Below are 56,708 nucleotides of genomic sequence, written 5' to 3'. Positions count from 1 at the left end.
GCGCGAACAAGCGGTTCGAGCATCAGCCGGGGCAGGGGAGAAAGCGTCATGGTTCAGGCGCTCCGGGCCAGTGGTGCGGGGTCGAGTTCGGCATCAGCGGCCAACGCGGCGTCGAGGGTCAGTCGTGCGCGGCGGGTTGGCGCAGTGTGGGTGGGGAAATCGCTGCGAAAATGTGCGCCGCGGCTTTCTTTGCGACGAAGCGCCGAGACGGCCATCATCAGCGCGACCGCAGCTGGATCTGCGCAGGCGGTTTTGCCGGTCGCCAGAGGCGCCAGGCGGGCCACGGCGCCGCGCAGTTCATCGCCGTTTCGCACGACCCCCAGGGTCGCCGAAACGATGTCGCGCACGGGGCCGGGGGCTGGTGGCGGCAACAGCTCTGCCGGACCTGCCTCGATGATACGGGTCCCCGATGCCGAAGCCACGCTGCGGGCCACCCATTCTGCGCAGACCACGGCCTCGGTGAGCGAATTGCTGGCAAGCCGGTTGGCGCCGTGCAGGCCGGTCGAGGCCACCTCACCACAGGCCCACAGCCCCGGCACGGAACTGCGGCCTTCATCATCCACCGCCACGCCACCCATGTGGTAATGGGCAGCAGGCCGTATCGGGATCGGTTCGAATGCCGGATCGATCCCGGCCTCATGGCAGAAGGCGGCGATAGCCGGAAAACGCTCCGCGAAGCGGGTAACGAGGCAATCGCGCGTGTCGAGAAAGACCCTGTGGCCCTTTGCAAGATGGCGGAAGACTGCGCGTGCGACGGTGTCGCGCGACGCGAGCTCGGCGCCGGGCAGATCAGCAAGGAAGCGCTGGCCGATTTCGTCGATCAGCACCGCGCCTTCGCCGCGCACGGCTTCGCTTACCAGCGGCATCGGTCGCGCCGGCGTGTCGAGTGCTGTCGGGTGGAATTGCACGAATTCGAGGTCAGCCAGTTCGGCGCCGGCGCGGGCGGCAAGCGCCAGACCCTGGCCGAAACAACCGAGCGGATTTGTAGTGTCGTGATAGAGGCTGCCGATGCCGCCAGTGGCAAGCACGACGCGATCGGTCGCAAATACCGCGCTGGCGGTTTGGCTCGTCGCGATGACGCCGGCGATGGAGCCGTCCTCGATGAGGAGCCTGCGCGCCCGGACATCTTCAAACACGGTGATGGACGGCGTGGCGCGTACGGCCGCGACCAAGGCACGGATGAGTTCGCGCCCGGTCGCGTCGCCGCCGGCATGAACGATGCGCCGGCGGCTGTGCGCCGCTTCCAGGCCGAGGGCCAGGCCGCCGCTGGGATTCCGATCGAAGACGACGCCAAGCCGTTCCAGCCTCTCAATGGCCTTGGGCGCCGCCTCGACGATACGCCGGGCGACCGGGACATCGCACAGGCCGTCGCCGGCGTTGCAGGTATCGGCGAGGTGTAGCGCGGTGGAATCGTCGCTGCCGAGTGCGGCCGCCATGCCGCCTTGCGCGAGAGGGCTCGATGCCTCGCCGCCGAGCGGGGCGGCGGACATCAGCACCACCGGCAATGGTGCAAGTTCCAGTGCCGTCATCAAGCCGGCGATGCCGGCGCCGATAATGACGGGCCGGCCGGCGAGGTCGTGGCGATCGGCACTCATATTTCGAGCATCCGCTCCACCGCGAGACGGGCGCGGGACGCGACGGCCGGGTCGATCGTCACGGGATGACGCATCTGCTCCAGTGCTGTGCGAATGTTGGCGAGCGTGATGCGCTTCATATGCGGGCAAAGATTGCAGGGGCGGATGAATTCGACCTCGGGATGGTCGATGGCGACATTGTCGCTCATCGAACACTCGGTCATCAAAACGACGCGCGCCGGCTTTTCCCTGCCGACATAGTCCGACATCGCCGCGGTCGAGCCGGCGAAATCGGCCTCCGCCACCACTTCCGGCGGGCATTCGGGATGGGCGAGCACGATGACGCCGGGGTGTGCGGCGCGCAGTTCGCGGATGTCGGCCGGTGCGAAGCGCTCATGCACCTCGCAATGGCCCTTCCAGGCGATGATCTCGACATTGGTCTGGGCGGCGATGTTCTGCGCCAGATATTCGTCGGGCAGCATCATGACGCGGGGCACGCCGAGCGATTCCACGACGGCCTTGGCATTGCCGGAGGTGCAGCAGATGTCGGAATCGGCCTTCACCGCGGCCGAAGTGTTGACATAGGTGACGACGGGAACGCCCGGATAGCGCTGCCGCATCAGCCTGATGTCTTGCGGCGTGATGGAATCGGCCAGCGAGCAGCCGGCGCCCATGTCCGGAATGAGCACGGTCTTTTGCGGATTGAGCAGCTTGGCCGTCTCGGCCATGAAATGTACGCCGGCCAGCACGATCACATCGGCCTCGACGTTTATCGCCTTGCGCGCCAGCGCCAGGCTGTCGCCGACGATGTCGGCCACGCAGTGGTAGATTTCCGGGGCCTGGTAGTTGTGCGCCAGGATGACGGCGTTGCGTTCGCGCTTGAGCGCCAAGATCGCGTCGATATCATCGGAAAAGGCCGGCCATTCGATCGCCGGGATGAATTTGGCGACGCGACTGTGGAGTTCGGCTGTGGTGGGAGCGATGCTAGACATGTTGATCCTTATTATGCTCTAGTGGAGTATAATATGGGTATATGCTTACCATGAGCATAAGTGCTGTCAAGGGAAGGATTTTGCTATTTAGTGCCGGCCAGCGGCCTTTCGTCGAGCACGGCATGGCGGAAGCGGAACAGCTTGGCCGGACGACCGCCGGTGTCGGAGGACATCTGGCCGGTCTCCTCGACGAGATCCTGTTGTTCGATCAGACGGCGGAAATTCTGCTTGTGCACGGTGACGCCCGCCAATGCCTCGACCGCCCGCTGCAATTGCAGCAGCGTGAACGCCGGTGGCATCAGTTCGAAGACGACGGGCCGGTATTTGATCTTGGTGCGCAGCCTGGCAATGCCGGTCGCGAGGATGCGGCGGTTGTCGCCTTGCATGACTCGTCCCGGCACAAGGTGGGCACGGCTGGGGCTGCTTCGACGCGCGGCTTCTTCGACAAGCCCCGCCTCGTAGAGCAACTCATAGCGTTGCAGGATCAATTCCTCGTTCCAGGGCTGGCCTTGGAGACCAAAAGCGATCGCCGCGCGCCGAAGGCGCTTTTCCTCAAATTCGCCGATGCCGGTCCATCGCTGGAGCGCCGGTTCGATGAGGTCGGCGATAAGCTGTGGCGCACCGTAGCGATGATCTTCCCAAGGAAAGAATTCGTACCAGCTACGCCAGCTGCCGGATGTGGTGGCGTGGGGCTGCTCCTCGTGGGTCAGGCCAAGATAGCTGATCGAGATCACCCGGTGACCGGGCTCGTCCGTGCCGCGGTCACGGTCGGCGAAGGTGTAGAGCTGTTCGATGTAGCCCAGCGGCCGGCCGGTCTGCTGTTCCACCCAGTCGCGCAATCCGGCTTGCAGCGAACGGTGGCTGGATTCGAGGGGACCGGAGGGGAGGGAGGCCGCATCGCCGATCGTCAGGACGAGCGGATTGCCACCGCCAGCAGCAACCAGGACGGCCGTGAGGTCAACCTGCACCGCATGGTTTCTGTCCACCTGGATTGACTTGTCGAAGCTGCTGTTCTGCATATGCCCATTGGTCTCGAAAGAGTTCCATCCGCCTTGCAAAACGTTGCCAGCAGTGCCTTACCCTCGCCAGTAAACACAAAGCGGCTGCGACATCCATCCCCGCGAATTTGCAAATGGCCGAAGCCGTTCGGTCAGACACTTTTCACTCGTCCTCTCAACATTTGTGTTGGAAGATTGCCCTGGCATTGACTTGCCAACACCATCGAGACCGAGTTTTGCCGTCCAACACCGCTCGAGCAACCCGGCATGTCTTTCAATCTTACCAAGATCATGACTTCGGGCGGATCAGGGTGCTGCTATCGAGAGCAAGCGGATGAAGCTGGCCATTTCATCAGGCGCTCGGCGCGGATGAAGACGACCTCCGTGCGGCCGAGGACGGGCGCATCTCGATCGCGCTCGGTGAGATGCCGAGCGGCAGGCGAAACCGCGAACCGGTCGGCTTTGAAGCGCGGGGTCATATTGAATTTAACGCGGCCCAATCGATCCGGACAGGCAATCACCGAAGCTTCACCGGGGCAGTCGTTGAGCCTGCCAGTAGAACGGGAAGCAAGGCTGTCGGCGTTGGAAGGGCTCGGATTCCGGCCGTATCCGTCTTCTGCTCCCACGGTTATTGCGCGCTAAACCGCTTCCCCTTCAGCCCCTTGGGCTTCATGCCGTCCGCGGTTTCCATAAATTGAGCCACAGTATCGATCCATGCCGCCGTCTTTGGCGGGATCTCTGCTTCTTCCGTCAGCCACGCCTCGACCAAAGACACGTCGCAGCCTAACGCTTCCGCCAAAGTTTCCGGTGACCAGCGCATGATGGTCAGGCATTCTTCGAGACGCTCAGGTGTCATGGATCATCTTGCTCGCTGCTGTGCGCTGTAGACGCGATTGAGATATTCCATCAGGTCGCGGAATGCCGTGTCGATGTCAATCTGCGTGGGATCTTTTCGCAGTCGCCGTATGGCGCGGCTGAAGAGGGGCGACTGCCTCTCGGCTGTTCTTCAGCCTGTTTCTTCGCGATGTTTGTTGGACGCAAAAAAGGGTTCGGCCGGCAAATCTCTCGCTGGTGCACGATCTATCTCGTGAACTTCCGGTGAACGGCGCCTTCAGCATCGGTTCCGAACGCTCTCGCTACAAAGGAGCCGTTCAACCGCGGTCCAGTCCGCACTGAAGGAGGTTCACAATGATCCGCACATCCATCGTAGGTGCCGTAGTTGCCGTTGTCGTTGGTGCCGGTGTTACCGCCCCAGCCTTCGCCAATGACGTGCGCATCGAACAATTTGGCTGGCACAACTCCGCCGGAGGCGTGCAGAATGGCCATAAGAACCGTGTCCGCTTCTATCAGGACGGTCAATACAACACCGCCATCGGCCAGCAATACGGACACCGCAACCTGTCCGCGATCGGACAGGAAGGAGACGGCAATTACGGTGCCACCTATCAATACGGCAATCGTAACCAGGCTGGCATCGGCCAGTTTGGCTCGGACCACACCGCGATATTGACGCAGGATGGCAACGGCAATGTCGCCGCTGGCGTCCAGGTCGGGCATGGCTGCAGCGCGGATGTCAACCAGGGTGGCAGCGGCAATGTCGCGGCTTTCGTTCAGGCCTGTCCTTGATCCACAAGACAGGGCGGATCAGGCTCCCGGCTTTTCTCCGTCAAACAGGAGATGATTCATGGCTAACACCGACAGACGAATTCCGACCGTTGCCGCAATCGCATTCGCAGGATTGGTCGCCGTGGGTGCAAGCGGCGCCTTTGCCGACAAGGACAATTCTGCCTCCGGCCCGCTACGCTGCGAGATCCGGGGCAGGGTTCAAGGCAACACGATCTTTATCGAACCCGTCGTGCGCTCCGATGAAGGCGTGAGCGGCAGCTACAGCATCACTGTATCCGGAGGAGGGGCTGGCGGCTCCTCCAACATCAGGCAGGGCGGTGAGTTCACCGCCCTGCCTGGACATCCCACCGCGCTCGGCCAGATCAGCCTTAGCGCCGCCGATGCCTCCTATGACGTGAAGCTCAAGGTGGCGGCTGCAGGGACAAGCGCCACCTGCACCAAGCAGGTGCCGAGCGAAATCTGAGCTTCATTTTCAAAAATAGTCGGATACGCGCCCCGGATCGTCCGGGGCGTTTCTTTTCCCTCGCCAGCCTGGTGCTGAACGATGGCTGAACACGTCCTTCCGGCCCGGTTCAGTATGGTCATGCGAGAGTTCGGCATTCCCTGGCGAATACCCAAAAAGGAGAGTTCAGATGAACGCCAAAGCTGCCAATGTCCTGCGCACTGTTGCCGCTGCCGTCATGTTGGGACCACTGGTGCTTTCCAGCCCCGCCGTGGCGGGTGGCTCGATTGCCTTCTACCTTTCACCCCAGAATGGCGATGATGCCCAGATGATGGACCTCGGTCTGAGAGCCTATGCGCTCTATAACGGCCTGCGCCACGGCGCGAACGTCCGTCAGCACGGCCACGGCAACAATGCCGGGATCGGCCAGAACGGAGGCGGCAATCTCGGCATCGTCGATCAGCAGGGCGACAGCCATTCCGCTACCCTGCAGCAGAACGGCAACGGCAATTCATACGGTGTCTTCCAGTTCGGTCGGAACACCGACGCGGAAGTCGTACAGAACGGTCAAGGCCAGAGTGGCGCGGCGCTGTTGTTTGGTTGGTGATAAAGCCGCGGTTTGCGAAAAAGCCCCTCCGCGTTGATGGTGAACTCTCTCAAGATGAAAATGACGCGCAAGCACCTGGGTGTCTCGCGAGCAGCCCTTCTTCAGAACCAGCAAGGACGCGATTCAAGACGACGAATTGGTGCCAAGCGCAACAACGCAGGCCCCATATCGCCCCTAAGCGCCAGTTTCATCTTGGTCCGACGCAGATATTCGCCGGCAACGCGTTGTTGTCCCCGTGTCGAACGTGGCTAGCGAACGGATTTTAGGAACGCGCCGAGGCGGGGGCTGCGCGGCTGGCGCAGCACTTCGGCTGGCGGGCCTTCTTCCTCGATGCGCCCGTCATGGAAGAACACCACCTTGTCGGAGACCTCGCGGGCAAAGCTCATTTCGTGCGTCACGACCAGCATGGTACGGCCTTCCTTCGCCAGCGCACGGATCACCGCGAGCACCTCGCCGACCAGTTCGGGGTCGAGCGCCGAGGTCGGTTCGTCGAACAGCAGCAGTTCTGGCTCCACGGCAAGGGCCCGCGCGATGGCGACGCGTTGCTGCTGGCCGCCCGACAGCGAAGCCGGATAGGCGTTGGCCTTCTCCTGCAAGCCGACCTTGGCAAGCAATTCCATGGCCCGCTGCACGGCCTGCTGGCGTGGAACGCCGTGCACATGGATCGGAACCTTGATGATGTTTTCAAGCACCGTCCAGTGCGACCACAGATTGAACTGCTGGAACACCATGCCGGTGCGGCGGCGCAGCCATTCGATGCCTGCTTGCGGAGGGACCTTTCCAGCGCCCATTTCCAGACTGCGGCCCTTGAAGTCTATTTCACCGGAGCTTGGCGCTTCGAGGAAATTCAGACAGCGCAGGAAAGTGCTTTTGCCTGAACCGCTTGCGCCGATGATCGAAACCACCTGATGCTCGTAGGCTTTGAAAGAAACGCCCTTGAGCACCTCGACGACGCCGAAGCTCTTGCGCAAATTCCGCGACTCGATTGTCGGCACCGCAGGCGTGGGTTTGGTGGCCGGCAGTTCAGTTGTATTCATCGTTTCCTCCGGTCGGTCTGGCCAGGCGGCAGAGCAAGTCTCGGCCGGCGCGCCATTGCTGGAACAGGCGATTTTATGTGCTGTGGTGTCCGGCTGATCGGTGTGGCCGATCGACGCCTCGGCGCGGCAGGACGAGACTTGCGCCTCAGCCCTCCATTGCGAAGCCCCCATTGCGCATCATCCGGGCCTCGAGCAGCCGCACCCCGAAACTGAGCGCCATATTAAGCCCGAGATACACCGCGCCCGCCGCCAGGAAGACCTCGATCGGAGCATAGGTCTCCGAAGCCAGGATCCGCGCCTGTCCGGTCAGCTCGATAATGGTGATGGTGCTGGCCAGTGACGTGCCTTTGAGGATGAGGATCAACTCGTTACCATAGGCGGGCAGCATGGCGCGCAGGGCCTGGGGGAACACCACCAGCCGGAACCTCTGCGTGGCGGTAAGGCCGAACGCCTTGGCTGCCTCGATCTGCCCGCGCGGCACCGAAAGCAGCCCACCGCGAATGATCTCGCTGCCATAAGCCGCCGTGTTCAAGGACAGGGCGATGAGCGCGCAGGCATAGGCTTCCCGGAAGATCGGCCACAGGATGGAATTGCGCACGGCGTCGAGCTGGCCGAGCCCGTAGTAGACGAAGAAAACCTGGGCCAGCAGCGGCGTTCCGCGGATGATGTAGACATAGGTGTAGGCGAGCGCCGAAAATGCGCGGATGCCTGAAAGCCTCGCCGCCGCCAGCAGCACCGCCAGCATGAAACCGAGCGCGATCGACGTGACGGCGAGTTCGAGCGTTAGCGGCAGTGCCGAGAGCAGCGCCGGAAACGAGCCGAAGAGCACATCCCATCTCATTTGCCATATCCCCCGACGACGGAGCGGCTGAAATGACGTTCGGCGCTATCGAAAGCCTTGTTCGAGATCGCTGTGAAGACGAGGAAGATGAGGATCGCGACCATGTAGAACAGAAATGGACTGCGGGTTGAACCGGCCGCCACGTCTATAGTGCGCATCAGTTCAACCAGCCCGGTAACAGAGACCAGCGCCGTATCTTTCAGCACCAGCTGCCAGACATTGGAGATCGACGGCAAGGCATAGCGCAGCATTTGCGGCAGCTTGATGTGGCAAAACAATGTGGATCGCCTCATTCCGAAGGCACTGGCGGCCTCGATCTGTCCTTTCGGGATGGCCTGGAAGGCACCGCGAAACACCTCGGCGCTGTAGGCCGCGCAGATCAGGATAACGGCCAGGACGCCGGCGCTGAAGGCGTCCGCAGCGACTGCACCGGAATAACCCAGCGCGTCGGCGACATAGCGGTAGAAGTGGCCGCCGCCGAAGAACAGCAGATAGATCACCAGGAGTTCGGGCACGCCGCGGACAACCGTGACATAGACACCGGAAATGGAGCGCAGCAGGAGACTTGAAGAGAGCCGCGCGGCCGCGATGGGCAAGCCCACGACGAGCCCGCCGGCAAAGCCCAATGCTGCGATGACCAGGGTCATCGCAGCACCGCGCGCCAGTTCGTCGCCCCACCCGGTCGGGCCGAAGGCGAGAAGGTCGAGGAAATTCATTTGGCGACGTTTTCAGGGATCGAACCGTCGACGCCGATCCATTTGACGCTCATCTTCGAGATGCTGCCGTCGGCGGTCGCCTCGCGGATCGCCTTGTTGAACTGCTCGCGCAGTTCCGTTTCCTCACCCTTGCGGAACGCCAGCGCGACACCCTTGCCGAGTGCGCCGCCTTTCAGGGCTGGGCCAAACGCGACAAATTTCTTGCCGGCCTTTTCCTGTTCGCCGATGAAATTGAGTGTGGAACCGGCGCCATCGACGGCGGCGTCGATGCGGCCGGCGACGAGGTCGAGCAGCATGTTCTCGCCCTTGTCATAGATTTTCACTTTGACGCCCGGAAAAATCCCCTCGAAGAACTTCGCATGCGTCGACGCGCGCTCGACGCCGACGGTCGCATCCTTGAGCGCGGTCGCGACATCGCCGATGACGGCCTTGTCCTTGTCGCTCATCGATCCAAGCAGGATGGTCGAGCCTGCGCCGCTCTTGAACTGGCCGAGCTTGCTTTCACCGGAAGCGATCAGACGCGTCGGGCCGGCATAATAGGCGATCGAGAAATCGACCGCCTTTGCGCGTTCGTCGGTGATGGAGAGCGAAGCGAGAATGGCGTCAAACCTCTTTTCGTTGAGGGCAGGGATCATGCCGTCGAAATTCTGGATGACCCACTCGCATTTGACGTTCATGCGCTTGCAGATGTCGTCGACCAGATCGGCTTCGAAGCCGATAAGCTTGCCCGCCGGATCGGTGTAGTTGAACGGCGCGTAGGTGCCGTCGGTGGCGAGTTTCACCACCCGCTGCTCTGCTGCCTGGATCGTGCTCGCCCCGGCGAGAAGCATCGCCGCGGAGACAAGCAGCATTCGTCTCTTCATGTTCATTTTCGCTCACCCTCTGTTCTTGTTTACGCCGCGCCGGGAGCGCCCGGAACGGGCGTCTTGCGCGGAGCCCCATCGAGAGTAGGCCGAAAGACAGCCACGTTCGGTCAAACCAACATTGGCGGGCGGCAAAAAATGTCTGGTTTGACGGCCCGCCCGGCAGTTTATTTTGCCAACTCCAACTGGGTGCCCTGGCTCTTCAGCCATGCCACGAATGCCTGTGGAACCCGTCCTGGCGTGTGGATGACGGCATAATAGGCCCCGAGCACGATATCGACCTGCGGGCACAGCCGGATGATGTTGCCAGATTGCAGCAAAGGGGCGACGAAAGCAGTGTTGGCCTGGGCGACACCGAGGCCCGAAAGACAGGCGTCGATCGATGATTCATCCGTGTCGAAGACGATGCTGCGGCCAAGCGGTTCGAAGGGGATGGCAGCCCCCTTGCACCATTGGCGCCAGGACCAGGCATCAGCCGTGTCCTGCAGGATCGGCAGAGCGAGGACCTGCGCCGGGTCGGTCACTGCAACTTGCCCGTCCAGCAGTGCCGGCCGGCAAATAGGCGCGGTGTTGTCCGCCAGGAACATCTCGCCCTCGGTGTCTGCGTCCTGCGGCAAACCACGCGCATACTTGATCTCGATGTCGATTCTGTCGCTGCCGGCCGCTCCGATGGTGCGAAAGCGCAGATCTACCCCCGGGTGTCCGAGATGATAGTGCTCTATCCTCGGGATCAGCCAGCGCTGCGTCAGTGTCACCGGCGCCCATATGGTCAGCTTGGCGGCTTGGCTTGAAACTTGGCGCACGCCCTTGCGGACTTCGGCCAGCGCATTCCTGACATGACCGAGGAAGGCTTTGCCCGTCTCCGTCAGTTCGATGGCGTTGTGGCTGCGCTGGAACAATGTCGCGTCGAGCGACTGTTCAAGCAGCTTGATCTGCCGGCTCACCGCGCCGGGCGTCAGGTTCAATTCCGAGGCGGCAAGCGTCAGGCTGCCGAGGCGCGACGCGGCCTCGAACGCGACGAGCGTGTTCAGCCAGGGTAGCCTGACAGTCTCTGCATGTCTGGCGCTCATTCAGGCGTTACCTTTTTTCGATTGCAAGCCTTGGGCGTCCTCTCATTCTGGCCGAACCCAGCAGACCGACTGGTCGGTGGTGCGCGTGCAGCCGCAGTTGAGCCTCGTCAGGAGAAAAACACAATGAACATGGTGCCCTTGAAGTCGGAATTCGCAGGCCTGCCCGGCAAGGTCGACCGCATCGATCTGCGTATTCTCACGGAACTTCAGAAGAACGGCCGGATCACGAATTTCAAACTATCCTCGCTCGTCGGCATCTCGGCCAGCCCGTGCCACAAGCGCGTGCGTCGGCTGGAAAAGATGGGGCTGATCAGCGGCTATCGCGCCCAGATCTACTGGTCGCGGCTCTATCCCAACGTCACGGTCTTCGCCGCGGTATCGTTGAAGAACCACGGCTCGGTCGACTTCCAGACCTTCGAGCGCCGCATCAAGCACCATCCCGAGATCACCAACTGTTTCGGCTTGTGCGGGCCTTACGACTACATGCTGCGCTTCGATTGCCGTGATATCGCGGCCTACGAAGTCATTTCGCGCGAACTTCTCGATGGCGATGTATCGTTTTCCCGCTTCGACAGTTTCGTGGTGCTGCGCGAGATCAAGAACGAGCCTTCATCTCCGGCCACGGCCTCCACGCCGGCGCCGCAGGACGAGTTGCGGCGGGTTGCCTGACCTTGCTTGCGCCCGAACCGCCTCGTTTCAGGCGATTTGGGCGAGAGGAGTCGTGCCGACGGCATCCGGACCCTTGTCGAACCGGTAGGGATCGAAACCTTCGATCTGTGTCGATGTACGGCCGTCAAGCACCAGTTCAGCGACCACTTCACCGATGCCGGGGCCGAGCTGGAAACCGTGCCCGGAAAAACCGAAGGCATGGATCAGTCCGCCGACGATGCGGCTCCTGCCCAGGAATGGCAGCGAATCCGGCGACTTGCCTTCGATGCCGGCCCAGGTGCGGATGAAATTGCGGCCGCGCAGGAACGGCAGCACATCGACGGCGATGCGCGACACGTCGAACAGGTTCTGAGGCACGTATTTCGCGCGGCCGGTGTCGAGGTCGGCGCGACCCGGACCCCGGCCAAAGAGAAGATTTCCCCGCCCGATCTGCCGGGCATAAAAGAAGCGCCCGTTGACCGGGTAGTCCACCGTCGACGTGACCGTGCGGGGGAATGGCTCGCTGACCACCATTTGCGGGACCATCACGTCGAGCGGAAAGACCTCCGAAAATAGCGCGGCGAGGCGCGCGCCCCAGGCACCGGCGGCATTGATCAGGGTCGGCGCACGAACCCTGGTCCCGGTTTCGCTTTCGATCTGGAAGCACGCGCCATCGTGATGGGCGGTTCGCACGGCGTCGTGCTCGCGGATGTCGGCGCCGAGTTTGCGCGAGGCGACGGCGAAGACCGGCGTGACCAGCCGTGGATTGGCGGCGCCGTCTCCGGCAACGAAGCATCCGCCGAGCACCTTCGTGCCGATCCAGGGAAAACGTCGCGCAACGTCCGCTCCCGTCAGCAATTGCGCGCCGACGCCGTGGCCGCCAGCCATGGCGGCCCATTGTTCGACGTCGGCCATGTGCTCGGCCCGGTCGCAGATCTCTATATGTCCGGTGATCTCCGTCTCGCAGCTTTCGCCGACGAGGGTTTCGATCTTGCGCCATTGGCTGAAGGCGCGCAGGCTGAGCGGCAGTTCGGGTTCGGCGCGGCCATTGGTGCGCAGGCCGCCGAAATTCACGCCGCTGGCCTGAGCGCCGACGGCGCCGCGTTCAAACAGCGTGACACGCGCCCCGCGCCGGGCGAGATAATAGGCCGAGCAGACGCCGGCGATGCCGCCGCCAACGATGATGACGTCCGTCTCAGAAACTTGTGTCATCGGCTTCGCTTTTTTCACCGGCGCGCATCCAGGCGTCGATCTGAGGATCGGCCTGACCGCAAGCGCTTCCATAAGAGATGGGTTTGACCGGCCCTTGTCCGCGCAGCTTGCCGACCTGATCGAGAGGCTTTCCGGTCGTCGCCGCAAGCAATTCGGCCAGCACAGGTCCGCAGACGCGGCCCTGGCAGCGTCCCATTCCGGGCCGGGCGAGCGCCTTCAACCGGTTGACCTCCCGTGGCTCGAACTTGGCGATGGCGGCCCTGGCCTCGCCGAAGGTGACGTTCTCGCAGCGGCACAGGATGGTTTCGTCGGGCGCCTCGCCAATCCAGTCGGCGGGAAAGGGAAAGCTCGTCTCGACGCCCTTGCGAAAGGTGGCCAGGCGACCAAGTTCGCGCCCGATCTGGCGCATCCGTGTCTTCGATGATGGCAACCCGATGTCGGCAAGCAGCGCTAGAGCCGCGCGCTCGCCGGCGAGTTCGGCGACATCGGCGCCGCCGATTGCGCTGCCGTCGCCCGCGACATAGATGCCATCGCCCGCGCGTCCCTGGCCATCGTGCGCGACGACCCACTGTCGGTTGGCTTTGTCGTAGCGGGTGCGGCATCCGGCAATCTCGGCAAGCTGCATTTCGGGGGTAAGCCCGAAACCGAGCCCGACAGCATCGCACGGGATAAAATCGTCGCGACCGCCAGCGCTGAAGCGGATACCCTGCACGCTCTCCGTGCCCTCAACCGAGCGCAGCCGCACGCCTTCGCGCAGCATGACGCGTTTACGCGAGAGATAGCGGCGATAGGCGAGGCCGCGCAGCAGCATTTTGGGTGCACGGGCCATCCACGGCGCGCCACGGACCTTGTCGAGATAGGGGGCGGAATCGAGCACCGCCACGACATTGGCGCCGGCCTTCGCATACTGGTAGGCGACCAGATAGAGCAGCGGCCCGGTGCCGGCGAAGACCACGGCGCGTCCTATGGAACAGGCCTGGTTCTTTAGCGCGATTTGCGATCCGCCGAGCGTGAACACACCGGGCAAGGTCCATCCCGGGATCGGGATAATCCGGTCCATCGCACCGGTGCTCAACAGCAGCCGGTCGAATTCCTGCCTGCCAGTGCCGGATTGGTCGCTTGTGTGCACGGCGCCGTCGAAGATGTTCCAGACCAGCGTGTTCGGCCGATAGTCGATCTTGCCGGCAAGAGCGTCGAACATGTCGTGCAGACGCACCGCCTTTGGCGCGTCGTCGCCATAAAGGCTGGCTGGCGGGCGCTGGAATCCGCCGGGCTGGCGCCGGTAGATCTGGCCGCCGCTCGCCGGTGCTTCGCTGATGACCGTGAGATTGCGGCATCCGGCGCGATGAAGTGTTTCGACCGCCCGCGAACCTGCCGGGCCGGTGCCCACCACGATGATCCGATCGTTGCCTGCCATGATCACCTTGCCTCGCGCGTCAGCACGTCCATGCCGTGCTGGACCTGGGTGGTGCAGGCGCGAACCCGCTCGCCCGAGGCAAGCGACAGCCAGCAATCCTGGCAGGCGCCCATGTTGCAGAAACCGGCGCGCGGCCCATCGCCGAATTCGGAATGCCGCAGATGCCTGCCATGAAGCAGCATCGCAGTCAGCAGCGTATCGCCGTTGAGGCAAGAGACGCTCTCGCCGTCGATGCGGATTTCGACCGGCGCCCGGCCGGTCTCGCCCAAGCGGATAAACTGTCCTGCACTGCTGCCTGTCATCGGATCACAACTCGAAAATAACGAGGACAACCTAGCGGTCGTTGGCTCGCAACCTTTTCCAAATGACGCGTCGGCACGAACAGATTCTTCCAAAGATCGGCTGCCTGCTGCGTCAATTTGATGAGGGACGATTTGCTTGCCGCAACTGGATGAGTTGCTCGTCCAACCGCTCCCGCGCCGATGTAAGTTGCGCATGCAACGCGTCGAGCTTGGCTTGGTCGCGATCGATTTCGGCATGTGCAGTCTCGATCATGCGACGAGTCTCGTCCGGTGAAGCCGCTCCCACTGACCGCCGGGCCTCGATCGTGCGACCGGGGTCGAGCGCCTGCATGATGGCTTCCTCGGATATGGCGAGCGGGTGGCCGAGTTCCCGCTCGATGGCCGCAAGAGCGTCGCCATATTCGATTTCGTCCGGTTTCAAACCACGCTCCAGCGCATTGCGCACCAGATCCGCTACGATGTGATGTGCCTGGCGAAATGACAGACGCCCCTCGCGCACCAGGCAGTCGGCAAGATCGGTCGCCGTGGAGAAACCGGCGCCGGCGCGTTGCCGCATCGTTTCGACACAAGGCTCGATTTTTTCGGCGACGAGGCGGGTAATGGTCAGCGCGTTGCCGGCCAATCGCAGTGTAGGCCAAAGCGGCGCCAGCGAGGAACGGCCGGTGTCGCCGGCGTGGCTGAAATGACCGCCCTTGAGGATGGCGAATGTTGCCGTCAGCCCGCCGATCACCTCGCCGGAGCTCGCCTTCAGATATTCGACCGCCACGGGATTCTTCTTCTGCGGCATGATGCTCGATGTGCCGGCGATGCTGTCGGGAAAACGAACGAGGCCGAATTCCTGCGTGCCCCAGATATACATGTCCTGGGCGAAGCGCCCCCAATTGGCCGCCAAGCCGAGGACGGCCACCGCCGCGTCCCACGCATAGTCGCGCGATGCCACCGCATCCTGGGCATGCAGATGGACCCTGTCGAAGCCAAGCAGCTCGGCAACCAATTGCCGGTCGATCGGGAAAGAGGTGCCGGCGAATGCACAGGCGCCGAGGGGAGAACTGTTGGCCGCGTGAAAAGCATGGAAGAGGCGCAGGGCGTCACGCGCCAGCGCCTGCGCAATTCCTGTCAGATAGAAGCCGAAGGTAATCGGCTGCGCCGGTTGCATATGCGTGTAGCCAGGCATGATGGTGTCGGCAAATTCCTCGGCCCGGCGCAACAAGGCGCGCCGCAACGCAATGATTTTCTCGACAAGGTCAAGAACCAACCGCCGCATCGCCAGACGATCGAGCGTCGCGTTGATGTCGTTGCGGCTGCGCGCGAGGTGCAGCCGCCCGCCGGTCTCGGCACCCGCGCGCGCCATCAGCAGCGCCTCGAAGTTGAAGTAGCCATCTTCGCGGGCCGGATCGCGGGGAATGACGTCCTCGCCATCCCTGCGAATGCCGGACAACGCCTCGGCAAGGTCGCTCGCGACCGCCGGCTCGACCAATCCGGTCCTGGCCAGCATCACCAGATGCGCCTCGTTGACAGCGCACAGATCATCGATGCCGAGAGCCAGTTCCCGTTCTATGCGCGGCCGGAAGATGAGCTCGAGAATTTCGGGAGCGAGCGGCTCGGCGAGGCGTGGCGAAACCTTCGATTGCATGGGACGGACCTCAATAGGGGGTGCCGTCCTTGCGGACGAAGCGGCGGCCGCGTCCGTCCGGTATCTGCAACAAATCGTCGTCCGGATAGGTCGACACATTGGCTTCGTCAAAGCTTGCCACTTCGACGAACACCACCCTTGCTTCGCTACGATTGACGATCTGGTGACCGTTGGCTTCGCCGGCGGGAAAGCCAATGGCCTGGCCGGGGCGAACGAGCTGCTCGCCCTGGTCCGAGATCAGCGTCATCTCGCCCTCCAGAACGAGGATGAGTTCGTCCTCGTGGCTGTGCCAGACCCTGAGGGACGATGCGCAACCGCTCGGCAATTCGACATGGACTGCCGAAAGATTGTTCAGTCCGGCAAGGGAACCCAGGCGGCGCTTGCCGCGCCCCTTGACGGGTTCCTGTAGATGCTCCGGATATGTCGATCGTGTATCGGGCTCGATGCTTTCCGGATCGATCACGCGAGGCGGTTTGGACATTCGTGTTCCTCTTTGATGCATCCGCCCGTCGGGCGGGATTGCCTTGACGATAGGCCACGGCGCGCAGAACAAGTTCCCGTTTCCGCTGCCGGGGAGGGCGGCTTTTGTCACCTTGACCGGGCGAGCAGCAGAAGCTGTCGTGGGCGGACAGCCCCTGCCGTGATGTCAGTCGGCGATGTAGGCGGTCTTGGTCTGGGTGAAGAATTCGACAGCGCCGAGCCCCATTTCCTTCGGCCCATAGGCGGAAGCGCCGCGACCGCCGAAGGGCACGTGATAATCGGAACCGACGGTCGGCAAATTGACCATCACCATGCCGCTGTTGCTGGCACGCATGAAGGCGCGGGCCTTTGCGTGCGAGCCAGTGAAGATGCCGGCGCTGAGACCGAACTCGGTGGCGTTGGCAATGCGTATTGCATCATCGAGGTCGGTTGCCTTGAAAACCGAGACGATCGGCCCGAAAACCTCTTCGCGGTTGATGCTCTGGCGCATGTCGCCGTCGAGAAAGATCGCCGGTTCGAAATAGTGGCCATTGGCCGGCGCCTCGAGCACGCGGCCGCCGAAGGCGTGGTGGGCGCCGTCGTAGGGAGCGGCCTCGGCATAACGCGACACGCGCTGCAACTGCGCCGCACTGACCAGCGGACCGATGTCGGAGGTAGCGTCGAGCGCGTGCCCGACACGCAGTTTTGCGGTGCGCTCCACCAGCCGCTCGACAAAGGAATCGTGGACGACCGCATCGACGATGATGCGGCTGGATGCCGTGCAACGTTGCCCGGTCGAATAGAAGGCGCCGCGCACGGCGGCATCGACGGCCTTGTCCTGGTCTGCGTCATCGGCGATCACCAGCGGGTTCTTGCCACCCAATTCGAGCTGCAGCTTGGCGCCGCGCACCACCGCTTGCGCAGCTATTTTGCCGCCCACGGCTCCGGAGCCGGTGAAGCTGATGGCGTCGACGCCGGGATCGGCGACCAGCGCCGAGCCCACATCACCGCCACCCATGACCATCTGGAAGACGCCGCGCGGCACGCCGGCTTCATGCAGGATGCTGGCCAGTTCCCAGGCAATCGCATTGGTCAGTTCCGACGGCTTGAGGATGACGCAGTTGCCATAGGCCAGCGCTGGCGCGCTTTTCCAGGCCGGGATCGAGAATGGAAAATTCCAGGGTGTGATCAGTCCGACCACACCGACGGCTTCGCGCCGGACATCGACGTCGACGCCTTTGCGCACCGAACGCAAACTGGCACCTGCAAGCCGCACCGCCTCACCGGCGAAATATTTGAAGGTATGGGCGGCTTTCGTCACCTCGGCGACGGCTTCCGGCAAGGTCTTGCCTTCTTCCCGCGCCAGCAATGTCGCCAGTTCCTGCGTGCGCCGGGCGATCGCGTCGGCCGCCCTGTCGAGAATGTCGAAGCGTTGCTGGGGGGACGTTTCCTTCCAATCGCCCAGTGCCTTGCGGGCAGCCGCCACCGCGTCGTGAACGTCGGAAGCGGTGGCCATTGCGAAGCGACCGATAACCTCGGTGGTGTCGGAGGGGTTGCGGCCCTCGCTGAAGTGCTCGGCTGAACGCCAGGCCCCGTCGATATAGTTGTTCCTGACCTGTGGCATGCATGAACCTCGCTGTGAACAGCGGCACGCTCGAAATGCGAAAGCCGCGCGCCTCTGTATGGCGCGGGCGTGGAAGAATATGCTGTCATTGCCATGCGGGGCTCGGACATCTTCTGCCATGGCGCCGGAAGCTTCGGGCTAACCTTGCGCCGACTGGCATTAGCTTGGCTTCTCGACACGCCGCGTCGGTTTGCGGCGAAAATGCACTCGCGATGGGACCCGATATGCGCATTGACCTTTTCGAACTCGAACGCAGCCAGTCGATCTGGGAAAACACGGTCGAATACAATCTGACCGAGAGCGGGCTGCATCCCTTCACGATGCGGGAACTGCTCGACCCGCACGAGATCGAAGCGCTGGTCGATCTGCCGCTGGGCTATGGCCACACCGAAGGCGAGCCGGCGCTGCGTGAAGCGATCGCCGCGCGCTATCCCGGTGCCGGCGCCGACAATGTGCTCGTCACGACGGGGTCGTCGGAGGCCAACATGCTGGCGGTGATGAGCCTGCTCGACAACGGTGATGAAGCCATCATCATCACGCCCAACTTCATGCAATTGCCGGGACTGGCGAAGGCGCTCGGCGCAAAGGTGCATCAGGTGCCACTCAGGCTTTCCGGCAGCCGCTGGATGCTCGATCTCGACGAGGTGGCGCGGGCGATCACGCCCAACACCAGGTTGATCTCGGTCTGCAACCCCAACAACCCCACCGGCGGCGTGCTTTCGGCCGACGAACGGTCAGGACTGGCGTTGCTTGCGACACGTCACGGCATCGCTCTTCATGCCGATGAAATCTATCGCGGCGCGGAACTCGCTGGCCCGGAGACCGAAACGCTTTTCGCGGCCGCTCCAGCCGGCGTGATTACCGGCGGCACGGCGAAGGCGATGGCGCTGGCCGGGCTGCGCATCGGATGGATCGTGTCGTCAAAGGACATCATCGAGAAGGCGATGCAGCGGCAGGATTATACGACGATCGGCAGCAACGCGCTTGGGCAGCGCATCGCGCTGTTTGCCCTGCAGCCGGAAAAGCGTGCACGGATCGTGGCGCGCAACCGGCGCCTTCTCGCCCGCAATCTCGATCAGCTGTCGCGGTGGGTAGCGGTGCGCTCGGCGATCTTCAGCTGGGTGCCGCCGCAGGCAGGCGCGATGGCCTTCCTGCGCTACGACCTTCCGGTCTCGTCGGATGATTTCTGCCGTCGGTTGCGCGAAACGCAAAGCGTGTTTGCGGTCGCGGGCAGCTGGTTCGGAATGGAGGGGCATCTGCGCCTTGGCATCGGCGGCGAGCCGGACCATTTCCGGGACGCCTTGCAGCGCATCGACCGTTTTCTCCAGGATGAATTCGCGACCGCGTGACGGCAGTGCTGTGAGGCCGGAAATGGCTCAAGCGGTGGCGAGAACACCGAGCTTCCTGCACACGGCCTTGGCGAGGACGATATCCTGAACGGCGACGCCGGTAAGGTCGACGATGGAAATATCGGCGACCTGCCGGAAAAGGCGGTCCGGTCCCGAGATGACCGCGCCAAGTTCCAGCACGCGCTCCGGCGAAAGCAAACCGCGGGCGATGGCGTGATGGATCTCACCGCGTTCGAAACATTGCGAGTGGCTGTCGGCGATGACGCTTGCCGCCTTGCCCAGCAAGGCGGCATCGACTTCGGATTTTTCAGGCGTGTCCGCGCCCATCGCCACGATGTGCGTGCCCGGCCGGACGTCGCCGCTCATCAGGTACGGTGTCCTTGAAGCGGTCGTTGTGACGATAAGGCGTGCGTGTGCGGCAAGTTCTGCCGGCGATGCCGCGGTCCTCGCAACGAAGCCAAGCGCTGCGATGTCGGCCGCGCAATTCTTGGCGTTCTCGGCATTCCGAGCCCAGATCAGCACATTTCTACACAGTGTCACCTCGCGCAGGAACTGCGCCTGCAGCCGCGCCTGATTGCCCGAGCCGCAAATGCCGATGCATTCGAGTTCGGCCGGCATCAACCATTTGGCGGCCACCGCACCGGCTGCGGCAGTGCGTATGTCGGTGAGGTGGCCCTCGTCTTGCAATATGGCCAGGAGTCTGCCGTCGTTGGCGCTGAACACCAGGACCACGCCGCCGGAAGAGGGGAGGCCGATGGATGGGTTTTCATAAAAGCCTGTGGCGATCTTGACGACAAAGACGCCGTCGCCGCGCACCGCGCCGTATTTGATATGCATCTCGCCCGGCGGCTGGTCGAACAGCAATTCGCCGACTGGCGGCACTGTGGCCAGACCTTGCGAATAAAGGCCAAATGCGGTCTCCATTTCCGCAATGACGTCGATGCCCGATAGGGCCTGCTTGATCTCAGACAGATGTATGACAGCGGTCATTTCAGCCTCCCGAACCTGGTCGCCCGTCATAGCTTCTGTCGGCGCTATTTTCTGTCGAATATGTGGGAACAACAGAATTTCACGGTCATCGTCAGCGGTCCGCTGACAAAGCCGGCGTCGATGCAGTTCGGCTACCCCGAACCTTACCAATCCGTATAAACTGGACGAACTGGCCGTAATCTTGATGCGGCATTCTGAGCTTGTGTCCGTTCCATTCGAAAGGTCGCAGCGATGGAAAACAGGCTTCGCAGGATTGCTCGGATTGTCCCCATCCTTGCCGCTACAATCTGCCTGGGGGTGGCGGGCGTGTTGGTTGTTGCGGTCGAGGCTACTTCGGCGCTTGCCGTCGAAAAGCCAGTTCCAATGGAAAAGAACCCGCCCGGCGACATTCCTGATACGCAGGTGTTCATCGACTATGCGGCGCCACAGGGGTTCACGCTGAAGGTTCCCGAAGGCTGGGCGCGCTCGGACCGCGCCGATGGCGCGAGTTTCGTCGACAAGTTCGACGGCGTCGTCGTCTCTGTGGCGAAGGCCGATGCAGCGCCGACCGTCGCGGCCGCCAAGACGACCTATGTTCCGGAACTCGAAAAGGCCGAACGCGCGGTCACAGTGAGCTCGGTGAAGGCGGAGGCTCTTCCGGCCGGAGCAGCGATCCGTATCGTCTACTCAACAAACTCGGAGCTCAATCCGGTGACCAACAAGCAGGTTCGCCTGGAGAACGAACGCTATTTGTTCTTCAAGGACGGCAAGTTGGTCACGCTGGAGTTTTACGCGCCCAAGGGTGCTGACAATGTCGACCAGTGGCAACTGATGTCCCAATCCTTCCGGTGGAAGTGACATGCACGCGCTGGATGCGTACGAGCTCTATCGCTTCTTCCACATCGGTGACGACGAGACAGCGGCGCTGCGCGGCGTCAGCCTGCAGGTATGTGCCGGCGAGATTGTCGCGGTGACCGGTCCTTCGGGCAGCGGCAAATCCACTTTGCTGGCCTGTCTGACCGGACTGGATGAGCCGGACGGCGGCCATGTCGAGGTGGCTGGCGTAAGGCTTACCCGTCGTTCGCAGGCCAACCGGGCGCGCCTGCGCAGGGCGAATTTTGGCATTCTGCTGCAATCCGGAAATCTGTTTCCGCACCTCACCGTGGAGCAGAATGTCCGCCTCCAGATGCAATTGGCCGGCAAGCCGGACGAAAAGCGGATTGCGCCGCTGCTCGACAGCGTGGGGCTTGTGGCCCGGGCTCGGGCGCTTCCAACCGAGCTTTCCGGCGGGGAGACCGCGCGCGCCGGTCTTGCGGTCGCCCTGGCCTGCGACCCGCCCATCCTCGTGGCAGACGAGCCCACCGCCGAAGTCGATCGCGACACGGAGCTGCGGCTGATTGCCCAGTTCGAAGCAAGGCGCGCCGCAGGACTGGCAACGCTGCTCGCCACTCACAGCAAGGCGTTGGCGCAACGAGCCGACCGCATCGTCCGGCTGAAGGACGGGAGGGTCGAAAATGGATGAAACGCTTGTTGTTGCAAGCGGTATTGGCCGTGACTTCCCAGACGGAACCGCCGGACGTACGACGGTGCTCCGCGATGTGGACTGTGCAATCAACTCAGGCGCCCGCATCGCCCTGGTTGGACCTTCGGGCAGCGGCAAGACCACCCTGCTGCACATCCTTGGCGGCCTGGACCGGCCGACCAACGGGCAGATCGAATGGCCCGGCCTTGGCCCGTTCGAGGACTTAAGGCCACGCTGGATCGGCTTCGTCTTCCAGTCGCCCAGCCTGTTTCCCGCATTGACCGCTGCGCAAAATATAAGCTTGCCGATGATACTGGCCGGAGAGCTGAGTTCCGCCGACCGAACTGCGGCTCTTCTGCTGGACACCTTCGGCCTTGACGAATTGGCGGACAAGCTGCCGGAGGAATTATCCGGCGGGCAAGCGCAACGCATAGCGATGGCAAGAGCGCTCGCCATCGGACCGAAACTCATCCTTGCCGATGAACCGACCGGGCAACTCGACAGCGTCACCGCCCAGCTCTTCTTCGATACCGTGCTCAGCCACTTGGAAAATACGGGCATTGCGCTTGTGGTGGCCACGCATGACGAGGCTGTCGCCGCCAGGATGGCAACGCGCTGGACCATGGAGCACGGCCGGCTGACCTTGCAGTCCCTTCAAACCGGGGCAAGTTGATGCTGCTCCTGTGGATCAGGGGCGTTCTAGCCCATCGACAGCTGCGCGTCGCGGGCGCGGCGGCGGGCGTTGCCCTGGCGACGGCGCTGTTGGTGTCGATGGTGCTTTTCCTTCTCAACGCGAGCGCTTCCATGACCGCGCGCGCGATATCGACCGTGCCCGTCGACTGGCAGGTCCAGGTGATACCTGGCGCCGATGCTAATGCGATCGGCAAGGCACTGGCCGAGACCTCTCGGGTCAAGGCCGTTCACCGCGTGCAATTCGCCGATATCGACGGCTTCCAGGCGCAGACCGGGGGCACCACGCAGACTACGGGGCCGGGCCAGGTCATCGCCTTCGACGGCGATTATGCAAGCGACTTCCCCGCCGAGATCCGCCCCCTGTCCGGGAGCAGCAGGGGCGCCCTCATCGCGCAGCAGACAGCCGCCAATCTTCACGTCGGTCCCGGAGACACGGTGACGATCAAACGCATCGGACTTGCGCCGGTCGACGTCATCATCGCTGGCGTGGTCGACCTGCCCGATGCCGACTCGCTGTTCCAGGTCGTTGGCCTGCCGTCGCAGGCTGCCCCGCAAGCGCCGCCGGACAATGTGCTGATACTGCCACAAGGCCAGTGGGAAAGCCTGTTCGACGCGCAGCGCCAGGCGCGCCCGGACACCGCGCGCCTGCAACTGCATGTGCGGCTGGCGCGTGACGTCCTGCCGGCCGAACCGGTTTCGGCATTCACTGTCGTGACAGGCATGGAGAAGAATTTCGAGGCCAGGGTCGCAGGCCAGGCGCTGGTCGCCGACAACCTCAGCTCGCGCCTCGGCGCGGTACGCTCGGACGCGCTCTACGCCTCGGTACTGTTTCTGTTCCTCGGCCTGCCTGGCGTGGCGCTGGCGGTGGCGCTGACCTTTGCCATAACCGCCTCGGGCGCCGCACGCAGGCGCGCCGAACAGGCACTGCTGCGTGTCCGCGGCGCCACGACGCAACAAATCCTCTCGCTGACTGCCGCCGAGGCCGCTGTCGCGGCGGTTGGCGGCACGGCGTTGGGGACGGTGGCGGCGCTGCTGTTCGGCCTTGCCGTTCCAGGTATGGGTGCAAGGGCCGCCATCGCCGACCCGGCGCTTGCGCTCGCCGTTCTGACCGGCCTGCTCCTGGGTTTCGCGGCCTTCCTGCTGCCCGTGTGGTGGGAACTGCGCCGGAATGATCCCAATACGGCGCGCCGCTCGGTCGAGCGCTACAAGACGCCGCTGTGGCGGCGGCTATGGCTGGATGTGCTGCTGCTCGTTGCCGCCGGGCTCCTTTTCTGGCTGTCGGCGAGTACCGGATACCAGGTCGTCCTTGCGCCCGAAGGCGTCGCCGCGACATCCGTGGACTACAAGGCCTTCATCGCACCCGCGCTGTTCTGGCTGGGTGCTGCGCTGCTGACCATGCGGCTTTCGGCCAATGTCGTCGCGCGCAATGGCCCGGTGCTGCGCACGATCGTGAGGCCTGCCGCCGGCCCGCTGGCGGCGATCGTCTCGGCCGCACTGTCGAGGCAGTCGCGACGCCTGACCATTGGCATCGCCATGACCGCGCTGGCGATTTCCTTCGCCACGTCGACGGCGATCTTCAACACCACATACAACGCCCAGGCGCGCGTCGATGCCGAATTGACAAACGGATCGGATGTCACCGTGTTCGGCACGGCCGACAAGCCGGCCGGTTCGCACCTGGCGATACTGGCCTCGCTGTCGGCAACGGCGTTCGCGCAACCCATGCAACATCGCTTCGCCTATGTCGGTGCCGACCTTCAGGATCTCTATGGCATCGACCCCGCGCGTATCGGAAGCGCGACCAGCCTGTCCGATGCCTACTTCAGCGGCGGCAGTGCCGCCACTGTTCTGGCAAAACTTGACGCCACGCCCAACGGCGTTCTGGTGTCGGAAGAAACCGTGAAGGATTTCCAGCTCCAGGAGGACGACACGATCAACCTTAGGCTCCTCGATTCTCGCGACCATCAGTATCACCCGGTGCCCTTCAAGTTCATCGGTGTCGCGCGCGAATTCCCGACCGCGCCAAGGGACTCGTTCCTCGTCGCCAATGCCGCCTACATCGCCAGCGTGACCGGCACGGACGCCGCCGAATATGTGCTGATGAAGGCCAAGGGCGATCCCACCATGCTGGCGCAACAGGTGAGGGGGGCGCTCAAGGCCGATGCATCCCTGAAAGTCACGAACATCGGTCAGGCAGCCCACCTCATCGGTTCGAGCCTGACCGCTGTGGATCTTGGCGGGCTGACGACAATCGAGCTCGCCTTCGCCGTTGTTATGGCAGCCGCAGCCGCCGGGCTCATGCTGGCTTTGGGTTTCATTGAACGCCGCAGGAACTTCGCCATCCTCAACGCCGTCGGCGCAAAACCCGGACAATTGGCGGCCTTTCTATGGGGCGAGGCTATTGTCGTGATCGTCGGAGGGTTTGTCTTCGGCCTCCTGTCCGGTGTCGTCATAGCGTGGATGCTGGTGAAGCTTCTGACCGGCGTGTTCGATCCGCCGCCCGAGGCGCTGTCGATCCCCTGGCTTTATCTTGGCGTCGTTCTGTGTCTCGTGGCCGTTTCGGTCGGCGCTGCCGTGCTGTTCGCAAGACCGTCGGCCGGTCATGACGCCGAATATTTGCGGGACTTCTGAAGTCTCGAGCTGTCATCCTAGGGGAACGGAAAGGCGCCGATGGACCTCTTATTTTGTCCCGCACCGAGCGCATGCTCTTCAATTTTGTCGTGGGTTATCTGATCGCTGAATTCGCCAAAGCAAGGCCGCTTGCCTGGGTTTGTCGTCACTCCCGCTTAACGTCCTTCGCCACCTTGGCCTAATGTCCCGGTCAGGCCTTTTTTACTATCGTCAGTTTGAAGATATGCACGTGCAAGGGCGGGCTCGTATGCCGGACGCAACTGCACACGGCTACTGTAAGCGTCAGCCAGGGAATGAGGCGCACCGCTACGTCTATATCAGTCCAAAACCGACTTACTTTTGCTGCAACGTGAACGACAGCGTCGCCCCTCATCCCAGCTGTTAGCCCAGTTTCGCCATCAACCGAAGGCAGTCTTCGCCCGAACGATCATCGCGGTGGCAATCGCGACGAAGAGCGCTCATTACAACTTCGCGGATGCCGTGCTATGCGGCATCGACACAGAGACCATGATCATGACCGACGACGCATTGCCCATACACCCCGCGCTTGCTTCCGCCCTCGAGGCGAAAGGTTACAACCAGTTGACGCCGGTGCAGATGGAGATGGCGAATGGCGGGCATGGCGAGGCCGACCTCCTGGTTTCGGCGCAGACCGGCTCGGGCAAGACGGTTGCCTTTGGCATCGCGATCGCCTCGACCCTGCTTGGGCGCGCCGAACGCTTTCCGGCTGCCGGGCGGCCGCTCGGCCTCATCATCGCGCCGACACGCGAACTCGCCATCCAGGTGCAGCGGGAACTCGACTGGCTCTACGCGGCAGCCGAGGTCAGGATCGCGACCTGCGTCGGCGGCATGGACATGCGCAGGGAGCGCCGCGCGCTGGACAGCGGCGCCCATCTCGTCGTCGGCACGCCGGGACGCCTGCGCGACCATATCTCCAAGGGCGCGCTGGACCTTGGTGCGTTGCGCGCCGTGGTGCTGGACGAGGCCGACGAAATGCTGGACCTCGGTTTCCGCGACGACCTCGAATTCATCCTCGGCGCGGCGCCCGATGAGCGCCGGACACTGCTGTTTTCGGCAACCGTGCCGCGTGGCATCGCGGAACTTGCCAGGAATTTCCAGAAGGACGCGGTGCGCATCGCGGCGACCGCTTCCACCGAGCAGCATGCCGACATCGAGTACCAGGTGATGCTGGTGCGGCGCGACGAGCGCGAACATGCCGTCATCAACACGCTGCTGGATTCCGGCAGCGCCAGTGCGCTGGTGTTCTGCCATACGCGCGAGGCGGTGCGGCACCTGACCGCGCGGCTGGCCAATCGCGGCTTCTCGGTCGTCTCGCTGTCGGGCGAGATGGCGCAGTCGGAGCGCTCGAACGCGCTGCAGTCGATGCGCGACGGTCGCGCTCATGTCTGCGTGGCGACCGACGTGGCGGCGCGCGGCATCGACCTACCGAACCTCGACCTCGTGATCCACGCGGATGTGCCGAGCAATCCAGCGACCCTGCTCCACCGCTCCGGCCGCACCGGGCGTGCAGGCCGAAAAGGCGTCTGCGTGCTCATCGTTCCCGAGACCAGGCGCGGTGCCGCGCAGCGTGTGCTGGCGCTCGCCAAGCTGTCGGCCACAATGCGTGGCGCGCCTAGCATCGCCGAGATCGAGACCCGCTATCGCACCCAGATCCTCGACGCGGCGCTTGTCGCCGCCGAGCCGGACGAGGCGGAAGCGGCGTTCGTGGCGGAACTGCTGACGAAGGCAAGTCCGGAGCGCATTGCCACGGCCTTCCTGCGCCAGCAGCTTTCCGTCCGCCCGGTGCCGGAGGACCTCTTGCCGCTGCCGGTCCACGACATGCAGGCGAGGAAGCCCAAACGCGACAAGGAAAACCGCGAAAGGGGGATCGACGAAAGGCGCGACGCCGAACCGCGACGCCCGGACATGGAGGGCGGCGTCTGGTTCACGCTGTCGCTCGGGCGCAAGCAGCGCGCCGACCCGAAATGGCTTCTGCCGATGATCTGCAGGGCCGGCGGCGTCTCGAAACGCGATGTCGGCTCGATCCGGATCGACGACATGGAAACTCGCTTCGAGATTTCCGCCGACAAGGCGGCGGGGTTCAGAGAGCAGATCAGCCAGCCCGGCAGCCTCGAACGAGGCATCGTCATCGCGCCGGCCGGTGAGGCGCGCGAGACATCGTGGCGGGCGAAGCCGAAATTCGGCAAGCGCGCCAAGCCGGAGTTCAATAAGGGCGGAAAGCCGGGCAAGAAGCCCGCGCACCGCGGCCAGGCCGCGCCTGCGGATCGCGACCGCAAGCACAAGGGCAAGCCGAAGCGTCCAGGCTGAGGCGTGGGGTGCGGTCATCCGTGCCGGCTGGCGTTTCTTGGCCAGTTCGCTCGACGTATTTGGTATAGCCACCGCCATAGGTGTGTAGCTCATCCGGGTTGATTTCCAGCGCGCGGTTGGATGTTTCGGGGAGGAAATGCCGGTCGCGGCTGACGAAGAGCGGCGGGCTCTCGTAGCATGGTAGTACGCGGCAATTCTTCTCGATCTCGTTTTCCAGAGAAGCCGAGGCAGCCAGCTATCGCAGCGACGCGTGGCCAACTGGCGATAGTGAGTCTTCCAGGAACTGCAACACCGTGCTGTCACGCTCAAGCACTTCCATCAGGGGCCGGAAATAGCCCGTCCTAACGCCCGGGCCGCGCGAGACGGTACTCTCATCGAATTCGGACGCGCAGGCGACCAATTTCAACGTAGGTCAATGTTGCAGCCAGAGATTGGTAACCCGATAGACATTTGGACTTCAAACCGGATTTACCAAGGCAGCTAGCTGCTTAGAGCAGCCCATCATGTGCTTGTTCTTATCATCTGCCACCGACGTGGTCCGGAATGTACTTAAGCGGCTTGTAGGGACGGCAGTTTCTACCGCCACACAGGGTGCACACTTTCTTGGTGCGAGCTTGCCGTTCGTGTGCGCTGAAAGGGCAAAATTCGCCCCTAAGCTTTCGGGACAGCGCGTCTTGGGCGCTGGAGCTTCGGGCTACTGGCGCGATGCATAGGCGGTTTTACCAACTGTTTCGCTACCTAGTCGTCGGCATGACAAATTCACCTTCAGCGCATTTCGGTGGGCTGCTATATCCTGATCGTTGTCAGCTCGGCATAAAAGCGCAAAGTCGGGGGCCACATGGGATGGTCGCAGAAGAGCAATGCCTTGTAACCTCCGAACGAATGAAGCTATGCTGAGGTCGAGAGAGTGGGGCGGTAGGTACCAAAATCTGGCGCCAGCGGCCTTGATCGCCGCCTCAACAACAAGCTCACGAAGATCGTTCGAAAGGGCCTGCATTGTCAGATGATGGCCTCTGCCCAGCCAACACCTTGAATCACAAACCAGCCCAACCGGGAGTCCCCGCGACTCTCGTGAAATAGGAAACACTCTCTAGGCCTGCCGGTCGAGATCGAACTTACCGTCGAGGTTGCTGAACAGACGCTCATCTGGTCGGTGCGTGGGGCCGTCCAGAGTGCAGAGATTGCTGCAAAGGTTGGTGCCGATCTCAATGGGTGCGAGGTCCTCAGGCAGAGCGCACAATGATCTCAGGAGTGGCATCATGGCTTGTATCGCGCTGGCTCACTCGAACTGGATGTTCTCCTTGAGCAGGACCTCGATGCGGATCCGCTCTTGCGAGGCCAGAGGTTCGCGATGGTCGGAGCGGGCCCGCATGATGCGCAGCGCGCTGCGCACCGCGTGGCCTGGGTCCTGCGCGATCACGGCGTCGATGCGCTCGTCCATCAGTGCCTGTTCGCTGAATGGGGTACGCTCATGCACGATGACGGTGAGGGGGCGGCCTCCTTGCGTATTCCAGACCGCGGTGAGTGGCCCCCGCGCTTCCGAGCTCAGTACATAGACGGCGACCGTATCGGGATTGTGTTGGAGGGTGCGCCGGATGATCAGATCGGCGCGCCTTTCGTCGGCATAGGTTTCCAACGACGGCAGGCTCACCAGGTGTGGGAACTGGGCGTTGATGATGCTGTCGAAGCCGAGGCGGCGCTGGATGCTGTCCAGCGCCATCATGGTTTCGGCCACGACCATGATCTTGCCGGGCCTGTCTCCGATGAAGCGGCCTGCTATCTTGCCGGCGGTTGCGCCGGCTGCAAAATTGTCGACGCCGACATAGTCCGCGCTCTCCAGCCGCTCCTGGCCTGAGAGGAACTGCACCACCTTGACGCCCCTTTCCACGAGCCGCAGCAGCGCGTCGCGTACCTGCGGCGATTCCGGCGCCATGACGGCAACGCCGTCCACTGCATCATGGTCGATACCTGTGAGGTATTTGGCGACTTGGTGCGGGTCGCTCATCGCGATCTGTTCGGCCTCGACCTCGGTCGAATCGGTGCGCAACGCTTCCTTCGCCTCGCTGACCCGGGCGATGAGTTCAGCGAGATACTGGTCGCCCGAGGTTGGCAGGACAAAACGGAAGCGATAGGTCTTGTTGCGCGCCAGTGCCACGGCGGCAGGGTTGCGCACGAAGCCGATTCGTTCGATCGCCTCGGCCACTTTCCTCGCCGCTTTGGAGCTGACATTCGGCCGCTCATTGAGCACGCGGTCGATGGTGGCGAGGCTGACGCCTGCGGCTTCCGCCAGGTCTTTCGTGGTTGGCCGCACCGTTCAGATCTCATTTCCAGATTCGAACCAGATTTCTCCAACAAAAGCAGTCGAAAAGCAAGAATTGAGGTGCGTACCTCAAAAATGACTTGCATTGAGGTGCGCACCTCAATTATGACTCTCGCCGTGGTCGCCCAGGAGGATCGGCGCGAGCCACAGGCGGCGCGGAGGAGTATGGGCCCGCCGGGAGCGTCATTCCGCGTCAGGTGCCCATAACGGGCGTTTCACCCTTCCGATGGAGGTCGGAAGGAGGGGCAGGGAGGTCCCAGTCATGAATTTTCGCCATATCGGATCATTGGCCGCGTTCGGCGTGTTTTTGGCCGCCGGAGTTGCCGGCACTGAGCAAGCCAGGGCAAAGGACTTGACACTCTGCTGGGCCGCCTGGGACCCGGCAAATGCGCTCGTCGAACTCAGCAAGGACTTCGAGGCCAAGAGCGGCATCAAGATGAAGTTCGAATTCGTGCCATGGCCGAATTTTGCCGACCGCATGCTCAACGAGCTCAATTCCGGCGGCAAGCTCTGCGACCTCATGATCGGCGACAGCCAATGGATCGGCGGCGCCGCCGAGAACGGCCAGTACGTCAAGCTCAACGATTTCTTCGACAAGGAAGGAATCAAGATGGACGACTTCATTCCGGCGACCGTCGTGGGTTATGCCGAATGGCCGAAGAATACGCCGAACTACTGGGCGCTGCCGGCCTTCGGCGACGTCGTTGGTTGGAGTTATCGCAAGGACTGGTTCGCGCGTCCCGAGTTGCAGGCGGAGTTCAAGCAGAAATATGGCCGCGACCTCGCCGTGCCGAAAACCTTTGCCGAGCTGAAGGACATCGCCGAATTCTTCCAGAAGCGCCAGATCGACGGCAAGACGGTCTATGGCGCGGCGATCTATACGGAGCGCGGCTCCGAAGGCATCACCATGGGTGCCATGGATGTGCTCTACAGTTTCGGTTTCCAGTATGAGAATCCCGCCAAGCCCTATGAGCTGCAAGGCTACGTGAACTCCGCCAAGGCGGTGAAGGGCCTTGAGTTCTACAAGCAGCTCTATGACTGCTGCACGCCACCCGGCCATTCCGACGCCTACATGTCCGAGGACATCGATGCCTACAAGTCGGGCCAGGTTGCCTTGCATATGAACTTTGCCTTCACCTGGCCAGGTATCAATGCCGACGCCAATGTCGGCGGTGGCAAGTCGGGCTATTTCCCGAATCCGGCAGGCCCGGACGGCGTCGCCTTCGCCCAGCTTGGCGGCCAGGGCATTTCCGTGGTTTCCGCATCGGAGAAGAAGGACGATGCGCTCGCCTACATCAAGTGGTTCGCCCAGCCGGAAATCCAGCAGAAATGGTGGCAGATGGGCGGCTATTCGGCGCTGCGCAAGGTGGTGGAAGATCCGAGCTTTGCCACCAGCCAGCCCTATGCGCAGACCTTCCTCGACTCGATGGCGATCGTGAAGGATTTCTGGGCCGAGCCCGCCTATGCCTCGCTGCTGCAGGCTGCGCAGAAGCGGTTCCATGATTATGTCGTCGCCGGCCAGGGCTCTGCCCAGGATGCACTCGACGGCCTCGTCAAGGACTGGACGCAGGTCTTCGACGACGAAGGCAAGTACTGACCGCCATAATGGCGTGTCCCGCATCCTCCCAGCGGCCATGGTACGGTACGGAGCCGGGACCAGTCCGGCTCCGTCGCCGCACTGTTGATAATCAGGGGACTATCAATGTTGCATTCACCGGTGGATCGGGTCGCCGAGGCGACGCCGCGTGCAATTGCCAGGCGCATCAAGGGCCTGTCGGATCGCTCGCTTGCCTGGCTCTTCGTCGCACCGTCGATCGTGCTCCTACTCGCGGTCAATATCTTCCCGCTGATCTGGACGATCCGGCTGAGCTTCACCAATTTTCGGGTCAATCGCCCCAATGCCGAGGTCGAGTTCGTCGGCCTCAAGAATTACCTGAGCATCTTGTCCGACCGGGATATCTGGCTGTCCATGCAGGCGACGGCCCATTTCCTGATCTGGACGATCGTGCTTCAGGTCCTGATCGGCTTCACGCTCGCGTATCTGATCAACAAGAAGTTCCGCGGCAACGATCTCTGGACGACAATCATCGTGTTGCCGATGATGCTGAGCCCCGCCGTGGTCGGCAATTTTTGGACCTTTCTCTACCAGCCGCAGATCGGCCTCTTCAATTACGCGGTCGGCTTTCTCACCGGCGCCGATCCGTCCTCCTTCTCGATGATCGGCGACGTATCGCTGGCGCCATGGGCGATCATCATCGTCGATACCTGGATGTGGACGCCCTTCGTCATGCTGATCTGCCTCGCGGGCTTGCGTTCCATTCCAGCGAGCATCTACGAGGCGGCCGAATGCGACCGTGCCTCGAAGTGGCGGCAGTTCTGGACGATCACCATCCCGCTGGTCCTGCCATTCCTGATGCTCGCCGTGCTCTTCCGGGGCATCGAAAACTTCAAGATGTTCGACCTCGTCGTGCAGCTTACCGGAGGCGGGCCGGGCTCCATCACCGAGCTCACTTCGATCAACCTGAAGCGTGAAGCTTTCGAGAAGTGGCGCACGGGTTATGCCTCGGCCTATGCCGTCATCCTCTTCGTGACCGTTTTCGGCCTGGCCTCGATCTACGTGAAAGCTCTGAACAAGGTGAAACAGCGATGAGCAGCTATTCCGTCACCGAGCCGTCGCCGCGGCAGAAATGGTCCGCTGGAATCCTGGTGGTTCTCTATGCGCTGATCACGATACTGCCGCTGGTCTGGATCATCGGCACGAGTTTCAAGTCGCCGTCTGACGCCATCGCCTATCCGCCCAAGACCTTCTTCACGCCGACGGTCGAAGGCTACGTCAACGTCTTCACCACGCGCACGCGCCTTTCCGAGGATCAGCTTAAGGCGCTTGGCGAACCACAGACCTGGTACGACAAATTGGTGCGCAAGGACGGTCTTGTCATTTCTGGCCCATCGCGCTTTGCCGAACGCTTCACCAATTCGGTGATCATCGGTTTTGGCTCGACCGTGCTCTGCATCGTTTTGGGCACGGCCGCAGCCTATGCCTTCTCGCGTTTCAAGGTGCCTTTGAAGGATGATCTTTTGTTCTTCATCCTTTCGACGCGCATGATGCCGCCGATCGCGGTCGCTATTCCCATCTTCCTGATGTTCCGCTCGCTCGGCCTCAGCGACACCCATGCCGGCATGATCCTGCTCTATACGGCGGTCAACCTGTCGCTCTCGGTCTGGCTGCTCAAGGGGTTCATCGACGAGATCCCGGTCGAGTATGAAGAGGCGGCGCTGATCGACGGCTACACGCGCTTCCAGGCTTTCTACAAGGTGGTGCTGCCGCAGGCCGCGACCGGCATCGCCTCGACAGCCATCTTCTGCCTGATTTTTGCCTGGAACGAATATGCCTTTGCCGTGCTGCTGACCTCGGGCAACGCCCAGACGGCACCGCCCTTCATCCCGACGATCATCGGCGTTAGCGGCCAGGATTGGCCGGCCGTTGCCGCGGGCGCGACCCTCTTCCTCGTGCCGGTCATGGTGTTCACCATTCTCCTGCGCAAACACTTGCTGCGCGGCATCACCTTCGGAGCCGTTCGCAAATGACCAGGTTCTTCGACGGATTGTTGCAATTTCGGCGTGGCGCCTGGGAGATGCTGGCATCGGTGCTGATCGCGGCGGGCGTTGTCATGCTCATGCAGCCTTTCGCGCTCGCGCTCTATTCCTGGTCCTTCATCGTAACCTTGGCCGGCACGGTGATGTTCATCATCGTCAGCCATTTCCCGGAGTAGGCCGATGGCGCAGATCAGAATCCAGAACGTGTGCAAGGAATTCGGCCCCTTCACAGCCGTTCAGTCCTCGAGTTTCACCATCGAGGACGGCGAGTTCTTCATGCTGCTCGGCCCGTCCGGCTGCGGCAAGACGACGACGCTGCGGATGATGGCCGGTCTCGAACTGCCGACGTCGGGCGAGATCTTCATCGACGGCGAGGAAGTCGGCATGAAGCGGGCAAGCCAGCGCGACATCGCTTTCGTATTCCAGATGTTCGCGCTCTACCCACACATGAACGTGCGCAGGAACATTTCCTATCCGCTAGTCAGCCAGGGGATGAAGCGCGAGGAGGTCAGGACACGTGTCACGGAAGTCGCCCGCATCCTCAGGATTGAGCACATCCTCGACAAACCCGTCGGTGGGCTTTCCGGTGGCGACCGCCAACGCGTGGCGCTCGGCCGGGCCATCGTGCGGCGGCCGAAGGCATTCTTCATGGACGAGCCGCTCGGCGCACTCGATGCCGAGTTCCGCGAACATATGGCCGAGGAACTCAGGGCACTGCACGATCGCATGGGCGCGACCACCGTCTATGTGACGCATGACCAGCTGGAAGCCATGCAGATGGGCGACAAGATCGTCGTCATGAACCATGGCGTGGTCGAGCAGTTCGGCCGGCCGCAGCAGATCTATGACTGGCCGGCGACGAAATTCGTCGCTCAGTTCATCGGCTCCCCGTCGATGAACTTCCTCGATTTCGAGGGCATGATCGGCATCAACGGCAACAGCGTCGATCTCGGCGGCATCAAGGTCAAGGTGCCTGCCGCGCGCGAAGGCCGCGCCGGTCGCCTGACGCTCGGCGTGCGGCCGGAGCATGTCAGTTTCCGGGACGATGCCGTCTATCGCGGTCGTGTCAGCGCCGTCGAATATCTCGGTACGACCCAGATCGTGACGCTGGCGACCCAACACGGCGAACTGAAGGCGCGCATTTCCTCGGCGCGGACGGTGCGCGAGGATGATCTGATTGGGCTGGACTTCGATACACGCACGCTATCGCTCTTCGATGCGGAGACCGGCAAGGCGCTCATCTCCGAAGCCAATGAAGGAGTGCAGGGACATGGCTGAGGTCGTCCTTGAAAAGGTGACGAAGACCTTTGGCGGCACAGTCGCGCTCGACAATGTGTCGCTGACAATTCCCAACGGCGCCTTTGTCGTGCTGCTCGGTCCGACAGGAGCTGGCAAAACGACGATGCTGCGCATGGTCTCTGGTCTCGACAAGCCCGACAGCGGAGAAGTCTATCTCGGCGGTCGGTCGATGAAGGGATTGTCGCCGGCCGAGCGTAACGTCGCCATGGTCTTCCAGCAATATTCCCTTTACCCGCATCTGACGGTTCGCCAGAATTTGGAGTTCCCGCTGAAGTCACCGCTGCTGAAGACGCCGCGAGACGTCATCGAACGCAAGGTGAAGGAGGTCGCCGAGGTCCTGCAGATCGCCCACAAATTGGACAACAAGGCGACGGCGCTGTCGGGTGGCGAGATGCAGCGCGTCTCGATCGGCCGGGCGCTGGTGCGCAATCCTGAAATCTTCCTGATGGATGAACCGCTGAGTTCGCTCGATGCGAAGCTACGTGCGGATTTGCGCATCGAACTGAAGCGCATCCAGGCGAAATCGGGCGCCACCCTGCTTTATGTCACCCACGACCAGATCGAGGCGATGACGATGGCAACCCATGTCGGCGTGCTGAACGAAGGCAAGCTCGTGCAGTTCGGCTCGCCGCGCGAGGTCTATGAACAGCCGGTCAGCGTCTATGCCGCGACCCGGCTCGGCCAACCACGCATCAATGTGCTGCCGGCCGATCTTTTCGCCGGAGCGCCGGCGAGCGCCAAGAGCATTGGTCTGCGGCCCGAGCACATCGCGCAAGGCGAGGGCGAGGAGGCACTCGTCAAGCGCGTCGAGCATCTCGGCGACCAGACGCGCCTGCATCTCGCCTTCAAAAAGCACGACCTCATCACCGTCACCGACACACATTCGCCACTTAGGGGCGGCGAGACCATCCGCATCCAACCGTCGCGGCCGCTCTATTTCGACGCGGTTGGCATGCGGCTGGCTTGATCCGCTCGCGCTTAGCTTCAGGAGAATTTCCATGTCCCAGTTCATCAACAAGCGCGAAGATGTCGTCACCGAGGCGATCGACGGTGTGCTGGCGCTGTCCGGCGGCGCGCTCACCCGTCTCGACGGCTATCCGCATATCCGCGTCGTGCTGCGCAGCGATTGGGACAAGACCAGGGTGGCGATCGTCTCGGGCGGCGGCTCCGGCCACGAACCAGCCCATGTCGGTTTTGTCGGCAAGGGTATGCTGACCGCAGCCGTGTGCGGCGACGTCTTCGCCTCGCCGAGCGTCGATGCGGTGTTGGCGGGCATCCTAGCGGTGACCGGTTCTGCCGGATGTCTGCTCATCGTCAAGAACTATACCGGCGACCGGCTGAATTTCGGCCTCGCCGCCGAGCGGGCGCGTGCCTTCGGTCTCAATGTCTCGATGGTGATCGTCGGCGACGACATCGCGCTGCCCGACCTGCCGCAGGCGCGCGGCGTCGCCGGCACGCTGTTCGTGCACAAGATCGCGGGCGCGCTTGCCGAACAGGGGGCGAACCTCGATACGGTGACGGCCGCCGCCAAGCGCGTCATCGCCGGCACGCGCTCCATCGGCATGTCGCTGGACACCTGCCGTGTTCCAGGCTCGCCGAAGGAGGACCGTATCCCGCAAGGCAAGGCCGAACTCGGCCTCGGTATCCACGGCGAGGCAGGGGTGGAGCAGATCGACTTCGCCGGCGCACGTGCTGCGGTTGCCACGATGGCAGAGCGGCTGGCGGCGGTGATGGATGAGGGACCGCATGTTGCGCTGATCAACAATCTCGGCGGCACCTCGGTCGTCGAAATGTCGGTGCTGGCGCATGATTTCCTCGGCTCGCCCGTCGGTGAAAAAATCACCCATGCCGTTGGGCCGGCACCACTGATGACCTCGCTCGACATGCAGGGTTTTTCCATCACCGTTTTCCCAGCTGACGCGGTTGAGCTGGACCTTCTGAAAACCCCCGTACCGCTTCCCGCCTGGCCAGGTGTCTCGGCGGTTCGGCCAATAACCGTCGCCGCCTTGCCCGACGGTTTGACGCCGATCATGCCAATGCCGTCGCAGCATGCGGCGACACGTGTTTTCCTGGTCAACTGCTGCAACGTGCTGATCGCCGCCGAGCAGGATCTCAACGCGCTCGACGCGAAATCCGGCGATGGCGATACGGGCTCGACGCTGGCTGGCGCGGCGCGTGCGCTGATCAACGCGCTCGACCGCCTGCCGCTTTCGGATCACACGCAGCTTTTGCGCGCCATCGGCCAGGAACTCAGCCAGACGATGGGTGGCTCGTCCGGTGTCCTGCTCGCCATCTTCTTCGCCGCCGCCGGCGACGGCGCATCGAGCGGCCTGCCGATGCGGGAAGCGTTGCGGGCGGGACTGGCGCGTATGCAGGAAATCGGCGGCGCCCGGGTCGGCGACCGTACGATGGTGGATGCGCTCGCCCCCGCCCTCGAAGCGCTCGGCAAAGGCATGGCCGATGCGGCCGGTGCTGCCCGGCAGGGTGCGGACTTCACCGCGACGCTTGTTCGTGCCAAAGCCGGCCGCGCCGCCTACATCAATGCCAAGCAGCTCGAGGGGCATGTCGACCCCGGCGCGGAAGCGGTGGCCAGGCTCTTCGAACATCTGGCGGCCTGACAGCGCGGTCTTAGCGGTTCGACTACCGCGTTGTGTGTCTTACGACAACTGGTAGCCGCATCCAGATGGTGCGGTCCTTCCTTGGGGCTGTGAAGCAGCAGCAACTCCTGTCGTCGCCGCAACAAGATCGAGCGGTTCTCAATTCGGCGAGCCCCGTCGGCCGCCGAAACCTGTATGCGGCTGATGATCGAACCTGGCGACTGAGCGCCATAGCAACGACGGCAGAACGGCCCGCAAAGAGCCCCGCGCTCTCCCGGATAGTTTTTCAACTACCGGACCGCTGAGCGTTGCCGCTAGGCGAGAAGGCGGCTGATATCATCATCCATCGTCGAGCGATCAGGATGCCTGGCTCGGTGACGAGCCCGGTGGTTTCCTAGGGTAGCGCCCGCAGGAGCGTGCGTACGGCATGAAATGCGTCCTGGTTCGTTGATATGAGCGGCTTCGGCACTGCGATCAGGCTCGCATCCGGCCGATAGTCGCGAGTTCTGATCGTCTATCATCCGATACGGCACAATTTAGCTTGACAAATTTCCGTTTCGGAAATGAAACTTCTGTCACAAAGCCGACATGGAACATGGTGATGAGCCAGCGCTACCCCGTCGATGATCTTGATCGCGAGATCATCCGGTATCTGACTGAAGACGGACGGTTGTCCGCCGCCGAGATCGCGGGGCGGATCGGCTCGGTGTCCGAGCGCACGGTCCGCAACCGCATCGCCGCGCTGCTGCAGGACAAGATGATCGTGATCGGCGCCATTCCCGATCCCGTGGCGCTGGGACGCGATGTCCAGGTCGAGCTGATCATCGAGGTCGAGCCAGGGCAGGTGGATGAGGTGGCCATCCTGCTCGCCGAGTATGACGAGATCGGTTACCTCGCCGCGACCAGCGGCGCGTCGAACCTCAGCGCCTCGCTTTTCGTCAAGGACCACACAGCGCTTCTGGAATTCATCGACCAGGAACTGGGCAAGCTGCCCGGTGTCAGGCGGGTCGAGAGCTCGGTCGTGCTGCGGCTCTACAAGGTTTTCGGCACAAGGACGACCCCGCTCAGCCGGGTGGCGGACGTTGCCGGCAAGAAGAAGGGATAGTCATGCTGCGCATTGGGGTGGATGTCGGCGGAACCAACACGGATGCGGCGCTGCTGCGCGGCACCGAGGTTCTGGCGACGGTGAAGTCCTCGACCACGGCGGACGTGACTTCGGGGGTGGCGACGGCCATCCGCACGGTGCTGGCGGAAGCCGGCGTGATCGCTGCCTCGGTCAATGCGGTCATGATCGGCACCACGCATTTCCTCAATGCCGTCGTCGAAGGACGCCATCTGGAAAAGGTCGGCGTGCTGAGACTGTGCGGCGCGGCGACGCGCTCGCTTCCGCCGATGATCGACTGGCCGCATACGTTGCGCCCGATCGTCGAAGGCGGTGCCGTGATGGTGGGCGGTGGCGTAAATTATGACGGTTCCGAAATCGCCCCGCTTGATGGGAAGGCGATCCGTGCCGCCTGTCGCGAATGGCGCGCCAAACGCGTGCCGGCCATCGCGATCTGCTCGGTCTTCGCGCTGGTCGATCCGCGCATGGAAAACGAGGCAGCCGAGATCGTGGCGGAGGAGTTGCCCGGCGCCGCTATCAGTCTTTCGCATCGCATCGGCCGCACCGGCCTGTTGTCGCGCGAAAACGCGACGATCCTCAATGCAGGCCTGAACAAACTCGGCCATGAGACGGTCGGCGCCTTTCGCTCGGCCTTCGCGGCCCTTGGCCTCCATTGCCCGCTCTATCTCACCCAGAACGACGGCACGTTGATGGCGGCGGAATTCGCCGAGCGCTATCCCGTCTTCACCATCGCGTCCGGCCCGACCAATTCGATGCGCGGCGCTGCCTTCCTGACCGGGCTTGGCGATGCCGCCGTGATCGATGTCGGCGGCACGACGACTGACATCGGAATGCTGGTGGCGGGATTTCCGCGCACCCGCAGCGAAGGCGCGATGATCGGTGGCGTGCCGACCAATTTCCGCGTGCCGGACGTCTATTCCTTCGGTCTCGGCGGCGGCAGCATCGTGCGTCCCGGCGCGTTGCCGACGGTTGGCCCGGATTCCGTCGGTTTCCGCCTGTCGCAGAAGGCACTCTGCTTCGGTGGCGACACGCTGACCGCCACCGACATCGCCGTGGCGGCAGGCCTGGTCGATCTCGGCGATCGCAGCCGTCTTGGCCACATCACGCCCGACTTCGCCCGCCAGATACTGGCGCAGATGAAGGCCAGCATCGAGACGGTGCTCGATCGCATGAAGCCGAGTGCCGACCCGATCCCCGCCATTCTGGTCGGCGGCGGTTCGGTGCTGGTCGACGGCCTGCTCGAGGGAACCTCGATCTCGCTGAAGCCGGATCACTTCGGTTCAGCCAATGCCATCGGCGCGGCCATCGCGCAGGTTTCGGGCGAAGTCGACAGCGTCGTCTCGCTCGAAGGCACCAGCCGAGAGATCGCGCTCGAAACCATAGTCGGCGAAGCGCGGTCGCGCGCTGTCGAGGCGGGAGCAGACGCCGATACGGTGACATTGGCCGAAATCGAGGAAACACCGCTGGCCTATCTGCCCGGCAACGCCATTCGCGTCGCGGCGAAAGTGATCGGGGAGTTGCGGGTATGAAATACTGGACGCTGACCGAAGCCGATATCGATCGCATTGCCATCGGCTGCGGTATCTTGGGCACCGGCGGCGGCGGCAGCACCTATCACGGCCTGCTACGCGCCAAGGCGTTGCTGCGCGACGGCAAACGCATCCGCATGGTGCGGCCGGCCGACATGGCGCCGGATGCGCAGATCCTCGGCCTTGGCGGCATCGGAGCGCCGACCGTTGGTATCGAGAAGATCGCCGAGGGCGGCGAAGGCGTGCGGCTGTTGCATGCACTGGAACGGCATCTCGGCCGCAAGGTCGACGCGCTGCTCGGCGACGAGGTGGGCGGCGGCAACGGCATCGCGCCGATGCTGACGGCGGCGATGGTCGACCTGCCGGTGGTCGATGCGGACGGCATGGGGCGCGCCTTTCCGGAAGTGCAGATGACGACCTTCTTCATCCACGGCCAGGCGGTGCAGCCCGCCGGGCTCGCTGATGCGGACGGCAACGTTATGATCGTGACCGAGGCGACCACGCCAAAAATGCTGGAAAAGCTGCTGCGCGCCGGCACTATCGCCATGGGCTGCACGGCGCTGATGACGACGGCGCCGATGTCGGGCGATTTCGTGCGCCGTTTCGGCGTGCCGCACACCACCAGCCAGGCCTGGAGCCTGGGCGATGCGGTGCTGGCCGCGCGGGCGGCGAAGGCCGATCCGGTCGAGGCGATCCTGAAACAGTCGGGCGGCGCGCGCCTGATGCGCGGCAAGGTCACCGATATCAGCCGCCGCGTGATGGCGGGCTTTACCCGCGGCCAGCTCACCGTGGCCGGGCTCGACGAGGATGCGGGGCGCAGCCTCGTCGTGGAAATCCAGAACGAATATCTGATCGCGCGCGAAGGCGAGAAGATCTTCACCATGGTGCCGGACCTGATCTGCATCGTGGATTCCGAAACCGGGCGTGCGATCGGCACCGAGGAACTGCGTTACGGTCTGCGCATCGACGTGCTGTCGATGCCGGCGCCGGTGCTGCTGCGCAGCGATATCGCACTGGAGTCCGTCGGCCCGCGCGCCTTCGGCTACGACTTCGACTTCGTGCCGATGGGGGTGTCCGCCGATGCCCCGGCGGTGCCGCATTACCAAGAAGACGCCTGATCCATACGGGCCATCGATCAATGGGAGATTGAAATGAACCGTCGTCACCTTCTGAAGACCGCAGCGCTTGCCGCGCTCGCGACCGCCGCCAGCTCGCGTTGGAATGTCAGCATGGCGCAAGGCAAGGGCAGCATCTTCACGCTTGCCTATCCGACCAGCTTCCCGGATCTCGATCCGGCTACCTCCTTCTCCAATGACGGCGCGGTGCTCGCCAATGCCTACGAGGGGCTGACGCGCTATATCCCGGCGGGGGAAGGGGGCCAGGCCAGGATCGAGCCGCTGCTCGCTACATCCTGGAATGTCAGCGAAGACGGCAAGACCTGGACCTTCCATCTGCGCGACGGCGTGAAGTTCCACGACGGCAGCGCGTTGACGTCGGAGGCGGTGAAGGGTTCGATCGAGCGCACCAAGAAGATCGGCGGTGGCGCGTCCTTCATCTGGGGATCGGTTTCCGCCATCCAGACCCCCGATCCGCTGACGGTGGTTTTCGTGCTTTCCGATACCCAGCCGCTGGACTTGATCGCTTCCGCCGGTTTCGCCGCTTGGATCTATGCGCCGGCCTCGCTGGACAAGGACAATGCGTGGTTCAACAAAGGTAACGATGCCGGCACGGGACCGTTCAAGATTTCCCGCTACGAGCCGGGCCAGCGCGCCGTGCTGGATAGGGTCGACGGTTATTGGGGCAAGGTTCCGGAAGGCGCCTTCAAGACGGTTTCCTTCGAGATCGTCGAGGACACGACGTTGGCCCAGAACATGATCGAAAGCGGCCAGGCCGACTGGACCGAGAACATCCCCTTCGAAAACTTGAAGGCGATGCAGGCCAACCCCGATCTCAGGGTGGCGGTCAATCCGTCCTTCGAAACGCTGTTCGGTCTCTACAATGTAAAACGCGCGCCGCTGGACCGGCCCAAGGTTCGCCAGGCGCTGTCGCTGGCCTTTCCGTATGACGATGTGATCGCCGCCGGCACCATGGGGCTCGGCACGCGCGCCAAGGGCGTGGTGCCCGCCGGGATCTGGGGCCACGACACCGAAGCGCCGATCCCGCACACCGATCTGAAGGCCGCCGCGGCGCTTTTGGCGGAAGAAGGCGTCGCACCGGGGCTGGAACTGGTGATGACCTATACCACCAGCCAGAGCCTGTCTGCCGTCGCCGGGGAGTTGTGGAAGGCTAATCTCGAAACGCTCGGCATCACGCTGACGCTGCAGCCGATGGCTTGGGAAGCGCAGTGGCAGCTTGGCAAGTCGAATCCGAAGGCAGCCCAGGACATTTTCGTGATGGTCTGGTGGCCGACTTTCGTCACGCCCTACGACTATCTCTTCAATCTCTTCCACAGCGAGGAGAAGCCGAACTTCAACCTCGGCTATTATTCCAACCCCGACGTTGACGCCAAGATCGACGAGGCGGCAAAGTTGTCCGGCACTGATCGTCCGCGTGCCGAAAAACTGTTCATCGAGGCACAGCGCAAGGTGATCGAGGACGCGGCGGCCGTGTTCATGCTCGACCGTCCCAATGTCCACATCATTCGCTCCAACATCAAAGGCTATGTCGACAATCCAGCCTACGGACATGTCACCTTCGTCAACGAAATGAGCCGTTAGGGCTGCCTGCGGTCCGATGGAACTCTTGCGCTACATCCTGCGTCGGACGGTTCTCTCCACCTTTGTCGTGGTCGGGGTGACGTTTCTGGTCTTCGTCGTGGCGCAGGTGGTTCCCTCGGATCCCGCGGCGCTTTATGCGGGGCCGCGTCCGACAGCCGAACAGATCGAAAAGGCGCGTCAAGAACTCAATCTCGACGCGCCGCTCATCCAGCGTTTCGCCGGGTTCGCCAGAGCCATGGCGTCCGGCGAATTCGGCGTTTCCTATAAATCGCGGCGCCTGATCGCCGAGGATTTGCGTGCCTATCTTCCGGCGACCCTTGAACTGGCCGTGTTCTCGACCGGATTGGCGCTTCTGATCGGCATCCCGCTCGGTGTCGTCGCCGCCGCACGACAAGGGAAGTGGGCCGACCGGCTGGGTAGCCTCGGCGCCATCGCTGCCGTGGCGATGCCGACCTTTTTCCTCGCCATGATCCTGCAGCTCGTCTTCGCGCAATGGCTGGGCATCCTGCCGCTGTCCGGACGGCTGTCGCGCGAGATTTCGATCAGCGCGCCCTTGCAGATGATCACCGGCTTCAACCTGATCGACGCGTTGCTCGCCGGACGGCTCGACGCCTTCGGCGATGCGCTGAAACACCTGATCCTGCCGGCGCTGACCCTGGCCTCCTATCCCGCCGGGGTGGCGATGCGGCTGACGCGCTCGGCTATGATCGAAATCCTTGAGCGCCGCCACGTCACCGCCGCGCGGGCGCTCGGGCTGTCGGAGCTGCGCATCCTGTTCGGCCACGCGCTGCCCAACGCCATGGGACCGGCGCTGACCGTGATTGGCCTGTCGTTTGCCTACGCGCTGACCGGCGCGGTTCTGGTCGAGATCATCTTCGCCTGGCCAGGCCTTGGCCGCTATGTCTCCGAAGCGGTCCTTGCCAAGGATTTTCCGGTCATCGCGGCGGTCACCATTGTGGTGACGATCTGCTATGTCGTGATGAACCTCGTCATCGACATTGCCCAGGCCCTTGTTGACCCGCGGGTGGCGCTGTCATGAGCCGGCTCGTCCACCGCCTTGGCTGGCCTGGCACCGTCGCTCTCGGGGTTGTTGTCCTGTTCGTGCTTGTCGCCGTGCTTGCGCCATGGATCGCTCCCTATCCGGGGCAGGGGGCAGGCGCGCCTAATATAGCCGCGAAGCTGATGCCGCCTTCGGCCGACTACTGGCTGGGGACGGACCATCTGGGGCGCGATGTGCTCAGCCGCGTCATCTACGGCACCCGCGTCTCGCTGACGAACGGGGTGTTGATTGTCCTGTTTTCGCTGCTCATCGGCCTACCTGTCGGTTTGGCGGCCGGCTATTTCGGTGGCTGGATCGACGAGGCGCTGATGCGCGGCACCGATGTGTTCCTGGCCTTTCCGGCGCTGCTGCTGGCGGTGCTGATGGCAGCGGCGCTTGGCCCCGGTTTCCTCAACTCCATCATCGCGGTCGCCGTTACCTGGTGGCCCTGGTATGCCAGGCTTGCCCGCGCCGAGGTGCTGGTGCTGCGCGGGCAGCCCTATGTCGAGGCGGCGCGGCTCGCCGGCGTTTCGCACACTCGCATCATCGCGCGCCACATCCTGCCCGCCACCGCGCGTCCGCTGACCGTGCAGGCGGCGCTGGACGTGGGGCCGGCTTTGCTGACGGCTGCGGCCTTGTCTTTCCTTGGCCTCGGCATATTGCCGCCGACGGCCGACTGGGGGCAGATGGTCGATGCCGGGCGCAAGTTCTTTCCCGCGCGCTGGTGGTATTCGGCCATGCCCGGCCTGACGATCTTCTTCATCGCGCTGGCCTTCAGCGTTCTTGGGGATGCGCTGCGGGATCGCAAAGAAGGGGCGCGTCATGGCGCTGCTTGAAATCCGCGGCCTCTCCGTCTCCATTCCCACCGCCGACGGCGACGTGCACGCCGTCCGTTCCATCGGTCTCGAAATCGAACGCGGCGAAATCCATGGCGTGATCGGCGAATCCGGCTGCGGCAAGACCATGACCGGCATGACCCTTTTGGGGCTGGTGCCGAAAGGGGCGCGGATCGTGGCGCAGCGGCTGCATTTCGACGGCGAGGATTTGCGCCAGAATGCCGGCCGCCTGCGCGGCCGCCGCATCGGCATGATCGCGCAAGACCCGGCTGCCGCGCTCAATCCCGTGCTCAGCATCGCGCGGCAGATGGACGACGTGCTGCGCGCGCATCGCGACATGTCGCGAAAGGCGCGGCTGGCCGAGGCGATCGATCTTCTGGCCGCCACCGGATTGCCTGATCCGCAAAGGGTGCTGAAAAGCTATCCGCATCAGCTGTCGGGCGGCATGCAGCAGCGCGTGGTGATCGCGCAGGCGCTGGCAACTGGCGCTGATTTCCTGATCGCCGACGAACCGACCACGGCGCTCGACGTCTCGGTCGGCGCGCAGGTTCTGGCGCTGTTGCGCAAGCTGGTGGCCGAGCGCGGGCTGACCGTTCTGATGATCACCCACGACATGGACGTGATTGCTGAAGCCTGCGACCGCGCGACGGTGCTCTATGCCGGACTGTCGGTCGAGACCGGCCCTGTCGCCGATGTGCTGCAGCGGCCGGGTCATCCTTATGCCCGCGCCTTGCTGGCCGCCTTGCCTGACGCCGCGCCGCACGGCGCGCGGCTTGCCGCCATCGAAGGCTCGATCCCGCCGCCGCGTGCGCCGATCAAGGGTTGCGCCTTTGCGCCGCGCTGCTCGCGGGCCATGCTGATCTGCGCCACGCAGGCGCCGGTCGAGCGGAACGCGGCGACGCATCGCTGGCTTTGCCATCTGCCGGGAGATGCGGCATGAGCCCGGCGCCGATCCTCGAGGTGCGCGATCTCGTCGTCCGCTACCGCGCCCGCGGCCTATTCGCGGCGGCGCCGAAGCCGGCGGTCAACGGCGCGAGTTTCGAGCTCGCCAGGGGCGAAACCCTCGGCATCGTCGGGGAGAGCGGGTCCGGCAAAACCAGTCTTCTGCGCGCGCTGTTGCGATTGCTGCCGGTTGAAAGCGGCTCGGTGAGGCTTGAGGGGCAGGATTGGCTGGCCCTGAACGGCGATGTTTTGCGGCGCGTACGTCAGAAGATCGGGGTCGTGTCGCAAAACCCCTTTCTCTCGCTCAGCCCGCGCCTGACGATCGCCGAGATAATCGCCGAGCCGATGCTCGCGCGAGGAGACCGGTCAAACCTCGCCATGCGCGCCAGGATCAAGAGCCTCTTATCGGACTGCGGCCTACCGTCGGACTTCCTCGAGCGTCGTGCGCGCGAGCTTTCCGGCGGCCAGGCGCAGCGTGTCGCGATCGCGCGGGCGCTTGCGCTGGCGCCGAAGCTGATGATCCTCGACGAGCCGACTTCTGCACTCGATGTCTCGGTGCAGGCCCAGATTTTGAACCTGCTGGCCGAGCTGAAGGAAAGCCGCGGCCTGTCGATGCTTTTCGTCACCCACAATCTGAAGGTCGTTGCGCATATGGCGGATAGCCTCATGGTCATGCGGCGGGGTGACGTGGTCGAATCCGGCCGGACAGAAGAGGTGGTGCGGACGCCAGCGCAGGACTACACGCGCGAACTGCTGGCGTTCGGTCTCAATGTCCGCCCGGACCGGGCATGACTTACGGCGTTTCCACGCCGTCGATGTTGTGGCCTGATCCCTAAACCTCCGGGACGCAATCAGCCGACAACAGCGACCGCTTCGATCTCAACCTCGTAGTCGCCGATCAGATCGCCTGCGGCGACCATGGTGTTGGCTGGCTTGATCTCGCCGAAGACGCGGCCATGGGCGCGGGATGCCGGTTCCCATTGCGCTGCATCGCGAAGATAGATGCGGGTGCGCACCACGTCTTCCACCCGTCCGCCGAGCGCGGATATCGAAGCTACGATCTTGTCGAGGATATAGGTGGTCTGCGCGCCGACATCGCCGGGTGCCACACAACGGTCGGAGCCGTGGGTGGCAGTGGTGCCGGACACATGGATCGTGTCCTTGATGCGCACGGCACGGCTATAGCCGGCAATCGGCTCCCACACGCTGCCCGAGGATACGCGCGAACGCCCCGGTCGTCCGGGAATGGCCTCGGCCACGTAGATGGAGGGCAGTGCGTCGAGATGATGGCTGAGATCGCCCGAGGCGGTGAGATAAGGCGGGCGGCGATATTCGTCGCCACAATCGCCAGGAATGGGCAGGGTTTCGGCGAAGGCGGCCTCCAACCGTGCCTTGTCCTCGGCATCGAGCGCAAAGCCGAAGACCTTCAAATTGTCGTCGCGGTGCTCGTTCTCGCCAAGTCGGGCGCCGATGATGGCCGCCGCCACCGCCTGGTGTTCGAGAACCCAGCGCGTGGCAACATTGGAAATCGAGACCTTGTGCTTGCGGGCGATCTCGCCGCTTGCGACCAGAATGTCTTGAAACGCCTGCCAGCCGCCGGCAGCATCGATGAAACGCTTGTATTTCGAACGGCTCCAGTCGGCGATCGAGGCGGGCTCCGAGGCACCCAGCCATTTGTCGCTGAGGAAGCCGCCACAAAGCGTGCCATAGGCGAACAATTTTACGCCGGTGCGCTGGCAAAGCTCCGAAAGCGGACCGGCCGCGCGGCGGTCGACCAGCGAGAAGGAAACCTGGTTCGAGGCGAGGGGGACACCGTCGGCAAGTGCCAGGGCCAAGTGGGCGGCGTCGAAATTGGTGACGCCGATGGCGCTGATCAAACCCTCGTTCTTGAGCTTCGCCATTTCATGCAGGGCGTCGAGCCAGGCGGGATGCTCGAAGCTCCACCAATGGAACTGCAGGAGATCGACCTTGTCGACGCCGAGCCGGTCGAGCCTTTCCTGCACGCCCTTGCGGACCACATCCGCCGTCATCGGCCCGGGTTCAGGGCACCATTTGGTGAAGGCCAGCGAACGCTTTCCGGAAGGATAACGCGCCAGCAGGCGGCCGGTGATGATCTCGGCACTTCCGTAGTGGTCGGCCATGTCGAACGTGTCGAAACCGGCGTTGACATAAGCCTGCAGAGCGTCGGCGCCGTTTTCCGGATCGAGCGGCGTACCACCTTTCTCCAGATCGGCCACCTGCCACAGCCCACAAAGCAGGCGGCTGATGTCGAGCCCGGCAAGCGTCGTGCGCTCGGGAGTTGTTAGCATCATGTGCCTCGTTCAGGGATTTGGATTGGTGGGGTTCGTGGACGCCGCTTGCCTGGCCGAGAGACGGGCGAGATGGCGCGAAACAATGCGTTCTTCGCCAAGGATGCCTCGGGGTCGCAACAGCAGGATGGCGCAAAGACCGACGCCGATGATGACGATGCGCAATGCAGCGGCACGGGCTTGCTGGTCCGGCGGGAACAGGCCCGCGATGGCACCCGCCGAGGCCGCCCAAATCCCCCACACCAGGACGGCGCCGAGGATCGCGCCGCGATTGTTGCCGGAGCCACCGACGATCAGCATGGCCCAGACCTGGAAGGTGAGCAGCGGCACATAATTGTCGGGTGCAATGAAGCCGACGAAGTGTGCCTGGGTAGCCCCCGCCAATCCCATTATGGCGCCGCCGATGGCAAAGGCCTGCAGACGGAACCGGGTGGCGTTCTTGCCGAGCGCGAGGGCGGCGGTTTCGTCTTCCCGGATGGCGCGCAGCACGCGTCCCCATGGGCTGCGCAGCAGATGCTCGAGTGCGAGGTAGAGCAGAATTACCACGACCACCAGAACGCCAAGATTGAGCAGGCTGAATGCCAGCGGATCGCTTGCGAAAGCGGCGAAGGGGCGCGGGATGAAGCCGATGCCAAAGGGTCCACCCGTAACGCTTTGCAGGTTGAGCGCGATGAGCTGCACCGTCACCGCGACACCGAAGGTGGCGATGGCGAGGTAGTCGGCGCGCAGCCGGATCGTCAGCCAACCGACCAGGAAGGAGGCAAGTCCGGTGGCGATGGCCGCGCCCAACCAGCCGACAAGGATCGGCAGGCCGAAGCCGCCGAAGCGGTCAGGTGCATCAGGGGTTGTCAGCAGCGCCGAGACATAAGCACCGATGGCGACAAAACCCGCGACGCCGACATTGAACAGGCCGGTCTGACCCCATTGCACGTTGAGGCCGAGGCACATGACCGCATAGGTCAGAGCCATGGTCAGGAAGAAGGCGGCGTAGGCGATCAATTCGACGCTCATTCGGCTCTCCCGAACAGGCCTTGCGGGCGCAACAACAAGACGGCGACCAGGATGACAAAGGCGACCGCCGCGCGCCATTCGGCGCCGATCACCTGCACGCCCAGCGCTTCCGCTATGCCAACGATCAAACCGGCCAGCATGGCTCCGGGAACGCTGCCGATCCCGCCCAGGATCGCGGCGGCGAACAGCGGCAACAGCAGATCCAGGCCCATATAGGGGCGAATCTGCACCAGCAGGCCTGCCATCGCGCCGGCGATACAGGCAAGTGCCGCACCCAGCACCCAAACGGTGCGGATGACTTGGCGTACGTCGACGCCGACAACTCCGGCAAGCTGCTGATTTTCGCTGACGGCGCGCATCGAACGCCCGATTGCCGTGCGCGTGAGCATGATATGGACTGCGAGCACGAGCGTGGCTGCAGCGGCCAGCGACAAGAGTTGGTCGGGTGTTGCCCTGAGCCCACCGCCAAGCGGAAGCGCGATCTGCAGTGCCTTCGAGAAATAAGCGGGCTTCGAGGTGAAAATGAATTCCAGCGTGCTGCGGAGCGCGAGCGAGGCGCCGAAGCTTGCCATGACCATGATGATGATGGCGCTGCGCCTTTTCCGCAGTGGACCGAACAGCAAGGCGTCGACGAGCAAAGCGAGGCCCGCGGTCAAGGCCATGGCGGCAACGATGCCCAGCGGCAGCGACCAGCCGAAGGAAAACGGACCGATCGGAGCAAGCAGCGCGCCAGACAGGGAGCCGATCAGGCCGCTCGCCGCCAAGGCAAAATAAGCACCCCAGCTGATCATTTCGCCATGCGCGAAATTGGCGAAGCGCAGGATCGAATAGGTCAATGTGATGCCGATGGCGCCGAGCCCGATCATCGATCCGGCGATCAGTCCGTCCATGATGAGTTGCGGGTTCATGGCGTCGGTACCTCGCCGCTGCGCCGCGCGCCAAGATAGAGTTCGGCGACGATCGGGTCGTTGGCCAGGGTTGCGGCAGGACCTTCGTGGCGCAGTTGTCCCTCCACCAGTATGACTGCTCGGTCGGCAATGGCGAGAGCCGCTTTCACATTCTGTTCGACCAGGATGATGGTGACACCCGCTTCGTTGATCGCCTTGAGCTGCGCGAAGACCTCTTGCACGATCTTCGGCGAAAGACCGGCCGACGGTTCGTCGAGGATCAGCACGGCGGGTTCCACAATCAGCGCGCGCGCCACCGCCAGCATCTGGCGCTGGCCGCCCGAAAGCTGGCCGGCGCGCAAGGAGGGGCGTCCGGCGAGGTCAGGGAACATTGCATAGAGATCGGCGATACGGCGGCTGCGCTTTTCCTTCGGCAGCACGTTCGCGGCCAGAAGCAAGTTGTCGTGGATCGACATCGTTGCGAAGATGTTTTCGGTTTGCGGCACGAAAGCCAGGCCGTGGCGGATTTTCTCGTGCGTCGGAACGGCGGTGCTGTCGAAATCGCCAAGAAGGACGGTCCCGGAATGGATCGGCACCAGCCCGGCGATCGCCTTGACGAAGGTAGATTTGCCCGCGCCATTGGGGCCGAGCACGATGACAAGTTCGCCAGCGCGGATCGAAAAATCGACACCGCGCACGATGGGCAGGTCGCGCTCGTACCCGGCGACCAAGGAACGGGTCGATAGAGCAACTGGAGGCTGTTGGCCACTCATACTGTAACCTCGCCGAGATAGGCTTCGATCACGGTTCGGTCACGCGAAACTTTGGCGGGCGAGCCTTCGGTCAGGAACTTTCCCGCCGCCATGACAACAACGCGGCCACACAGCCGAGCCACCATGTCCATGTTGTGTTCGATGAGCAGGATCGACTTGCCCTGACCGTTCAGTTCGAGCACGCGATCGATGATCAGTTCGAGCAGCGTCGGGTTGACGCCGGCCGCCGGTTCGTCAAGCAGGATGGTCTCGGGATCGGCCATCAGCATACGCGCCAGTTCCAGAAGCTTGCGCTGGCCGCCGGACAACACCCGCGCCGGTTCGGCTTCGAGACTGGATAGATTGACGAAGTCGAGCAGCGAACGCGCCTTTTCGACAGCCTGGCGTTCTTGGACGGCGACACGACCGGACCGCAGGAAATTCGACCAGATATGCTCGCCAGCCTGGTTCTGACTGCCGACCAGTACATTTTCCAACACGGTCATTTCCGCAAACGGACGAGGGATCTGGAAGGTACGGCCGATGCCACGGGCGATGCGCCGTTCCGGGCGTTCCTGCGCAACCTCGACGCCGCCGATCCTGATCGAACCGGATGTCGGCGTGAGACTGCCGGCCAAAAGGTTGAAGAGGGTGGTCTTGCCAGCGCCGTTTGGGCCGATCAGCCCAACCATTTCGCCGCGATGCAGCGCGATCGACATATGATCAACCGCGCGCAGGCCGCCGAACTGTTTCACCAGGTCCTGAGCTTTGACGAGCTCCGCGCGCCTGTCGGCGTGCGGAAGAGCGGAAGGTGTGTCTGCGACAGGCTGCATTGTGGTCAATCGAAGAATTTTGATCGATGATGTTTGATCAAACTTTACATCGCAGCGAAATGCAACTAGAAAAATCGAACTGGCATCCGGTTTCGAATGGTGGACAAAATGCCTGATCGCAAGAACCGTCGCGCGCCGATTTCCGTCCGCTCCTTGGTCGCAGGTGCGGCGTGAGCAGGCGTGGTGCTCTTTCGCCCGTAGGCCGCGAAACCCTGCATGATCGCGTCTACGCCGAGATGCGCCGCTCGCTGATCCACGGTATGTTCGACGCGGGCCAAATGATGCGCATCGTGGATCTCGCCGAGACCCTGGAGACCAGCACGATGCCCGTGCGCGAGGCTCTGGGCCGTCTGGTCTCGGAACAGGCACTGGAAGCCTTGCCCAATCGATCCGTTAGGGTGCCGCTGATCACGCGCGAAAGGCTGGAAGATCTGGCCCGCGCGCGTTGCCTGATCGAAGGGCAGGTCACCGCGCTGGCTTCGTCCAATCTTGCCGCTTCCGATTTCGAAGAGCTGCGTCGGTTGACGGCGGCGTGCGAGGCCGCCTTCGCCAGCAGCGATCGCGACAAGGCGCATAAGACTTCCGAACTCAACCACGCCTTCCATTTCTACATTTATCGCGCCGCCGGTTCGGCGGTGCTGATCCCGATCGTGGAAAGCCTCTGGTTGCAATCCGGCCCCTATGTGCGCGCCGCCGCCCAGATCCATGACGGGAACCGTGACATCCCGGCCACCCATCACCACTGGGCGCTGATCGACGCCCTGGAGCGCCGCGACGTTGCGGGCTCGGTAAAGGCGCTGACCGACGACATCACGCGCTCCTTCAACTTGATCCGAGGGCGTCTCGATGCCGAGGATGCGGACAAGCAGAAGCTGCGGCATGGTTGAGCGGCACGACGATTCCTTCGAGCTTTACGACCTGCGCGTCGAGGTGACGGCGCCGGAAGGCGGGCCCATCTATTGTGGCGCCAAGGTTGGCGACTATTTCGAGATGCGCGGGGAGATGCTGCATCTTCCGCCTGGGCAAGGCTTCTCGATCTATTCGTTGGCGGCGTTGCTGCCGCTTCTGCCGGCCAAGCAGAGGCCAACCCACAAGAACGACTGGATGACGACGGACGCGGAAGTCGCCTGTCCGGATCCCAATTGCAGCTCGCGGTTTCGCATTACCCGAACCGGCCTGCGCCGCTTCAGCCACGCTGAAACCACCGCGGTGCCGCTGAAGGACCACTGAGACGAACAGCATGCAGAGAACAAGACTGGCGCCGGACTACGAGATTTCGCGGGTTATCCGCGGCGGCTGGCAGATGGCCAGCGGCCATGGAGCCGCGCGCAGCGACGATCCCGTGGCAGACATGATCGCATTCGTCGATGCCGGCATCACCACCTTCGACTGTGCTGACATCTACACTGGGGTGGAAGAGCTGATCGGTCGCTTCCGGTTGCGCTACCGGGATATGCGCGGGCAGACCGCGCTCGACCGCATCAAGGTTCACACCAAGTTCGTGCCCGACCTCGACGTGCTGCCGCGCATCACCAAAGCCTACGTTGAAGGCGTCATCGATCAGTCGCTGAAGCGCCTCAACCTCGATCGGCTCGACCTCGTGCAGTTCCACTGGTGGGATTATGAAGCGTCGCGCTGGCTGGAGACGGCGGGCTGGCTGGAAGAGCTGAGGCGCGCCGGCAAGATCGACAAGATCGGCGGCACCAATTTCGACACCGGCCATGTCGAGGAGATCGTAGCTTCAGGCGTGCCCTTGACCTCCATGCAGGTGCAATATTCCTTGCTCGACGCCAGACCGGCCAAACGAATGGCGGCGCTGGCCGCCGAAAAAGGCTTCTCGCTGCTCTGCTATGGCACCGTCGCCGGCGGTTTTCTGGGTGACCGTTGGCTCGGTGCGCCGGAGCCGGTCGAACCCTACGAGAACCGTTCACTCGTCAAATACAAGCTGATCATCGACGATTTCGGCGGCTGGGACTTGTTCCAGCGCCTGTTGCGGACCTTGCGAACCATAGCCGATCGCCATGACGTCGATATAGCCACGATTGCCAGCGCGGCGATGCTCCTGCGTCCGGCGGTGGCTGGCGTCATCGTCGGCGCTCGTAGCCGCGCGCATCTGGCTTCCAACCTCGCGATTGCCGACATCGTTCTGACCGCCGAGGATCAGCAACAGATAGCTGCCGTGCTTGCCGAGGCGCATGAACTTGAAGGCGATGTCTACGCGCTCGAGCGCGATCGTGAAGGCCGCCACGGATCGATCATGAAATACAACCTGAACAAGGGAGCGGCCTGACGCCAGCTTGCCAGCTAAATCCGTCTTTGCAGACCAAAACAAGGCCGTGTCGGCAGCAGGGCCACAACAAAGGGGAATGACATGAAGAACTATCTTTTCGCCACCACCGTGCTGACTGCACTTGCCGCTTCTTCCCTTCCAACGCTTGCCGCCGATTGCGACATCACCGTCGGCCTCGTCATGGAGCTCACGGGTCCTGCTGGCGAATACGGACAGGCCGGTGCGAAATCGGTCGAGATGGCTTTCCGCGATTTCAACGAAGCCGGTGGTGTTGGCGGCTGCAAATTGATCACCGATACGCGTGATAGCCAGAGCCAGGGTAATGTCGCGGTCGATCAGGCGACCCAGCTCGTCAACATCAAGAAAGTGCCGGTGATCATCGGCGGCATCATCTCGTCGGTGTCGATCCCGATCCTGACCTCGGTAACCGCGCCGGCCGGTGTCGTGCAGGTGTCGCCGGCCTCGTCCTCCCCAACGCTGACGACGCTTGGAAAGGACGGCAAGACCAATGGTGTGTTCTTCCGCACCATCACCTCCGATGCCCTGCAGGGCACCGCCGCAGCGAAATATGCGATCGACCAGGGCCTGAAGAAGCTCGCCATCATCCATGTCAACAACGACTTCGGCGTCAACATGGTCAAGGAATTCGCCGACGCCTACAAGAAGCTCGGCGGCACCATCACCTCGACGACACCCTACAACGAGAAGCAGGCGAGCTATTCCGCGGAAGCCAGCGCAGCCATGGCGGGCGAGCCGGAAGCGCTCTATCTGGTCAGCTACCCGGTCGATGGTGCGACAATCGCCCGCGCCTGGATTTCCGGCGGCGGAGCCCAGAAATTCCTGCTCAATGACGGCATGAATTCGGCCGAGTTCATCGACGCGGTCGGCGCGCAGTATCTGAAAGAGGCCTATGGGACGTCGTCCGGCACCAGCAAGACGGCGTCGACCGATTATTTCTACGGCGCTTATGAGGCCTTCTCAGGCGGTATCAAGCCGGACGCCCCTGCCGCCGACCGTTCCTACGATGCGGGCGCGATCGTGGCGCTGGCGATAGCCAAGGCCGGCAGGGGCGATGCCGCCGCGATCAAGGCGGCCATTCCGGAAGTTGTCGCGGCAGGTGGCGCACCGATCCATGCCGGCAAGGCGGAATTCACCAAGGCGCTGGCGCTGATCAAGGAGGGCAAGCCGGTGAAGTATGAGGGGGTCATCGGCCCGGTCTCCTTCGACCAGTATGGCGACATCACCGGCCCGTTCCGCCTGTGGAAGATAAAGGACGGCAAGGTCGAGACTGTTGGCGAGATGAGCGCCGACGCGGTCGCCAAGACCAAGGCGGAAATGCAAAAATAGCAGATCGCCGGCCACCCCTGCTGAAACAGGTTTTCGGCAGGGGTGGCTCAGTGACCTGCTGGTTTGCCTTGCGGTGCGAAGCCGCAGCGAGGCATTTGGTCCCTGGACATCCGGCATAGCCGGCGATGTCGCAATTCCCCCATCGCAACACAGCTGCCCTCTAACGGCTGCCGCGGATCGGCATGCGCCTTCCGCCTTCGGCGCTAGCCTGGCGTCGCACAACGTCGGGTGCGACCGACACGCGGTTACGACCGTCGGATTTGGCCTGGTACAGCGCCCTGTCTGCGCGTTCGACCAGGTGGCGCCAGTCGCGGGGGCTGCGCTGGCCGCAGGCGACGCCGAAGCTGGCGGTGATGGCGAGCTGAGCACCGCCGGGAATGGTGAAGCGATGTCCCTGCAGCGTCATGCGGATGCCCTCGGCGAGGTGGGCGGCATGGTCGATGTCGGGACAGGCAAACAAGAGCGCGAACTCCTCGCCACCGAAGCGGGCGACGACGCCGCCGGCTGGCGTCTCACGCTTCAGCAATGTCGCGGTGTCGACCAGCACCCGGTCGCCGGCGAGATGGCCATGGCTGTCGTTGATGTTCTTGAAATGGTCGATGTCGACCATCACCAGACACAGCGTTTCGTCAGCGGGCAGCCTGCCGCCGCCATTCTGGGCGATATGGTCCAGCGTGCGTCGGTTCAACACGCCGGTCAGGCCGTCGGTCTCGGCCTGCACCCTGAGCTCGCTGGTCAGCGAGGCGCGCTCGCGCATCCTATCCTGCAACACGTCGATGGCATTGAACAGGCGCACGATCTCGCCGGCACCGCCGAGATCGGCGCGCGCGGCTGGCGGGCGATCCTCGGCCAGGCCAATCACCTCCTCATGCGCCTGCAGCAGCGGGCGGAAGACGTCGCGGCGCACAGCCAAAAGCACGCCGATCAAGACCGCGAGAATGACCGCCGTTGCCAATGCCACGGCAAGGAAGAGGCGCAAAGCGCCGTCACGCTCCATCGAGAAGCGCGACACCATTTCGTCGAGGAAGGCCATGCGGTAGTCCTCGATCGGCTTCATGGTCGGCACGAAGCGCGTGGTCAGATCGGTCGCGGTGATCGAGTAGTTGGTGGAATCCTTGCCTTCCTTGATGACCTTGTCGATGAGGTCCATGCCGACGCCAAAGAACAGCGCGTCGATGGCGGCCTGGTTCTTGGCGAGGTCGGGCACGGCGTTGAGCGCGGTCTGGCTGTGCAGCATCTGCCAGATTTCGTAGATGCGACCCTGGCTCTGGCGCGCGTCGATGATGTTGGGCAGTGGGATACGCTGGTGCGAGGCAAGCGGCGCGATCACCTCGGAGGCCGCCCGGCCGCCATATTCGCGCAGATCCGCGAGCATCTGGCCGATGAGCGCCGGCGCCGCCAGTCCGCTGTCGTGGCTGATCAACTCGTTTGAGCGCCACGTCACTACGGAGCGAAAGCGGTCCGAAACGTCGAACATCGCCTCAATCGCCTGCTGCATCGCCCGAAGCTTGGCCTCGTCGCCCTTGGAGGCCTGGACTTGGTCGACCTTGTCCCTTGCCTCGGCCAGCGCCGCCGTGACAGCCGCGAGAAGCGCGGACGGCACCGGATGGTCATGGAGCAGGAAAGGCACCTCCGGCGCAGCGGCCAGACCAGCGAGAGCGGCGTCGCTGCGGGCGCGGAAATCCGCCAGGCGCTTCAGGGAGGCATCGCTGGGCGAGGGGCTCTCC

53 protein-coding genes (2 of these 53 running past the window's edge) are annotated in these 56,708 nt (G+C 63.3%); 29 read left to right on the top strand and 24 right to left on the bottom strand.

Features of this window, described 5'->3' with window-relative positions:
* From nadC to AB4136_RS19425, 5 genes are all read right to left on the bottom strand, one after another.
* Positions 1-50, bottom strand: partial view of a carboxylating nicotinate-nucleotide diphosphorylase gene (gene nadC / locus AB4136_RS19445; protein ID WP_024923622.1) — the start only. 802 nt of this gene lie to the left of the window's left edge; 50 of the gene's 852 nt are visible here — the first part of the coding sequence; its start codon is at positions 48-50; its stop codon lies beyond the left edge, outside the window.
* Between the two features lie 3 nt (positions 51-53).
* On the bottom strand, positions 54-1,595 hold the full coding sequence (locus tag AB4136_RS19440; protein WP_024923621.1) for an L-aspartate oxidase: 1,542 nt from the start codon (positions 1,593-1,595) through the stop codon (positions 54-56).
* On the bottom strand, positions 1,592-2,566 hold the full coding sequence (nadA, locus tag AB4136_RS19435) for a quinolinate synthase NadA (RefSeq protein ID WP_024923620.1): 975 nt from the start codon (positions 2,564-2,566) through the stop codon (positions 1,592-1,594). The genes AB4136_RS19440 and nadA overlap by 4 nt, the downstream gene beginning before the upstream one ends.
* 83 nt (positions 2,567-2,649) lie before the next feature.
* Positions 2,650-3,585: an NUDIX hydrolase gene (locus AB4136_RS19430; RefSeq protein WP_024923619.1), complete on the bottom strand. Its 936-nt coding sequence runs from the start codon at positions 3,583-3,585 to the stop codon at positions 2,650-2,652.
* Positions 3,586-4,192: 607 nt separating this feature from the next.
* Entirely contained in the window at positions 4,193-4,420 is a 228-nt protein-coding gene (locus AB4136_RS19425) for a hypothetical protein (protein ID WP_024923618.1), read from the bottom strand.
* Between the two features lie 332 nt (positions 4,421-4,752).
* Here AB4136_RS19425 and AB4136_RS19420 point away from each other — a divergent pair, with 332 nt between their 5' ends.
* From AB4136_RS19420 to AB4136_RS19410, 3 genes are all read left to right on the top strand, one after another.
* Positions 4,753-5,190 (top strand): curlin, encoded by a 438-nt coding sequence (locus AB4136_RS19420; protein ID WP_024923617.1) that lies wholly within the window; start codon positions 4,753-4,755, stop codon positions 5,188-5,190.
* Positions 5,191-5,248: 58 nt separating this feature from the next.
* Positions 5,249-5,653, top strand: a complete 405-nt coding sequence (csgH, locus tag AB4136_RS19415; RefSeq protein ID WP_024923616.1) for a curli-like amyloid fiber formation chaperone CsgH — start codon at positions 5,249-5,251, stop codon at positions 5,651-5,653.
* Between the two features lie 169 nt (positions 5,654-5,822).
* On the top strand, positions 5,823-6,239 hold the full coding sequence (locus AB4136_RS19410; RefSeq protein WP_024923615.1) for a curlin: 417 nt from the start codon (positions 5,823-5,825) through the stop codon (positions 6,237-6,239).
* A 248-nt stretch (positions 6,240-6,487) separates the two neighbouring features.
* Here AB4136_RS19410 and AB4136_RS19405 read toward each other — a convergent pair whose 3' ends face one another.
* The 5 genes from AB4136_RS19405 to AB4136_RS19385 form a co-directional block, all read right to left on the bottom strand.
* Positions 6,488-7,276 (bottom strand): amino acid ABC transporter ATP-binding protein, encoded by a 789-nt coding sequence (locus tag AB4136_RS19405; RefSeq protein ID WP_137900853.1) that lies wholly within the window; start codon positions 7,274-7,276, stop codon positions 6,488-6,490.
* Positions 7,277-7,421: 145 nt separating this feature from the next.
* Complete coding sequence (locus AB4136_RS19400) at positions 7,422-8,117, bottom strand: ABC transporter permease subunit (protein ID WP_137900852.1); 696 nt, start codon at positions 8,115-8,117, stop codon at positions 7,422-7,424.
* Complete coding sequence (locus AB4136_RS19395) at positions 8,114-8,833, bottom strand: ABC transporter permease (protein WP_024923612.1); 720 nt, start codon at positions 8,831-8,833, stop codon at positions 8,114-8,116. The genes AB4136_RS19400 and AB4136_RS19395 overlap by 4 nt, the downstream gene beginning before the upstream one ends.
* On the bottom strand, positions 8,830-9,684 hold the full coding sequence (locus AB4136_RS19390) for a transporter substrate-binding domain-containing protein (protein WP_051504758.1): 855 nt from the start codon (positions 9,682-9,684) through the stop codon (positions 8,830-8,832). Before AB4136_RS19390 ends, AB4136_RS19395 begins: the two co-directional genes overlap by 4 nt.
* A gap of 179 nt (positions 9,685-9,863) precedes the next feature.
* Complete coding sequence (locus AB4136_RS19385; RefSeq protein ID WP_137900851.1) at positions 9,864-10,766, bottom strand: LysR family transcriptional regulator; 903 nt, start codon at positions 10,764-10,766, stop codon at positions 9,864-9,866.
* A gap of 123 nt (positions 10,767-10,889) precedes the next feature.
* On the opposite strand from AB4136_RS19385, the gene AB4136_RS19380 reads away from it, so the two are divergent.
* Positions 10,890-11,435, top strand: coding sequence for an Lrp/AsnC family transcriptional regulator (locus AB4136_RS19380; protein ID WP_171020954.1), 546 nt, complete (start codon positions 10,890-10,892; stop codon positions 11,433-11,435).
* Between the two features lie 27 nt (positions 11,436-11,462).
* Here the strand turns inward: AB4136_RS19380 and AB4136_RS19375 are convergent, their stop codons facing one another.
* From AB4136_RS19375 to AB4136_RS19350, 6 genes are all read right to left on the bottom strand, one after another.
* Complete coding sequence (locus AB4136_RS19375; RefSeq protein ID WP_171020953.1) at positions 11,463-12,626, bottom strand: NAD(P)/FAD-dependent oxidoreductase; 1,164 nt, start codon at positions 12,624-12,626, stop codon at positions 11,463-11,465.
* On the bottom strand, positions 12,610-14,043 hold the full coding sequence (locus AB4136_RS19370) for an NAD(P)/FAD-dependent oxidoreductase (RefSeq protein WP_137900848.1): 1,434 nt from the start codon (positions 14,041-14,043) through the stop codon (positions 12,610-12,612). Before AB4136_RS19370 ends, AB4136_RS19375 begins: the two co-directional genes overlap by 17 nt.
* Before the next feature lie 2 nt (positions 14,044-14,045).
* Positions 14,046-14,345, bottom strand: coding sequence for a (2Fe-2S)-binding protein (locus tag AB4136_RS19365; RefSeq protein WP_024923606.1), 300 nt, complete (start codon positions 14,343-14,345; stop codon positions 14,046-14,048).
* Positions 14,346-14,457: 112 nt separating this feature from the next.
* Positions 14,458-15,978 carry an argininosuccinate lyase gene (argH, locus tag AB4136_RS19360; RefSeq protein WP_171020952.1) on the bottom strand — a complete coding sequence of 507 codons (1,521 nt, stop codon included), beginning with the start codon at positions 15,976-15,978 and terminating at the stop codon, positions 14,458-14,460.
* A 10-nt stretch (positions 15,979-15,988) separates the two neighbouring features.
* The gene (locus AB4136_RS19355; RefSeq protein WP_137900846.1) at positions 15,989-16,459 is read right to left on the bottom strand and encodes a cupin domain-containing protein; all 471 of its coding nucleotides are present in this window, start codon (positions 16,457-16,459) and stop codon (positions 15,989-15,991) included.
* 165 nt (positions 16,460-16,624) lie between these two features.
* Positions 16,625-18,061, bottom strand: a complete 1,437-nt coding sequence (locus AB4136_RS19350; protein WP_024923603.1) for an aldehyde dehydrogenase family protein — start codon at positions 18,059-18,061, stop codon at positions 16,625-16,627.
* A 224-nt stretch (positions 18,062-18,285) separates the two neighbouring features.
* Between AB4136_RS19350 and AB4136_RS19345 the strand changes: the two genes are divergently transcribed.
* Positions 18,286-19,410 carry an aminotransferase class I/II-fold pyridoxal phosphate-dependent enzyme gene (locus AB4136_RS19345; protein WP_024923602.1) on the top strand — a complete coding sequence of 375 codons (1,125 nt, stop codon included), beginning with the start codon at positions 18,286-18,288 and terminating at the stop codon, positions 19,408-19,410.
* A 27-nt stretch (positions 19,411-19,437) separates the two neighbouring features.
* Here AB4136_RS19345 and AB4136_RS19340 read toward each other — a convergent pair whose 3' ends face one another.
* Positions 19,438-20,400: a hypothetical protein gene (locus AB4136_RS19340; RefSeq protein WP_024923601.1), complete on the bottom strand. Its 963-nt coding sequence runs from the start codon at positions 20,398-20,400 to the stop codon at positions 19,438-19,440.
* A 306-nt stretch (positions 20,401-20,706) separates the two neighbouring features.
* Between AB4136_RS19340 and AB4136_RS19335 the strand changes: the two genes are divergently transcribed.
* From AB4136_RS19335 to AB4136_RS19315, 5 genes are all read left to right on the top strand, one after another.
* Positions 20,707-21,237 (top strand): hypothetical protein, encoded by a 531-nt coding sequence (locus AB4136_RS19335; RefSeq protein ID WP_244431121.1) that lies wholly within the window; start codon positions 20,707-20,709, stop codon positions 21,235-21,237.
* A gap of 1 nt (position 21,238) precedes the next feature.
* Positions 21,239-21,901, top strand: coding sequence for an ABC transporter ATP-binding protein (locus tag AB4136_RS19330; protein WP_024923599.1), 663 nt, complete (start codon positions 21,239-21,241; stop codon positions 21,899-21,901).
* The gene (locus AB4136_RS19325; protein ID WP_024923598.1) at positions 21,894-22,574 is read left to right on the top strand and encodes an ABC transporter ATP-binding protein; all 681 of its coding nucleotides are present in this window, start codon (positions 21,894-21,896) and stop codon (positions 22,572-22,574) included. Before AB4136_RS19330 ends, AB4136_RS19325 begins: the two co-directional genes overlap by 8 nt.
* Entirely contained in the window at positions 22,574-25,225 is a 2,652-nt protein-coding gene (locus AB4136_RS19320) for an FtsX-like permease family protein (protein ID WP_024923597.1), read from the top strand. The genes AB4136_RS19325 and AB4136_RS19320 overlap by 1 nt, the downstream gene beginning before the upstream one ends.
* Positions 25,226-25,738: 513 nt before the next feature.
* Positions 25,739-27,553, top strand: a complete 1,815-nt coding sequence (locus AB4136_RS19315) for a DEAD/DEAH box helicase (protein WP_024923596.1) — start codon at positions 25,739-25,741, stop codon at positions 27,551-27,553.
* Between the two features lie 1,279 nt (positions 27,554-28,832).
* Here AB4136_RS19315 and AB4136_RS19310 read toward each other — a convergent pair.
* Positions 28,833-29,864, bottom strand: a complete 1,032-nt coding sequence (locus AB4136_RS19310; RefSeq protein ID WP_024923595.1) for a LacI family DNA-binding transcriptional regulator — start codon at positions 29,862-29,864, stop codon at positions 28,833-28,835.
* Between the two features lie 271 nt (positions 29,865-30,135).
* On the opposite strand from AB4136_RS19310, the gene AB4136_RS19305 reads away from it, so the two are divergent.
* From AB4136_RS19305 to AB4136_RS19235, 15 genes are all read left to right on the top strand, one after another.
* Positions 30,136-31,470, top strand: a complete 1,335-nt coding sequence (locus AB4136_RS19305) for an ABC transporter substrate-binding protein (RefSeq protein ID WP_024923594.1) — start codon at positions 30,136-30,138, stop codon at positions 31,468-31,470.
* Positions 31,471-31,575: 105 nt separating this feature from the next.
* Positions 31,576-32,523 carry a carbohydrate ABC transporter permease gene (locus AB4136_RS19300; RefSeq protein WP_024923593.1) on the top strand — a complete coding sequence of 316 codons (948 nt, stop codon included), beginning with the start codon at positions 31,576-31,578 and terminating at the stop codon, positions 32,521-32,523.
* Positions 32,520-33,461: a carbohydrate ABC transporter permease gene (locus AB4136_RS19295; protein WP_024923592.1), complete on the top strand. Its 942-nt coding sequence runs from the start codon at positions 32,520-32,522 to the stop codon at positions 33,459-33,461. Before AB4136_RS19300 ends, AB4136_RS19295 begins: the two co-directional genes overlap by 4 nt.
* Positions 33,458-33,646 carry a hypothetical protein gene (locus AB4136_RS19290; protein WP_024923591.1) on the top strand — a complete coding sequence of 63 codons (189 nt, stop codon included), beginning with the start codon at positions 33,458-33,460 and terminating at the stop codon, positions 33,644-33,646. Before AB4136_RS19295 ends, AB4136_RS19290 begins: the two co-directional genes overlap by 4 nt.
* A 4-nt stretch (positions 33,647-33,650) precedes the next feature.
* Positions 33,651-34,748 (top strand): ABC transporter ATP-binding protein, encoded by a 1,098-nt coding sequence (locus AB4136_RS19285; protein ID WP_024923590.1) that lies wholly within the window; start codon positions 33,651-33,653, stop codon positions 34,746-34,748.
* Positions 34,741-35,736 (top strand): ABC transporter ATP-binding protein, encoded by a 996-nt coding sequence (locus tag AB4136_RS19280; RefSeq protein WP_137900845.1) that lies wholly within the window; start codon positions 34,741-34,743, stop codon positions 35,734-35,736. The genes AB4136_RS19285 and AB4136_RS19280 overlap by 8 nt, the downstream gene beginning before the upstream one ends.
* Before the next feature lie 31 nt (positions 35,737-35,767).
* Positions 35,768-37,387: a dihydroxyacetone kinase subunit DhaK gene (locus AB4136_RS19275; RefSeq protein ID WP_024923588.1), complete on the top strand. Its 1,620-nt coding sequence runs from the start codon at positions 35,768-35,770 to the stop codon at positions 37,385-37,387.
* Between the two features lie 580 nt (positions 37,388-37,967).
* The gene (locus AB4136_RS19270; RefSeq protein WP_161773045.1) at positions 37,968-38,471 is read left to right on the top strand and encodes an Lrp/AsnC family transcriptional regulator; all 504 of its coding nucleotides are present in this window, start codon (positions 37,968-37,970) and stop codon (positions 38,469-38,471) included.
* Positions 38,472-38,473: 2 nt separating this feature from the next.
* Entirely contained in the window at positions 38,474-40,018 is a 1,545-nt protein-coding gene (locus AB4136_RS19265; protein WP_206078110.1) for a hydantoinase/oxoprolinase N-terminal domain-containing protein, read from the top strand.
* Positions 40,015-41,136 carry a DUF917 domain-containing protein gene (locus AB4136_RS19260; RefSeq protein ID WP_024923585.1) on the top strand — a complete coding sequence of 374 codons (1,122 nt, stop codon included), beginning with the start codon at positions 40,015-40,017 and terminating at the stop codon, positions 41,134-41,136. The genes AB4136_RS19265 and AB4136_RS19260 overlap by 4 nt, the downstream gene beginning before the upstream one ends.
* Positions 41,137-41,169: 33 nt before the next feature.
* The gene (locus AB4136_RS19255) at positions 41,170-42,735 is read left to right on the top strand and encodes an ABC transporter substrate-binding protein (RefSeq protein WP_024923584.1); all 1,566 of its coding nucleotides are present in this window, start codon (positions 41,170-41,172) and stop codon (positions 42,733-42,735) included.
* Positions 42,736-42,751: 16 nt separating this feature from the next.
* Positions 42,752-43,774, top strand: a complete 1,023-nt coding sequence (locus tag AB4136_RS19250) for an ABC transporter permease (RefSeq protein ID WP_024923583.1) — start codon at positions 42,752-42,754, stop codon at positions 43,772-43,774.
* Positions 43,771-44,610, top strand: coding sequence for an ABC transporter permease (locus AB4136_RS19245; RefSeq protein ID WP_137900844.1), 840 nt, complete (start codon positions 43,771-43,773; stop codon positions 44,608-44,610). Before AB4136_RS19250 ends, AB4136_RS19245 begins: the two co-directional genes overlap by 4 nt.
* A complete protein-coding gene (locus AB4136_RS19240; RefSeq protein ID WP_024923581.1) occupies positions 44,597-45,550 on the top strand; it encodes an ABC transporter ATP-binding protein in 954 nt (317 codons plus the stop codon). The genes AB4136_RS19245 and AB4136_RS19240 overlap by 14 nt, the downstream gene beginning before the upstream one ends.
* Positions 45,547-46,344, top strand: a complete 798-nt coding sequence (locus tag AB4136_RS19235) for an ABC transporter ATP-binding protein (protein ID WP_137900843.1) — start codon at positions 45,547-45,549, stop codon at positions 46,342-46,344. Before AB4136_RS19240 ends, AB4136_RS19235 begins: the two co-directional genes overlap by 4 nt.
* 59 nt (positions 46,345-46,403) lie before the next feature.
* Here AB4136_RS19235 and AB4136_RS19230 read toward each other — a convergent pair whose 3' ends face one another.
* The 5 genes from AB4136_RS19230 to AB4136_RS19210 are packed head-to-tail and all read right to left on the bottom strand — an operon-like array spanning position 46,404 to position 51,344.
* Positions 46,404-47,861 (bottom strand): aldo/keto reductase, encoded by a 1,458-nt coding sequence (locus tag AB4136_RS19230; protein WP_024923579.1) that lies wholly within the window; start codon positions 47,859-47,861, stop codon positions 46,404-46,406.
* 12 nt (positions 47,862-47,873) lie between these two features.
* Positions 47,874-48,872, bottom strand: a complete 999-nt coding sequence (locus tag AB4136_RS19225; protein ID WP_024923578.1) for a branched-chain amino acid ABC transporter permease — start codon at positions 48,870-48,872, stop codon at positions 47,874-47,876.
* Positions 48,869-49,780, bottom strand: coding sequence for a branched-chain amino acid ABC transporter permease (locus AB4136_RS19220; protein WP_024923577.1), 912 nt, complete (start codon positions 49,778-49,780; stop codon positions 48,869-48,871). Before AB4136_RS19220 ends, AB4136_RS19225 begins: the two co-directional genes overlap by 4 nt.
* Entirely contained in the window at positions 49,777-50,532 is a 756-nt protein-coding gene (locus AB4136_RS19215) for an ABC transporter ATP-binding protein (RefSeq protein ID WP_024923576.1), read from the bottom strand. The genes AB4136_RS19220 and AB4136_RS19215 overlap by 4 nt, the downstream gene beginning before the upstream one ends.
* A complete protein-coding gene (locus tag AB4136_RS19210; protein WP_024923575.1) occupies positions 50,529-51,344 on the bottom strand; it encodes an ABC transporter ATP-binding protein in 816 nt (271 codons plus the stop codon). Before AB4136_RS19210 ends, AB4136_RS19215 begins: the two co-directional genes overlap by 4 nt.
* 170 nt (positions 51,345-51,514) lie before the next feature.
* Between AB4136_RS19210 and AB4136_RS19205 the strand changes: the two genes are divergently transcribed.
* The 4 genes from AB4136_RS19205 (at position 51,515) to AB4136_RS19190 (ending at position 54,981) form a co-directional block, all read left to right on the top strand.
* Positions 51,515-52,231, top strand: a complete 717-nt coding sequence (locus AB4136_RS19205; RefSeq protein WP_024923574.1) for a GntR family transcriptional regulator — start codon at positions 51,515-51,517, stop codon at positions 52,229-52,231.
* Positions 52,224-52,574 carry a TIGR04076 family protein gene (locus AB4136_RS19200; protein ID WP_024923573.1) on the top strand — a complete coding sequence of 117 codons (351 nt, stop codon included), beginning with the start codon at positions 52,224-52,226 and terminating at the stop codon, positions 52,572-52,574. The genes AB4136_RS19205 and AB4136_RS19200 overlap by 8 nt, the downstream gene beginning before the upstream one ends.
* A gap of 10 nt (positions 52,575-52,584) precedes the next feature.
* Positions 52,585-53,634: an aldo/keto reductase gene (locus AB4136_RS19195; protein ID WP_024923572.1), complete on the top strand. Its 1,050-nt coding sequence runs from the start codon at positions 52,585-52,587 to the stop codon at positions 53,632-53,634.
* An 81-nt stretch (positions 53,635-53,715) separates the two neighbouring features.
* Positions 53,716-54,981: an ABC transporter substrate-binding protein gene (locus AB4136_RS19190; protein WP_024923571.1), complete on the top strand. Its 1,266-nt coding sequence runs from the start codon at positions 53,716-53,718 to the stop codon at positions 54,979-54,981.
* Between the two features lie 160 nt (positions 54,982-55,141).
* On the opposite strand, the gene AB4136_RS19185 is transcribed toward AB4136_RS19190, so the two are convergent.
* A protein-coding gene (locus AB4136_RS19185) for a GGDEF domain-containing protein (RefSeq protein ID WP_024923570.1) crosses the window boundary here: on the bottom strand, positions 55,142-56,708 show its 3' portion. The gene runs 344 nt beyond the window's last position; the window shows 1,567 of its 1,911 coding nt (coding positions 345-1,911); its start codon lies off the right edge, out of view; its stop codon occupies positions 55,142-55,144.

The sequence above is a fragment of the Mesorhizobium sp. 2RAF21 genome, from assembly GCF_052115345.1.
Lineage (GTDB): Bacteria > Pseudomonadota > Alphaproteobacteria > Rhizobiales > Rhizobiaceae > Mesorhizobium > Mesorhizobium terrae.
This window is presented reverse-complemented; position numbering and strand designations above follow the sequence as displayed.

Coding starts and splice junctions, on each gene's coding strand:
- AB4136_RS19440 (WP_024923621.1), bottom strand. CDS start 1,595: ATGAGTGCCGATCGCCACGACCTCGCCGGCCGGCCCGTCATTATCGGC.
- nadA (WP_024923620.1), bottom strand. CDS start 2,566: ATGTCTAGCATCGCTCCCACCACAGCCGAACTCCACAGTCGCGTCGCC.
- AB4136_RS19430 (WP_024923619.1), bottom strand. CDS start 3,585: ATGCAGAACAGCAGCTTCGACAAGTCAATCCAGGTGGACAGAAACCAT.
- AB4136_RS19425 (WP_024923618.1), bottom strand. CDS start 4,420: ATGACACCTGAGCGTCTCGAAGAATGCCTGACCATCATGCGCTGGTCA.
- AB4136_RS19420 (WP_024923617.1), top strand. CDS start 4,753: ATGATCCGCACATCCATCGTAGGTGCCGTAGTTGCCGTTGTCGTTGGT.
- csgH (WP_024923616.1), top strand. CDS start 5,249: ATGGCTAACACCGACAGACGAATTCCGACCGTTGCCGCAATCGCATTC.
- AB4136_RS19410 (WP_024923615.1), top strand. CDS start 5,823: ATGAACGCCAAAGCTGCCAATGTCCTGCGCACTGTTGCCGCTGCCGTC.
- AB4136_RS19405 (WP_137900853.1), bottom strand. CDS start 7,276: ATGAATACAACTGAACTGCCGGCCACCAAACCCACGCCTGCGGTGCCG.
- AB4136_RS19400 (WP_137900852.1), bottom strand. CDS start 8,117: ATGAGATGGGATGTGCTCTTCGGCTCGTTTCCGGCGCTGCTCTCGGCA.
- AB4136_RS19395 (WP_024923612.1), bottom strand. CDS start 8,833: ATGAATTTCCTCGACCTTCTCGCCTTCGGCCCGACCGGGTGGGGCGAC.
- AB4136_RS19390 (WP_051504758.1), bottom strand. CDS start 9,684: ATGCTGCTTGTCTCCGCGGCGATGCTTCTCGCCGGGGCGAGCACGATC.
- AB4136_RS19385 (WP_137900851.1), bottom strand. CDS start 10,766: ATGAGCGCCAGACATGCAGAGACTGTCAGGCTACCCTGGCTGAACACG.
- AB4136_RS19380 (WP_171020954.1), top strand. CDS start 10,890: ATGAACATGGTGCCCTTGAAGTCGGAATTCGCAGGCCTGCCCGGCAAG.
- AB4136_RS19375 (WP_171020953.1), bottom strand. CDS start 12,626: ATGACACAAGTTTCTGAGACGGACGTCATCATCGTTGGCGGCGGCATC.
- AB4136_RS19370 (WP_137900848.1), bottom strand. CDS start 14,043: ATGGCAGGCAACGATCGGATCATCGTGGTGGGCACCGGCCCGGCAGGT.
- AB4136_RS19365 (WP_024923606.1), bottom strand. CDS start 14,345: ATGACAGGCAGCAGTGCAGGACAGTTTATCCGCTTGGGCGAGACCGGC.
- argH (WP_171020952.1), bottom strand. CDS start 15,978: ATGCAATCGAAGGTTTCGCCACGCCTCGCCGAGCCGCTCGCTCCCGAA.
- AB4136_RS19355 (WP_137900846.1), bottom strand. CDS start 16,459: ATGTCCAAACCGCCTCGCGTGATCGATCCGGAAAGCATCGAGCCCGAT.
- AB4136_RS19350 (WP_024923603.1), bottom strand. CDS start 18,061: ATGCCACAGGTCAGGAACAACTATATCGACGGGGCCTGGCGTTCAGCC.
- AB4136_RS19345 (WP_024923602.1), top strand. CDS start 18,286: ATGCGCATTGACCTTTTCGAACTCGAACGCAGCCAGTCGATCTGGGAA.
- AB4136_RS19340 (WP_024923601.1), bottom strand. CDS start 20,400: ATGACCGCTGTCATACATCTGTCTGAGATCAAGCAGGCCCTATCGGGC.
- AB4136_RS19330 (WP_024923599.1), top strand. CDS start 21,239: ATGCACGCGCTGGATGCGTACGAGCTCTATCGCTTCTTCCACATCGGT.
- AB4136_RS19325 (WP_024923598.1), top strand. CDS start 21,894: ATGGATGAAACGCTTGTTGTTGCAAGCGGTATTGGCCGTGACTTCCCA.
- AB4136_RS19320 (WP_024923597.1), top strand. CDS start 22,574: ATGCTGCTCCTGTGGATCAGGGGCGTTCTAGCCCATCGACAGCTGCGC.
- AB4136_RS19315 (WP_024923596.1), top strand. CDS start 25,739: ATGACCGACGACGCATTGCCCATACACCCCGCGCTTGCTTCCGCCCTC.
- AB4136_RS19305 (WP_024923594.1), top strand. CDS start 30,136: ATGAATTTTCGCCATATCGGATCATTGGCCGCGTTCGGCGTGTTTTTG.
- AB4136_RS19300 (WP_024923593.1), top strand. CDS start 31,576: ATGTTGCATTCACCGGTGGATCGGGTCGCCGAGGCGACGCCGCGTGCA.
- AB4136_RS19295 (WP_024923592.1), top strand. CDS start 32,520: ATGAGCAGCTATTCCGTCACCGAGCCGTCGCCGCGGCAGAAATGGTCC.
- AB4136_RS19290 (WP_024923591.1), top strand. CDS start 33,458: ATGACCAGGTTCTTCGACGGATTGTTGCAATTTCGGCGTGGCGCCTGG.
- AB4136_RS19285 (WP_024923590.1), top strand. CDS start 33,651: ATGGCGCAGATCAGAATCCAGAACGTGTGCAAGGAATTCGGCCCCTTC.
- AB4136_RS19280 (WP_137900845.1), top strand. CDS start 34,741: ATGGCTGAGGTCGTCCTTGAAAAGGTGACGAAGACCTTTGGCGGCACA.
- AB4136_RS19275 (WP_024923588.1), top strand. CDS start 35,768: ATGTCCCAGTTCATCAACAAGCGCGAAGATGTCGTCACCGAGGCGATC.
- AB4136_RS19270 (WP_161773045.1), top strand. CDS start 37,968: ATGAGCCAGCGCTACCCCGTCGATGATCTTGATCGCGAGATCATCCGG.
- AB4136_RS19265 (WP_206078110.1), top strand. CDS start 38,474: ATGCTGCGCATTGGGGTGGATGTCGGCGGAACCAACACGGATGCGGCG.
- AB4136_RS19260 (WP_024923585.1), top strand. CDS start 40,015: ATGAAATACTGGACGCTGACCGAAGCCGATATCGATCGCATTGCCATC.
- AB4136_RS19255 (WP_024923584.1), top strand. CDS start 41,170: ATGAACCGTCGTCACCTTCTGAAGACCGCAGCGCTTGCCGCGCTCGCG.
- AB4136_RS19250 (WP_024923583.1), top strand. CDS start 42,752: ATGGAACTCTTGCGCTACATCCTGCGTCGGACGGTTCTCTCCACCTTT.
- AB4136_RS19245 (WP_137900844.1), top strand. CDS start 43,771: ATGAGCCGGCTCGTCCACCGCCTTGGCTGGCCTGGCACCGTCGCTCTC.
- AB4136_RS19240 (WP_024923581.1), top strand. CDS start 44,597: ATGGCGCTGCTTGAAATCCGCGGCCTCTCCGTCTCCATTCCCACCGCC.
- AB4136_RS19235 (WP_137900843.1), top strand. CDS start 45,547: ATGAGCCCGGCGCCGATCCTCGAGGTGCGCGATCTCGTCGTCCGCTAC.
- AB4136_RS19230 (WP_024923579.1), bottom strand. CDS start 47,861: ATGCTAACAACTCCCGAGCGCACGACGCTTGCCGGGCTCGACATCAGC.
- AB4136_RS19225 (WP_024923578.1), bottom strand. CDS start 48,872: ATGAGCGTCGAATTGATCGCCTACGCCGCCTTCTTCCTGACCATGGCT.
- AB4136_RS19220 (WP_024923577.1), bottom strand. CDS start 49,780: ATGAACCCGCAACTCATCATGGACGGACTGATCGCCGGATCGATGATC.
- AB4136_RS19215 (WP_024923576.1), bottom strand. CDS start 50,532: ATGAGTGGCCAACAGCCTCCAGTTGCTCTATCGACCCGTTCCTTGGTC.
- AB4136_RS19210 (WP_024923575.1), bottom strand. CDS start 51,344: ATGCAGCCTGTCGCAGACACACCTTCCGCTCTTCCGCACGCCGACAGG.
- AB4136_RS19200 (WP_024923573.1), top strand. CDS start 52,224: ATGGTTGAGCGGCACGACGATTCCTTCGAGCTTTACGACCTGCGCGTC.
- AB4136_RS19195 (WP_024923572.1), top strand. CDS start 52,585: ATGCAGAGAACAAGACTGGCGCCGGACTACGAGATTTCGCGGGTTATC.
- AB4136_RS19190 (WP_024923571.1), top strand. CDS start 53,716: ATGAAGAACTATCTTTTCGCCACCACCGTGCTGACTGCACTTGCCGCT.